Here is a 56,197-nt window from a genome sequence, read left to right as displayed (position 1 = left end):
TGAGGTCGCCCACCTGGACCGCGAACACCGGTGCCAGCGCGTTCAAGGCGGCCACGCCGCGCTCGAAGACCCCGGGACGGGCGTCTCCGGTGCGGTCCGAGATCAACCCGAACGTGAAGCGGTCGGGGTCCGGGCGCGCCGGCGACCCGGACCACGGGGTACGGGCACCGGGCACGTCGAGCACCAGGCCCTCGGGGAGACCGGGGCGTTCGGGCAGTTCGGCGCGTGCGGGCAGCCGGGGGAGGTCGGACATGGTCCGATCATCCCGCGGACTCCGCGGCAGGCCGAGCGGATTGTCCGGTACGCGCGCCCGGGCGGAACCCGGACCGCGAAAAAGCCGGGCGCGAAGCCGCCAACGGAATAGAAGGAACACCGGTCCTTCGGGATACTGCGCAGGTACGCTGCACAGTCCGGATCCGTACGGCAGTTCGGGACGTCCGCGCGCCCGTGCATCCGCAAGGTCCTCAAGCCAGTTCAGGAGCAGCCCCGATGGCAGGCCACCAGCCCGCACCGTACCGGTCCGGCCCCGGGGCGGCGTACGGGCCGGTCCACCCGGTACAGACGCGCACCCTCGCCGAGGAGCAGGCGCTCGGCGCCTTCCCCGGAGCGGGCAGCGGGCGCGGCAAGGCGATCGCCGTCCGCATCGGCTGGTCGCTGTTCCCGATCCTGACGCTGGGGCTTCTCTCCTGGGTGCCGTTCCTGGTGCTCGCCCTGCACCGGCGCACCAAGGAGGCCTGGGCGGCCATGATCGCCCTGGTCGTCCTGCTGGTGACCGCAGTCGTGCTGTTCGCGGTCGAAGGGTCCTCGGACACGTCCAAGCCCGGCGAAGCCGAGGACACCAGCACCGGTCTGGCCGGCAACATCGGCGGCGTCCTGCTCATCGCCATCTGGGTCGGCGCGCCGATCTGCTGGTTCGTCACCACCCGCCGCGGCACCAAGGCCAAGGTGTTCCAGGAGCCGGCCCGGCACGGCATGCCGCCCGGCCCGGCCGGGTACGGCTGGCAGCCGGCCCCGATGGGGCACGCGCCGATGCCGCCCGGGCCGCAGCCGCACATGCCGGGCGGGGGCGGCTACCCGATGCCCGAGGCGTACCGCCCGATGGGCACCGCGCCGGTCCCGCCGCAGAGTTCCGCGCCTGCGCCCGCTCCTGTCCCGGCGCCCGCCCCGGCGCCTGCTCCGGCCCCGGCCGATGTCCGCGCGCAGCGCGCGCAGGCCCGGCTGGAGCGGCTGAGCGAGCGGCTCCGGGAGCGCGAGACGCCGGGGTCGGACGAGCACGGCGGCCACCATGGCGGCAACCACGGCGGAGGCCGCTGAGCGGCATCGGAACGGGGGCGGGGGACTGTGGGGACGCGTGACGCGGCTCGGGCGGGGACCTGGGTGAGGAGCCGGGGGGAGACCCGCGCGGGAACCGGTGCGGGGACTCGTGTGGCGACACCGCCGACGCGGCTCGATACGGTGACGGCGTGACGGCACCAGGGCGCATCATCGCCGACCGGTATGAACTGTCCGCGGCGGTCGGCCGGGGCGGCATGGGACAAGTCTGGAAGGCCTACGACCGGACGCTCCAGCGCCGCGTCGCGGTCAAGCTCCTCCGCTCCGACCTGGCCGGCAGCACCGACCGCCACACGTTGGAGCGCCGCTTCCTGCGCGAGTGCCGCGTCACCGCGGGCATCGACCACCCCGGCCTGGTCACCGTCTACGACGCGGGCATGGACGACAGCGACCTGTACCTGGTCATGCAGCTGCTCGACGGCATGGACCTCGGGGACCTCATCGCCGAGCACGAACCCGTGCCGTGGGAATGGGCGGTCGCGGTCGCCGCGCAGATCTGCTCGGTGCTCGCCGCGATCCACGCCGCGCCCGTCGTGCACCGCGACCTCAAGCCGCGCAACGTCATGGTCCGGCGGGACGGCACCGTCAAGGTCCTCGACCTCGGCGTCGCGGCCGTGCTCGACCCGGACTCCACCAAGCTCACCAGCACCGGCGCGCTGCCGGGGTCGCCCGCGTACATGGCCCCCGAGCAGGCCCTGACCGGGCTCGCCGAGCCGCGCAGCGACCTGTACGCGCTGGGCTGCCTGATGTACGAAATGCTCGCCGGGCGGGCGCCGTTCACCGCGCCGACCGCGCTGGCCGTGCTGCAGCGGCACCTCACCGACCGCCCCGAGCCGATCGGCTCGCACCGCCCCGACGTGCCGGCCGGGCTGGACCGGCTGGTCGCGGACCTGCTGGAGAAGCAGCCCGAGGACCGCCCGGCGAGCGCGCAGGAGGTCTACCGGCGGCTCGTGCCGCTGATGCCGCAGGCCGCCCGGGACGCCGACGCCGCGCTCGCGCCGAGCATCGCGATGGACCCGACCCGCCCGCTCCGGCACCCGGCGGCCCCGCAACCCGCCCCGGCACCGCCTGCCGCGGCGGGGATGACGGCGGCATATGCGGTGCCGGCGCAGGGGCCGCAGGCCGGCGGGCAGCCGGCGTACGGGATGTACGGGGGCGCGGACAGCGGCGGGGCGATGCCTGCCGCTGCCGGGGGCGACTCCTATGACAGCGCGCAGTACGCGGTTCCGGCACCGCCGGGACCTGCAGGGTCTCCGGGATCCTCGGGATCCTCGGGGTACGGCGGGTCCTCCGGCACGCCTTCCGCTCCGGGGCCGGCGCCGTGGCCGGTGACCGGCGGCGGCGCGGCGGCCTCCGGGACCGGGGCCTGGCCGGTGCCGGCGTCTGCGCCTGCCTCCGGGCCGCACGCCGCCGCGGGGCAGGGGATCGAGCCCGGATCGTCCGACTGGTCGGCGGTGCCGTCCGCCGGCCCGGACACCGGAGTCGTCGACGTGGCCGCCGCGCTGGACGCCGCGGCGCGCCTGCTCGGCGAGAGCCAGCTCGCGCAGGCCGTCGACGTGCTCGGCGCGGCCCTCCCGGTCGCGGTGGCCCGGCACGGGGAGCACGACCCGGTGGTCCTGGAGCTGCGGCAGGCGCTGGCCGACACGCTCCTCGCGGACCGGCAGTTCCGCCGGGCGCTGCCGGAACTGCGCTACCTGGCCTCGATGTTCACCGTCAAGCTCGGACCGCTGGATGCCGAGACGATGGAGTATTCGCGCCAGGTCGCCTCGTGCCTGGAGGAGCTCGGCGAGACGCACCAGGCGCTCGGCGAGTACCGGCGGCTGTACGACGCGTACCGCCGCATGCCCGAGCCCGACCTGCACTTCGGCTTCGACGTGCGCGAGCGCATCGGCCTGCTGCTGGCCGCGGCGGGCGATCCGCACCAGGCGGAGGCCGTGCTCGGTCCGCTGCTCTCGGAGGAGAGCGCTGCTCTCGGCGCGCAGCACCCGCAAGTCGCGGCACTCGGCCAGCAGTTGATGCGCATCCGCGGCATGCGGACGGCCTGGCGGCCCTGACCGGGGCCCGGGGAGAACCCCGGCCCGGACCGGACGCCGCCAGGCCGCCCGGTGTACGTACTGCTCGTGTTGCGCCTGCTGCCCCTGCGGGGGTGCCGGCCCTACATGCCGGCGGCCACCGACACGTTGTCGCGGATGCCGGTGGCGCCTTCCGCCTTCGCGCAGTGCGCACAGCAGAAGTACCGGCCGTCCGACTCGACGCCGTGGCCGATGATGCGGCACCGGCAGTGCTCGCAGATGGGCGCCATCCGGGTGATCGCGCACTCGAAGCTGTCGAACACGTGCACGGCGTCACCCGCGTGCACCTCGAACGAGGCGTAGTAGTCGTTGCCGCAGACCTCGCATCGCGCCACGGGGGCTCCTTGCCGGTGAGGGGGTCGGTGTCGACCCGTACGCGACAACCTTCGAGCGTGGGGATGTTCCGGGCAAATCAGACTGGCCCGTTCGCGTGACGGCCGCCGGCGCGGCCCGGGCGTGCGAAGTGTGCCCGCGGGCGGCCCAACCGGTCGGCGCAGGTGTTCGTTTCAGGGGGAGACACGGGGAGACGGCGACCCGGGACCGGGTTTCGAGGGCGGGGTGGACGGGTGGAGGAGCGCGGCAGACAGGTGGCCGAACTGGTCGCCGTACGGGGGCAGGCGCTCAAGCGCTACGCGTTCCTGCTGTGCGGCGACGACGAAGCGGCCGACGACCTGGTGCAGGAGGCGATGGTCCGCGCGCTGTCCCGGCGCGTGCCCGACGACCTGCGCGAACTCGAACGCTATGTACGCCGGGTCCTGCTCAACATCGTGGTCGACGACGCCCGGCGCGCAGTGCGGTGGCGGCGGCTGCTGCCCCGGATAGCGCTGCGCGGCGAGGCCCGCGACCGGTCGGGCGAGGTCGTCGACCGCGTCTCGCTGGAGGAGGCGCTGGCGGTGCTGCCGATGCGGCAGCGGGCCTGCGTCGTCCTGCACTACTACGAAGACCTGCCGGTGGCCGAGGTCGCCGACCTGCTCGGCTGCACGCCGGGCACCGTGAAGAGCCAACTGCACGACGCCCGCAAGACGCTGGCCCGCACCTGGGACGACGCCGAGCAACAGCCCGTCGGCACGAAGGGAGAGGCGTGATGACCGACACCGACACCGGCGCCCACCAGGGCCCGGTCGTGGCCGAGGACGCCTTGGCCGACGCCTTGACTGCGCAGGCGGACCGGGCCCGGCCCCTGCGTACCGTCGACACCGCCGCGGTGCTGGCCGGTGCGGACCGCCGACGCAGGCGGCGCGGCGTGGCCGCCGCGCTCGCGGGGGCCACCGCGGTGGCTGTGCTGGCGACGGGCGCCGTCGTGCTGGCCGAGCGTGGCGGGGATCCCGCGACACCCGCCCTCGGCCCCTCGGGGACGGGCTTGCCCGCTCCGACCAGTGCGGCCGCCAATGTCCCGCCCGACCCGAACCGGGTCGCGGTCGTCGGGAAGAAGCTCCCGGCCGACTATCCGCCGCCGCCGACCGACAAGGGTCCCGAGCCCGAGCCGGACCTGCCCGCAGAAGCGCTCACGTGGCAGGAGCTGAGCGCCATGGAGACGATGGAGCGGTTCGCCTATCAGGACGCACTCGGCGTGAATGCCAAAGCCGCTGCCGCGGTGGGGCCGGCCCGGTTCGCCGACATCTACAAGACCGTGCGCTTGGGGCCCGACTACCGGTACGTGACCGTCTACTTGACGGACCTGGGGCGGCGGGGCGAATTCCTGGACGCACTGCGGGAGAATCCGGCCGTCGATCCGGCGAGGGTCACGTTCGCCCGGGCCTACCACTCCGACACGGCCTGCAAGGCGGTCTGGGATGTGCTGGCCGGGCTGATCGAGAGCAAGCGGATCTCCGGCAATTCCATCACGAGCACCACCGACTGCGCATACGTGATCCTGGGCACCGAGGATGTGGTGTCGACCCGCAGGTTTTTCGAGGACCCCGCGAACGGTTACAGCGACCTGCCCATCCCTGTCGCGGTGGTCTACGGCCAAGTCATAGCGGCGGCCGCACGCGCCGCCGGCTGACCGACGGCCTCTCGCGCCGCGGGCCGGTCACTCCTCGTCGAGCGGATCGGCCCGCGGCGTTCGCGCGTCCCCGCCCGCCTCGGCCGCCCCGTCTCGCCTGCCCCGTCTCGCCTGCCCAGGATCAGCCGTCCGGGTTCAGCTGTCCCGGATCAGCGACTCCACCATCGCCGTGACCGCCATCCCGAAGAGCTTCTCGGCATCCGGCGGGGCGGCCAGCGCCTCGGCCAACTCCGGGTCCCCGGCGCCCACTTCCTCCAGCCACGCGTGCACCTCGGCCGGCTCCTGCGCGGGGCCGGTCAGTGCGCGTTCCAGCATCACGAAGCCGGCCAGCTGGAACTGCACCGACTGCACCGCGGCCGCCGCCTGCGCCCCGTGCACGCCCGCCGCGGCGAACTCCCGGACCAGGGCCCGGCGGGCCGGCAGCATCATCGACGCCTCGAGGCCGCGCTCGCGGACCAGGCCGATCAGGTGCGGCCGGTCCAGGATCATGCGGCGGTTGGCGTGCGCGATCGAGACGATCCGGGCCACCGGGGTGTCGCCGGTGACCCGGATGGCGCCCATGTCGCTGAGCACGCGTTCGACCAGTTCGTCGACGAGTGCCTCGCGGTTGCCCACGTGCCAGTAGATCGAGGTCACCGCCACGCCCAGCTCGGCGGCCAGCTTGCGCATGCTGAGGCCCTGCGCGCCGGACTCCATGACCATCCGCATGGCGGTGTCCAGGACGGCGTCGCGCGTGACGCGGGGCGCACCGGGTGCCGCGGCGGCCCGCTTCGGGGTGGCTGGGGTGGCTCTGGGTCGGTCCATCGCTTCCCATTCTCGCGTCCGATGGGCCCGGGGCGTGCCCGGGGGCGGCGCGTCGGGGCCTTCGATCCCGATCTCGGGTCCGCTCTTTACCTGGCTGTCGTCTCCATGTAACAGTGTTACAGAGAACGGCGCACCACCGCACCACCCGCACGAAAGATCCACCGGCGGTCCACCGACGCACCGCCGACGATCCCGAAGAGGTGAGGTTCCGTGGCACGAGTCCGGTACGGCGCACGCTCCCTGGAGACCCTGAACAAGGCCGCGAAGGACCGCAGCGTCCTGCCCGAGATCTGGTCCACGGGCATCGTCGCGCTCTGGGAGACCGACCCCGAGGTCATCGCCGCCGTCCTGCCGCCCCCGCTGGTCCCCGCGGACCGGCCGCTGGTCCGCGCGAACATCTCGTCCTGCGACATCAACGGGTACATGCTGGGCGCCGGGGCGATCGCGGTGCGCTGCAAGCACGGCGACGTCGAGGGCGACTACACCCTCACCATGCCGATGACCACCGAGCGGTCCGTCATCGGCGGCCGCGAGGTCTTCGGCGAGCCGAAGAAGATCGCCGAGGTGACCGTGGACCGGGACGGCGACGAGGTGGTCGGCAAGGTGACCCGCCTCGGCGTCACGTACGTCGAGATCCGCGGCCGGGTCGCCGAGGAGCTCCCGCTGCCCGAGCCGCGCACGACGACGAGCTTCTACTACAAGTTCCTGCCCGCGATCGACGGCGACGGCTTCGACGCCGACCCGATGCTCGTGCACGTCACGCGCAACGAGAAGCACCGCTCCTCGGCCCGCATCGAGGGCGAAGTCATCCTGCGCGACTCGGACTTCGACCCGGTCGCCGACCTTCCGGTACGCAAGCTGGTGTCCATCACGCTGGGCGAGCGCACCAGCGACCAGCAGGGCTTCGTGGCCGAGCACGTCAAGGCCGACCTGGTCCTCCCGTACATCCACCAGCGCTACGACGACGTGGCCCAGATCGCCGACGAGCCGCCGGCCCCGGGCGACCCGGTCTGACCCGCCGGGCCGCACCGGCCCCCGCGGGCCCGGTCCTGCCGGGCCCGCCGGCTCCACCGATCAAGCCGCCGCGAACGCAAGGGAACCCACGTACATGCTGAACGACTTCACCGGCAAGGTCGCCGTCGTCACCGGCGCCGCCAGCGGCATCGGCTTCGCGATGGCCGAGCGCTTCGTCGCCGAGGGCATGAAGGTCGTGCTCTCCGACATCGAGCAGGGCGCGCTCGACAAGGCCGTCGCCCGCCTCGCCGAACAGGGCGGCGACGTCCTGGGGCACGTCACCGACGTGTCCATACGCGACTCGGTGTTCGCCCTCGCGGATGCGGCGTTCGACCGCTTCGGCGAGGTCCACGTGCTGTGCAACAACGCCGGGATCGGCTCCGGCTCCGAGGGCAAGATGTGGGAGCACGACCCCAAGGACTGGGACTGGTGCTTCGCGGTCAACGTCTTCGGCGTCTTCAACGGCGTCCAGGCGTTCGTGCCGCGCATGCTCGCGCAGGGCACCGACGGCCACATCGTCAACACCTCGTCCGGCGACGGCGGCATCGCGCCGCTGCCGAACGCCTCGGTGTATGCCTCCACCAAGGCCGCCGTGGTCACCATGACCGAGGCGCTCTACGCCCAACTGCACCAGGTCCAGGCCAAGTTGGGTGCCTCGGTGCTCTTCCCGGGGCCGAAGATGCTGCGCACCGGGCTGTGGGAGTCGTACCGCAACCGCCCCGAGCGGTTCGCCAAGACGACGCCCCGCAAGACCCCGTACAACACGCTGGACGCGTGGGAGAAGGCGATGCGCGACGCCGGGCAGGAGATCGAGTTCACCCCGGTCGAGTCGGTCGCCGCCAACGTCGTGGAAGGCATCCGGGAGAACCGCTTCTGGATCCTGCCGGCCAGCGAGCACAGCGACCAGATGATCACCTCCCGGTCGCAGAGCATGCTCGCGCGCTCGAACCCGTCGTACCTCGAGACGTTCATCCTGGACAAGTGAGAGCCCGCCATGAGCCAGCTTGACCCGTACATCATCATCTCCTCGGACACCCACGCCGGGCTGCCCACCGAGCTGTACCGCGACTACCTCGCGACGAAGCACCACGCCGCGTTCGACCAGTTCATGTCGGAGCGCGAGGCGCAGCTCAAGGCCATCACCGACCTGGGCGTGCGCAACGAGGACTTCGCCGCGAACTGGTTCGAGACCAACGAGGAGGTGCTGCGCAGCGGTTGGGAGGTCGACCGGCGCGACCTCGAACTCGACAAGGACGGCGTGGTCGGGGAGGTCATCTTCCCGGATGCAGACGCCGTCGAGTCCCGCACCTGCGTGCCGTTCGGCGCGGGCCTCGGGCTCTCCGGCGACATGGACCCGGAGCTCGGCCTGGCCGGAGCGCAGGCGCACAACCGGTGGCTCGCCGAACTGTGCAAGACCTCGCCGGAGCGCCGCCGCGGGGTCGCGCTGATCCCGATCACCGCGGACCTGCCCGACGTGCTCGCCGAGATCCGCCGCATCAAGGCCGACGGCCTCGGCGCGGTCATGATCCCGGCCATGTGGATGAACCAGACGCCGTACCACGACCGCAAGTACGACCCGGTGTGGGCGCTGTGCGAGGAGCTCGAACTCCCCGTCGTCACGCACTCCGGCCCGGCCGACCGCGAGTCGTACGGCAACCACCTCGGCATCTACGTCACCGAGGTGACGTGGTGGCCCGCCCGCCCGCTGTGGTTCCTGCTGTGGTCCGGCGTCTTCGAGCGCTTCCCGCGCCTGAAGTTCGGTGTCACCGAGGCCGGTTGCTGGTGGGTCGGCAACATGCTGTGGTTCATGGACCGGCTGCTGCTCGGCTCGCGCGGCGCGGCCAAGCTGGCCGGCTTCGAGGAGGTCAAGCTCCTGCCCAGCGAGTACTTCGACCGCAACTGCTTCATCGGGGCGTCCAACACCAAGCGCCGCGAGATCGGCATGCGGTACGAGATCGGCATCGGCAACATCTGCTGGGGCAACGACTTCCCGCACCCCGAAGGCACCTGGCCGGAGACCCTCAACATTCTGCGCAAGACGTTCGGCGACGTCCCGATCGACGAGACGCGCGTCATGCTGGGCGAAGCGGCGGCCGGCGTCTACGGGTTCGACCTCGACGTCCTCAAGCCGCACGCGGAGCGTGTCGGTGTGACGCCGGAGACACTTGGGCAGACCGGACCCGACGGCGCGGTCAAGGACCTGGAGACCAAGTGGGCGGCCGTGAAGGAGATCGGCCGCCACTGGATGACGGGTCTCGACTACGGCGCCGCGATCAACCCGACCGCGGAAGCCCTGGAGGTCTGAGCACCATGACAGATGACGGCATGACACCGTCCGCCATGCCGGCCTGGGACGGCCCGGAGCGGTACACGGTGGTCTCCGCCGACTGCCACGGCGGCGGCGAGATCAACGAGTACCGCGCCTACCTGCCGTCCCGCCTGCACGAGGAGTTCGACGCCTGGGTCCGGCACTACGAAGTGCCGTACCCGGACCTGCTCGGCGACGCCGGCAAGCGCAACTGGGACTCCGACCGCCGGCTGCGGGACCTCGAGGACGACGGGGTGGTGGCCGAGGTCATCTACCCCAACACCGTTCCGCCGTTCTTCCCCAAGGCCTCGCTGACCGACCAGCCGCCGGCCGCCAACGCCGGCGACCTGAAGCTGCGGTGGGAGGGCCTCAAGGCGCACAACCGCTGGATGGCCGACTTCTGCGCCAAGACCCCCGGCCGCCGCGCCGGCATCGTCCAGGTCATGCTGCACGACCTGGACGCGGCGATCGAGGAGATCCGCTGGGCCAAGGAGGCCGGCCTCACCGGCGGCCTGCTGCTGCCCGGCACCCCGCCTGGCTCCGGTCTGGTGGAACTGTGGAACTACGAGCACTACAAGCCGCTGTGGCAGGCCGCCGAGGAACTCGGCATTCCGGTCAACCACCACACCGGCTCGGCTGCCCCGCCGATCGGCGACACGCTGACCGACAAGGTGGTGTTCCTGACCGAGGTGTCGTGGTGGGCGCACCGCGCGTTCACCCACCTCATCGTCTCCGGGACCATGGACAAGCACCCGGAGCTGCAGTTCGTCTTCACCGAGCAGGGCACCGCCTGGATCCCCGAGGAATGCCGCCGGCTCGACTACTACTGGCACCGGATGGGCACCGCGGTCGGCTCGCAAGAGTACGAGTGGGGCCACGAGTTGGTCGCCTCGATGGAGCTCAAGCCGAGCGAGTACTGGGCCCGGCAGTGCCACGTGGGGGCCAGCTTCCAGCGCCCGGCGGAAGCCGCGCTGCGTTATGCGGTGGGCGTGGACCGCGTCATGTGGGGGAGCGACTACCCGCACAAGGAGGCGAGCCACCCGTTCAGCCGCGAGGCTCTGCAGCTGACGTACAACGGCATCGACCCGGCCGAGGTCGCCGCGATGGTCGGCGGCAACGCGGCCAAGCTGTACGGCTTCGACCTCGACTTCCTGGCGCCCATCGCGGCCGAGGTCGGTCCCGAGGTCGCCAAGGTCTGGCAGCCGCTGCGGCCGGAGGACGTGCCGAAGGGCGCGGCCAAGTGCCCGGCGTTCGTGGGGGTTCCGGGCGTGCAGCCGTAGCGGTGCGGCAACGCGGCCTGCGACGCGCACGGAGGTGCAGGCACGCGCGTGACGGAGCAGGCCGGCGACGAGTCGGGATCCGGTCCGGCCGAGGAGCGTTCCTCGGCCGGGCCGGATCCGACGTCTTGGTTACTTGTCCTTCTCCTTTTCCTTCTTCTCCTTGGCCTTCTGAGTCGCGCGCCAGTCGCCGTCCACGGTTGCCGGTGTGTCGTTGCGGTGCTCGTAGGCGTACTGGATGTCGGTGTGGAACTGCTCGTCGAGCCGTTCCGACAGGGCGTTGAGCTGCGCGACCGTCAGGTTCGTCTCGATGTGCGCCTCGCTGTGGTCGACGCCGCGCGTGTACGCGTGGCCGAAATCGAACAGGTAGTCGTGTACGTCGGACGTCCCCGGGTGGATGTCGATGATGAGTTCGCTGGTACCCATGTCGACCCTGATCGCCTTGCGGGTGAGCGAGACCCGGTCCTCCCAGTAGAAGTTGAACTCGTCGAGGTTGGTCACCAGGTTGACGAGCGAAGCGATGGTCCCCGCCATCGCGGCCGCGTGCGGCACCGGCATCGCCATGGAAATCCCCTCCCTGCGGGCGAGTTGCCCAGCCAACGAGAGTGTCGGCCGACCGCCATGAACACCAGAGGGGGCGGTGAGGTGGTCCCAAAGGCTGACGCGGGCAGCCAAGCCCGGCGGTAGAACGGTCGCCATGACGTCACTCGACGACGAACTCGAGCGGCACCTGCGCCCGCGAAGACGGATGACGCCCGCGCGGTGGGTACTGGCCGTGTGCGTCGGACTGGTGGTCGCGTACGTCGCCTATGTCGGGGCGGCGCTGGCGTACTGGGCGATCACCTCGGAGGACGAGCGCGACGACGAGTGCATCGCCCGCTACGCCCACGACGGCGGCGATGCGGGCCGCCTGCGCGACGCGCTCGCCCGGGTCGAGGCCACGGGCGCCGGTGCGCGGCTCGCGGATCTGACCCCGTTCGCGGACGACTGGGACCAGGTGTACGCGATCTCCGCCGGTCTGGTGGTCGCGGCCCCGGGTGAGGAGGGGCACGGTGTGGTCGACACCAGCGCGCTGGTGGGCTGCAAGGCGATGCTGCCCTACCGGGCGTCCTTCCCCATCGGGTCGGTGCTGTACTTCATGCGCGACGGGAAACTCGTCCGGGCCCTGGAGGTCGGCTACTTCGTCGCCGACGAGCAGCCGCCGTGGGGGCGGAGCGGGGAGGTCCGCATCGAATCCGGGAAGCCCGACCCCAGGTGCGCGGTGCGTTGTCTCCGCCTGGTCGAACCGGGGCAGTCCTAGGCGGTGGCGGCTCCCGCCCGTCCGGCCAGCAGGTCCACCGCACGCGCGGTGTCCTCCGCGCCGGCTCCTTCGCCGAGCAGACGTTCCATCAGGCCGAAGAAGGGCGTGAGGAGTTCGGTGCTGACCCCCTGTCCGGCGGCGGTGCCGAGGAAGGTCGGGATGCCGGCCACCTGCATCGCCAGGTTGGAGACCACTCCGGTGGTGTAGTCGCCGCTCTCCAGGCGCTCCGCGTAGCCGTCGACGGCCCCGCTCATCGCGTGCAGCCAGCCCTTGAGCAGCGGGGCGAACTCGGTGGGCTTGATGTCCGCTTCGCCGCGGACGAGGGCGAAGGCGTGCGTGATGCCGGCGAACATGCCGTACATGCCGCTGAGCAGGGCGACGTCGTGCAGGCTCGCGAAGCCGGGGTCGGCGCCGACGAAGTTCGCCCCCGCGGGCACCGACAGCGTGTCCGCGTGCGCGTCGAACAGCGCGCGCGAACCGCTGTAGAAGACGTAGCCGCCGGCCTCCGGGATCCCGATCATCGGCGGGACCGCCATGATCCCGCCGTCCAGGAAGCGCGCGCCGCGCTCCTCGGCCCACCGCGCCCGGGCCCGGGCCTGCGCGGGAGTTCCGGTGGTCAGGTCGACGACGTCCTTGCCGGCCAGGTCGACGCCGGCGAGTGCCTCGGTCACCGACGCCTCGTCCAGCAGGCACACGACGATGAGCGGACTGGCAGCGACGGCCTCGGCGGCGGTGGCTGCGGCCTTCGCGCCCTCGGCGACCAGGGCGTCGGCACGCGAAGCGGTGCGGTTCCACACCGTGAGCGGATGCCCGGCGGCCAGCCAGGTGCGGGCGAGGGCGGTCCCCATCGCGCCGAGGCCGAGCAGCGTGACGGGGTTGTCTGCGGCGTTCTGTCGGGTTTGCTTCAGGTCTTGCGTCATGGGTTCAGGCTCGCCGGAAGCCTGTGGACGACTCAAGTAGGCACTTTCGAATCACCGGTTACTCTCAAGTGAGTCTCCAGGTCGGCGCACTACGGGAGGTCGGAGGGGGATGGCGAGCGAGCGGATCAGACCGGGCCGGTACGTCTGCGGCATCGATGCGGCCGTCGGCGTGATCGGCGGCAAGTGGAAGGTGCTGATCCTCTGGGCGCTGCACGAGTACCCGGGGATCCGCTTCGGCGAACTGCGCCGCCAGGTGCCGGGGATCACCGTCAAGGTGCTGGCGTCCCACCTGCACGAGCTCGAAGAGGACGGCATCGTGCATCGCGTCGCGTACGACGAAGTGCCGCCGCGCGTCGAGTACTCCCTGACCGAGACCGGGGCGCTGCTCAACAAGGCCCTGGAGCCGCTGGGGGCCTGGGGCCGGGAGAACATCATGGGCGGGGTGGACCGGCATCCTGAGCCTCCCGGGCCGGATGCCGCCGAGGGCTGAGCCGCGTCTTGTGCGGAGCTTGGCCGGTCAGTCGGCCGGGGTGAGGGCAGGCGCGGCGGTCGTGCGGAAGGCGTCCGTCCATGGGGTCGGGGTGCGCGACGCGGAGTCGAGGCGGACCAGGACGCGGCGGCCGCGGGCGTGCGTGGTCGTACCGTCCGCGCTGCACAGCCGGAAGCCGTGGGTGAGGCCGGTGCTGCCGAGGCGCTCGATCCACAGGTGCATGAGGTAGCGGCCGTGGCGGGTCACCGGGGCCTCGTAACCGATCTGCAGCTCCTTGACCGCGTAGCAGACGTCCCCGGTCGACCAGTCGCCGTCGTACGCGATGCCGTACCCGGCGAGGCAGTCGTCCCAGGCCCGCGCCACGAGCAGCGGATGCCGCGTGTTGTGCAGGAACCCGAACGCGTCGAGATCGTCGAAGTGGACCGTGACCGGGAGGTACTCCCCGTACGTCGGGTGTGCGGGGGCGGTGGTCTCGACAGTCATCGGTAGTACTCCTGGAACGGCGGCGCGTCCCAGCAGCGTAAGCAGCGGTCCCGGCGCGCTTCGCCCCGCCCCCGGTCGGCCGCGGCTGCTCCGGTGGCGTCGCACGTCCCTGCGCCCGGCATTGGTGGAAGCGTCAATCGGCAAGCCGCGGCTTTGTCGTGCGCGACGACGACGGCTCCCGTGCCGCCCCATACGTTTTGCCGACCAGGCGCGAATGGAGAGCGGAGCCCAGGATGAGCGAACTGATCACGTCGGAGACCACGCGGCCGGCGTCCGGTCCGGGCAGACGCACGCTCGGTGTGCTGCCCCTGGTCGGAATCTTCTTCTTCACGGTGTCCGGAGGCCCCTTCGGACTCGAAGAGTCGCTCTCCGGCGCCGGCCCGGGCCTGACCCTGTTGATGATCGTCCTGATACCGGTGGTCTTCGGCGTGCCGAACGCACTGGTGGCAGCGGAGTTGAGTGCCGCGATACCGGTCAACGGCAGCTACTACCACTGGACGAAGATCGCGCTCGGCAGAGGTGCGGGCTTCGTGTTCGGCGCCTGGACCTCCATCGGGTCGGTGCTCAACCTCGCCCTCTACCCGATCCTGCTGGTCGACTATCTGGCCACGTGGGTTCCGGACATCGCCCGCGGGGAGGCCGTGGTTGTCGTGGACCTGTTCCACGGCGGCTTCGTCGTGGACCTGCACTGGATCGTCACCGTCGCCTTCATCCTCCCGATGGCGTACCTCAACTACCGCGGCTCCAAAGCGGTGAGCGAGTACTCGATCGGGATGATGCTGGCGATCCTGGCCCCGTTCGCCGTGCTGGCGGTCCTCGGCATCTGGCATGCCGTCGCCGACGACATCAACGTGTTCACGCCCTTCGTGGTGCAGGACCAAAGCGTCCACTCGTCGGTGGCCGCAGCCCTCAGCGTGATCGTCTGGCTCTACCTGGGCTTCGACGGCCCGAGCACGGTGATGGGGGAGGTCCGCGACGCGCACCGGACCTACACCCGCGCCCTTCTCATCGCGGTTCCGCTGATCATCACCGCCTACCTGCTGCCCACCATCGCGGCCATCGGCAGCGGCCTGCACCGGGATTCGCCTGCCGACTGGGTCCAGGGCGACTTCGTCGTGGTCGGCGAGGAGTTGGGCGGCGTCTGGCTGAAGGTGCTGATCTCCGTGGGGGCGGGGCTGTCCCTGGCCGGGCTGTTCACGGCGATCCTGCTGACGAGCACCCGGGTCCCGCGGGCACTCGCCGCGGACGGGTACCTGCCGCGCTGGATGGCCCGGGACAGCAAGCGGTACGACACGCCGGTCGGTGCGCTGCTGGCGAGCACCACCATCGTCATCGTGCTCGCTGCCGTCGACTTCAGCGCGATCCTGCGGGCCATGGTGCTGCTCAGCCTGGCCTCGATCCTGCTGGAGTTCGCGGCCTTCCTGGTGCTGCGCTGGAGGTACCCGCAGATGCTCCGGCCGGTCCGGGTCCCCGGCGGGTGGCCTGGTGCGGTGCTGGTGGTCGCGCTGCCCACCGCGATGATCGGGTACCTGGCCTGGAGTACTGCGGTCGACGAGCCCGCGACGTTCGGCGCGAGTGCCGCGGTGGCCCTGCTGGCCGTGCTGCTGTACCCGTTGTGCCGGCGGTTCGCCAAAGGCGACCGGCCGGACGCCGAGATCGACCTCTCGCTGGTCGAGCTGGGTCCGGACCGCTTCGCCGGAATCGGTGCGCGGAAGGCGGACGGCTGATGGAGATGCAACGAGTGCTCGCGGAGCTTGCCGAGCAGTTGCGGACCCGGTGGCCGGTGCCGGGAATCGCGATCAGTGTCGTGGACGGCGCCGGCGAGTCCGCGTCCGTTACCGCAGGATTCGCGAACGCCGAGTCCAAAGCGCCGATTTCGCGTCGTACCCGCTTCGAGATCGGTTCCGTCAGCAAGACCTTCACCTCCGTCCTGCTCGGCATCCTCGCCGACGAGGGGAAGGTGGACCTCGACGCGCCGGTCGCCGACTACCTGCCCTGGTTCGCGCCGAACGGCGGCTCCCGTGCGATCACCGTCCGGCATCTCCTGCAGCACACCTCGGGCCTGGTTGCCGGGGCCGACGCGCTCCCCGATGCCGCCGCCCGCGGCTACGCGCTGCGCAACGCGATGACCTGGGCCGAACCGGGTGAGCTGTTCCACTACTCCAACGAGGGCTACAACCTGCTGGGGCTGATCGTCGAGAAGGTGACCGGGGAACCGCTGGCGGACGCGATGGCCGGACGGCTGCTGCGGCCCCTGGGCATGCGCGACTCGGCGGCGCGGATCGTCCCCGAGGACATCGCCGAACTCGCCACCGGCTACCGCTTCCTGCACGAGGACCGACCGCCGCTGCCGGCGGCCCCGCTCGCGCCGGCCGGCTTCTTCGCGTACTCGTCGGCCGACGGGAACGTTCTGGCCACCGCCTCCGACCTGGGCCGGTTCGCCCGCATGCTGCTGGGCCGGGGCACGCTGGACGGCACCGCGGTCATCCGGCCGGAGCGTCTGCGGGAGCTTCTGACGGTGCCCGGCGACACGTCCGGTTCCGGTTCAGATTCCGGTGCGGACTCCGGTTCCGGCTACGCGTGCGGCGTGGACGTGGAAGTGGTCGACGGCCGGACCTGGCTGACGCACGCCGGCGGAATGGTCGGATACCGCTCGTACCTCGCCGTCGACACCGACGGCGGGCACGGCGTCGCCGTGCTGACCAACGCACCCGGCGAGTGCCAGATCATCGACCGCTTCGCCCGCCATGTGCTCGACGTCGTCCAGGGCGCCCCGGCCGACCCGGCGCTGTTCGACCCGGAGCGGATCCCCGACGCCCGGCGCTACGTCGGGACCCACGGAACGGCGCAGCGCCGGATCGTCGTCGAGACCGCGGGGGACGACCGCCTCACGCTCACCGCGGACGGGGAGACCGGCAGGCTCTACGACACCGGGGACGGGCGGCTGGTGTGCGACCACCCGGGGTGGTCCGCGTACCACCACTCCTGGGACGGACGCTGGCTCTACGGCCCCGAGTCACTGGGCCCCGCCCCGGCCGCTCCGGCTGTTGCACCGCACCCGCTCGAAGGCCGGTACCGGAGCTACACCCCCTGGTACCCCGCCTTCGGCATCGTGCAGCGGGCGGGGCGCCTGCACATGATCGCCGCGACCGGCGTCGAAGCGCCCTGCGACGAACCGGAACTCGTCCGGCTCGACGACGGTACATACCGAGTCGGAGCCGACCCGCGGCTGCCGGAGCGACTGGTGCCCGGCCCCGTCCTGGACGGCGAGGTGCTCTGGGTCGACCTGGACGGGTGCCGCTACACGCGATCGTTCCTGGACCGGCCGAAGCCCTGAGAAGCACCCGTCCGCAGCTCGCGCACCCGCAGTCGGAGGTGCGCGAGCAGCATGGCGTCGGCATCGGCGAAGTCCAGCCCGGAGACCTCGCGGATACGGCGCAGCCGGTAGCGCATGGTGTTGGGGTGGATGTGCAGGGCCTCCGCCGCGGTGTCGGTGGCTCCCGCGGCGGCGAGATACGCGGCCAGGGTCGCCGCGAGCGGCCCGTCCTCGCCCTCTTCCTGGCGCAGCCGCTGCAGCGCGCCGCCGGTGTCCGTCAGGCCGAGTTCCTCGGACGCATCGGCGAGGTGCAGCAGCAGCACCGACAGCGCCATGTCCTCCACCGTGCGCACGACCGGTCCGCGCACGGCCGGATGCCGCAGCGCGCGCAACGCGGCGTCCGCCTGCGCCCGCACGTGGGCTATCCGGCCCGTCGATTCGGCCGGGCCGCCGACCGCGACCACGTAGTCGCCGGCCAGCGGGGTCCGGGCGAGGAAGTCGCGGGCCAGGGCCGCGGCGGCTTCCAGGGGCGCGGCGTGTTCCGCGGGCCACGCCGCCAGGACGTACACCACTCCGGTGCCCGCCACCACGGCTGAACGGGGGTGCACGGCCGCCAGAAAGTACTCCAGCGTGTCCGCGAACCGGCGCAGCCCGGCGGCGTCCCGTGCATCCGAGCCCGTGTTCCCGGCCGACCGCGGGGCCGCGGCCAGGACGCACACCGGACCGGAGCCCAGCTGCAGCCGGCTCGCCTCCACCGGGTCCACCGCGCCGCCGAGCACCGCGGCGGCCAACTCGCCGCGCTGGCGGCGGGCGTAGCTGGTCTCCGTGCGCAGGCCCACCAGCTGCAGGGCGACCACCGGCGCGAACTCGCGCAACCGGGCCGTGGCTGCGTCGTCCAGCGGCCCGGTGACGGCAGCCCATATGTAGCCGAGGACGTCCGAACCGGCCCTCACCGCGATGGCCACCCTGGCCAGCTGATCCGGCCCGGTCGCCGCCATGTACACCGGTTCGGTGCTGGCGTGGAGCCGCTCGAACTCCTGGCGCTCGCGCTGTTCGGCGAGCGTCCGCTGATGCACGGCCCGCCCCAGGATGGTCTCGATCCGCTCGGAGTCGGTCCGGTCCTGCCCCTGCGACCAGGCGACCAGCGCGGAGAAGCGGTCCTCGATGGTGACCGGGGCGCCGACCGCCTCGTAGACGGCATTGGCCAGGGCGAACAGCTCCGCGCCGCTGTCGGCCGAGCGCACCCGGGTCCGCGCATCCGCGAGCAGTTGCTCGCGCACGGTCGTCGCCACGTGCATCCAGGACGCGTCCCGGTTGACCTCGATGATCGCCGGAGCGTCGTCGGCCGACGGAGGCACCGGGGCCTTCACCGCCAGCACCTCCGCGCCGGCCTGCCGCATGGCCGCGGTCAGCTCGCGCAGCTCGGCCTCGGTGGTCACGCCGACCCCCAGCACCACGCATCCGGGTCCGAACCGGGTCGGCGCCCCCGGCGCATGGATGGCGACGTCGGTGAGCGGCCCGCCGCTGCCGGTCCCGTCCTGCACCAGGCGGAGCAGCGCCGGCCCGATGCTGTCGACGAGCTGACGGACAGGCAGGTTCCCCGGCGCGCCGGACTTCCGCATGGTGCACTCCCGGCGCGAAGGACTGTGGTGGGCGTCAAGTCTGGGAGCCCCGCATTGACGCTGTCAACGATGCCCCGGCGCGTCCGGAGCCGCGAACATGGCACGAAGCAGGACGGAATACAGGCACGAGGAGCGCGGATGGCAGCGATGCAGACGCAGGCAGGCCGGGAACTGCTGGGACTGTTCCCGGGTGGGACCACCCGGGACGCGAGCGGTGCACTGGTGATCGGCGGCGTACCGGTGGCCGAGCTCGCCGAGTCCTACGGCACCCCCGCGCTGATCATCGACGAGGCGTCGGTCCGCGCCCGCGCCCGGCGGTACGCCGACGGCCTGGCTGCCCGATGGCCGAACTCCCGCGTCGCCTTCGCCTCCAAGGCATTCCCCTGCACCGCCGTCATCCGGCTGCTCGCGGAGGAGGGCATCGGCATCGACGTGGCCGGCGGCGGCGAGCTGGCCGTCGCCCTCGCCGCAGGCGCGGACCCGGCCGGCCTGATCGTGCACGGCAACGCCAAGACCGAGGAGGAACTGCGCCTTGCCGTCGAGGCCGGCGCCGGGACGGTCGTCGTCGACAACTTCGACGACATCGACCGGCTGGAGAAGATCCTGGCCGGCACCGCGGCGGTGCAGGGAGTGCTGGTCCGGCTCACCCCCGGCATCCGCCCCGACACCCACGAGGCCGTCTCCACCGGCCAGAGCGGCTCCAAGTTCGGCCTGCCCCTGCCGCAGGCCCGGGCGGCGATCGCGCGACTGCGCGGCAGTGACCGGCTGCGGCTGGACGGCGTCCACGTGCACATCGGATCGCAGATCCTGGATCTCGCGCCCTTCGCGCAGGCCGTCGAAGCGGTGGCCGAACTCGGCGAGTTCGCCGTCTACGACCTGGGCGGCGGCCTCGGCTCCCGCTACACCTACGCCGACCGGCCGCCCACGGTGGAGGCGTACCTCGACGCCGTGACCGACGTCGCCCGACGCCTGCTGCCCGCCGAGGCCCGCATCCTCATCGAGCCGGGCCGCTCGATGGTCGCCGAGTCGGGCGTCTCGCTGTACCGGGTCGTCTCCGTGAAGCGCAGCGAAGGCCATACCTTCGTCGCCGTCGACGGCGGGATGGGCGACAACCTCGAAGTCTCCCTCTACCAGCAGCGCTTCGAGGCCGCCGTCGCCGCCCGCCCGACAGGCGACGGCGAGCTGTGCCGCCTGGTGGGCCGGCACTGCGAGTCGGGCGACACCCTCTCCGCCGGCGTCCTCTTGGCGGACCCGCGCGTCGGGGACCTCATCGCCGTGCCGGTCACCGGCGCCTACACCTACGCGCTGAGCAACAACTACAACGGCGCGCGCCGCCCGCCGGTGGTCTTCGTCCGCGAGGGAACCCACCGCGCCGTGGTACGCCGCGAAACCTACACCGACCTGATGCGCCGCGACCTGCCCTGACAGTAAGCCGCCCAGCGCCGTACGGCAGCCGGATGGCAGTCGTACGGCCGCGTCCTCGACCGGCATGGGGAGCCGGGTAAGCGGCCGGTGCCGGTGCCGGTGCCGGCGACGGTCAGGGGGCGGGTGGCAGCTCCGGCTCCCAGGTCAGCCAGCCGTCCGCGGCCACGTACCCGAAGGACGGTTCTTCGGCGCTCCCGCCGCGCGCCGCGTGGCCGAGGAGGACCCGGGAGCGTGTCTCGAGCGCCTGGGCGGCGTCGCGGAGCATGGCCCCGACCGATTCCCAGAGCGGCACGTCGAGTTTCCATGTCTCGTGGTCCCAGAACAGGACCGCGCCGAACTGCCCGGCGTCGGCGCGGAGGTCGACGATGAGGCTGTCGCCGCCCGGGCTCATGCCGATCGGCAGGAAGGCGGGATCGAAGCGCATACGCGCGTCCATGCCCGGGTCGGACCAGTCCTCGTCGTCGGCGACCTGCAACTGGATCTCGCGCATTTCCAGCGCGTCGGCCCAGGTCTCCGGCGCGAAGGCCACCGGTATCCAGTTGTCCCGGCAGAGGCCGGCAAGGCTCCACCACGCGCGCAGATCGGCGGGCAAGTCGATGCCCAACTCGTCGGCGAGGGATTCGAGTTGCTCCGGATCCGCAGCCGGACGGCATTCCACCGGGCGCGCGCCGTGCGAGCGCATCCAGGCATCTATCCGTTCCCACTGCGCGCGTATGTCGTGTTCGCCAGGTGCCATGCCCGGAGTCTGGCAGCCAGGGAGGACCGTCGCCTTACGCACCGCAAACCAAGGTCAGCCGGTGCGCGGGGCTGGGGGCAGGGGGAGTGGTGGCCGCTGCCCGGCCGGTGGGTTTCCGCGGAGCCGGGCAGCGGCACGCAGTCAACTGACTCGCGGAGCCTGGTCCACGCTCTCAAGCAGCCTGGTCAACGCCGCGTGCAGGAGTTCGGCGTCGACACCGTCGAGCCGAAGGGCGGACTCGCCAACTGCGTCACCATCGAGGCCGTGCAAGGTGAGAGGTACGGACAGCGATCGAGTCTGCCGGTCGCGGGCCAAGGGGATGCCGCGCGCGAAGGTGGCGTAGACGTTGTGGGCGGGCGGGTGGCTGTCATGCATGGCTGTCCTCCTGCTGCTGTGACGTCGGGCGTGTGAATCCAGGGAGGGACTGGAGGCACAACTAGACCGTACATGTACGTACGAGTTGCAGCAAGGTGCTTGCGTCGGCGTGCAGGCGGCTGTCAGTTGATGGCCGAGTCGTACGTCAGGACGTACAGCTCGGCAGGGAGACGCAGTTCGCTGTAGTCCAGGATGCGGGTCTTATCTGCTTGCGTGCCGGTTGCGATGCGATGGATGACGAACAACGGCGAGCCCGGCGACATGTGGAGGAGCTGGGACTCCTCGAACGTCGGTAGGCGGCTCTCGACCTGCTCGCGCACGTGGGTGAACGACCAGCCGGCCTCTTCGAGGCGAGCCCACGAGCCGCCTGGCCCGGAGTCGAGTTCCTCGGCGCGCGTGCCGACGGCGATGTCGCCAGGCAGGAACGACGAAGCGAGCTGCAGCGGTTGGTCGCCTTGCAGATAGCGGCGGGAGCGGGTGACCACCGGCTCGCCTGTCGCCATGCCCAGGTGCTTCGCGACCGTCTCCGAGGCAGCCGTGGTTGCCACCTGGCTCATGTCGACGCGCAGCTTCGGGCCGGCGTCGCCCAGATCCGCCTGGCCCGCCGAGGTCCCCGCTCGCCAGGCAGCCCGGACGTAGCGAGCGGACGTACTGCGATTTACCTGGGTGCGGCGCCGTACGAAGACGCCTCGGCCGTGCTGGCTGACCACCAGGCCTTCGGTCTTCAGGATCGCCAGTGCCTTGCGTACCGTCTCGCGTGAACTGCCGTACAGGGAACGCAGGTCAGTCTCGGAAGGAAGCTGCGCACCAGCGGCGAGCTCGCCCGAGACGATTCGTACGCGCAACTGATCCGCGATCTCCAAGTAGGCCGGACGGTCGCCGGGGAGCGGCTGGGCGGGCACGTCACCTCCAAGTGATCCCTACAAGTCTAGACAAGTGATCACCCTGGGCAAGGTGGGCCGTGACGGTCAGCAGAGCAGGTGCATCAGCCGCTCCGCCTGGCAGTCGGCGGTGCCGGGTGGGTTGCGCGGGTGCTCTCCGCCGTCCATCGCCAGCATGAACAGCCAGACCAGGGCGAGGAGTCGGCGACACTCGCCCAGGCGAGCCGTTTCGGCGTCCGACAGGGTGAAGTGGGCCAGGAACGCCGGTACGTCGAGTGAGTGCTCGGTGTCCACCCAACCGCCTACGTGCTCGGTGATCTCCGCGAGTTCGAAAGCTCGGTCGCTGCGTCCTGACTCTTCGAAGTCGACGATGCGTACGACGGCTCCGTCCCACAGGTAGTTCGCGAGGTTCCCGTCGCCGGGGCCGAATACCTCGGCGACGGAGCCGAAAGCGTCGGGGCCGAGGCGGGCACCGGGCAGCCAGGTGAGGCCGGCGTCGAGGGCTTCGCGTATCCGGCCTCCGGTTTTCGGCAGTACGTCGACGGCCCATGTGCCGAGCAGCTTCACCAATTCGGCGGGGCGCCCGGACCGGGTTGGGGTCTCGCGTACGGCCTCCGCCGGTACCGCGGCATGCAGTCTCGTCACGGCTGCGGCGAATGCCCTGAGCTGCGCGGCGTCCATCGCGGTGCCGCGCAACGGGACTCCGGGCAGGCGCGACATGACGATGACCGGTTCATCGGCCGTCAGGTCCGCCTCGTGCGGTTCGGGTCCTAGGCCGGGTGCGTGCGCGGAGAGCAAGGTCAGAGCTTGCCACTCGCGTGCCGCTCGTCCGGCATTCTGCGCGGCGAAGCGCTTGACCACGCGGTCGTCGGCCGTCTCGACGTTGTGCCTGCTCCAGGCGGCGGAAGCCATGAAACCGTCCCGCGTCACTCGTCCGGGGTGAGGGCTTCGACGGCGGCGTTCGGGTTGTAGAACTCCTTCTGGGAGCAGATCAGGCCGTCGCGGAAGCGGACCACGGAGATGTACGTGTTGCTGTACGGCTTGCCCGTGGTGGTCACGCGGCCCTCGCTGGTGAACTCCGCGACGAACTTGTCCGGGTCGGTCGTCGCGTGGACCTCGGTGACGGTCAGCTTCATCTCGAAGATGGCGAGCGCCCCGGTGAGGTACTCCGTGATGACCTGCTTGCCCTCGACGCGGCCCGGGGGCGCGGCGTACGGGAACTCGAAGACGGCGTCGTCGGTGTAGTGGGCCATCTGGGCCTGGACGTCGCCGACCGCGGCCAGGGCCCGGTGCAGGGTGGCGAGGTTGCGGGCGCGGATCTCTTCGTCGGTCATGCCGCGATGGTGGAGATCCGCGCCCGAGAACTCAAGAGGCAGCCGGAGCGTTCCGGCGGTCGCTCGGTGTCAGACCGCGGCCGGGACCGGTTCGGGGGTAGGGGACAGGACGGGACGGGTTTCCGGCAGGGCCATGAAGCACAGCAGGCTTACGCAGCCGATCGCCGCCAGGTATGCCGCCACGCCCCACGGCGTACCGCCCCCGCGGGACAGCTCGGTCGCCACGATCGGGGTGAGCGCGCCGCCCAGCACACCGCCCAGGTTGTACGCGGTCGACGCGCCCGTGCAGCGGATGCGGGGCTCGTACAGCTCCGGCAGGTACGCCCCGAGCACCGCGAACATGGTGATGAAGCCGGTCAGCGCCACCACGAAGCCGAAGGTCATGAGCTGCGGATCACCGGTCTGCAGCAGCGCGACCAGCGGGAACGCCCACAGCGTCACCGCGACCGTGCCGATCAGGCACAGCGGTTTGCGGCCGTACCGGTCGCCCAGCATCGCCACCAGCGGTGTGCAGATGCCCTTGACCGTCACCGCGATCATGATGCACGCGAGCATCGTGGTGCGGCTGACGCCCAGGTCGTGGGTGCCGTGGTGCAGCGACCACGTGGTGACCGTGTAGTAGAGCGCGTACCCGATCGACAGCGCGCCGGCGGTCAACAGGACGAGCCGCCAGTGGTCGCGGAACACCTCGACCAGCGGTACGCGCGCCTTGGACTGCTGCTCGGCGAGCTTCCGGAACTCCGGGGTCTCCTCCATGGACGTACGCAGGACCAGGCCGATCACGACCAGAACACCCGCCGCCCAGAAGGGAATCCGCCAGCCCCAGGACCGGAACTGCGCGTCGGTGAGGTTCGCGGACAGCGCCAGCATGATGCCGTTGGCCATGAGGAAGCCGACCGACGGCCCGGTCTGCGGGAAGCTCGCCCACAGCCCGCGCCGCCGGGCGGGCGCGTGCTCGGTGGCCAGCAGCACGGCCCCGCCCCACTCGCCGCCCAGGCCGAGGCCTTGCAGGAAGCGGAGTGCGACCAGCAACAGCGGTGCGGCGATCCCGATTTGGGCGTACGTCGGGAGCAGGCCGACGAGGACGGTGGCCAGGCCCGTCATGAGCAGGGAGATGATCAGGACGGGCCGGCGTCCGACGCGGTCCCCGACATGCCCGAACAGCATCGAGCCGAGCGGGCGGGCGACGAACCCGACCGCATACGTGGCGAACGCGGCCAGCGTGCCCGCGACGGGCGAGAAGGACGGGAAGAACAACGGGCCCAGCACGAGAGCCGCAGCAGTGCCGTACACAAAGAAGTCGTAGAACTCGATCGCCGTCCCGGAAAAGGACGCGACGGCGATCCGCAACATGGAGACGGGCGGCTTGGCGCCCTTGCCCGATCCGGCCGCCTCGGCCGCGGCCTCCGGACTGGTGCGAGGAGACGCGACCTTCGGAGGGCCGCCATCCGGCGTACCGGGCACCTCGGGTTGAACTGCCTCAATGGGCTCATGGTGTGATTCGTGATTATTTGTCGACTCGGTCACGCCCGACGCAACGACAGTCGCGCTCGAAAGTCACCGTCCAGCCGACCGATTGACCCGAACGTGCGACTGCGGATTCTTCGGTGCGCCACCCAACGTCCCGCCCGTGTTGTTCGTTGTCCCGGGTGACGGCACGACGGCGGGGCGCCGAGACGGGGGACAGGCCGGTGGACAGACAGGCAGACCGGCGGTGGCCGGCGATAGATGCGCTCGTCACAGCCAGAAGCAAGGCGCTGAAGAGATACGCGTACCTGCTGTGCGGCAGCAGCCACGGGGCCGACGATCTGGTGCAGGAAGCCCTCACCCGCGTCCTGTCCCGGCGGATGCCGACCGATCCGCAGGAACTGGAGAAGTACGTGCGCCGCGTGATCGTCAACATCGTCGTGGACGAGGCCCGCCGCACGGTCCGCTGGGGCCGGCTTCTCCCGTGGGTGTCCGCCCGCGACGAAGTCATGGACCGCTCCGGCGAAATCGTCGAACGCGTGGCGCTTGCCGAAGTCCTGGCCGCGCTGGCGCCGCGCCAGCGGGCATGTGTCGTGCTCCGCTACTACGAGGATCTCCCCGTCGACGAAATAGCCGCGCTGCTGGGCTGCGGAGAAGGCACCGTCAAGAGCCAACTCCACGATGCCCGGAGGGTGTTGGCGCGGCGCTGGGACGTCCCGGCCGGGGAGCGTACGGGAATCGCGAAGGGGGACGCGCGATGACGGACTCGGCGTACGACGCCGGCCTCGACGACCGGAAACTGCGCAGCGCGCTCGAAGAACTGGCAGAACAAAGCGGTCCGCCCGGCTCCCTGGACCGGCAGAAGATGCAGGACGACGTCGCCCGCCGCGCGCGGCGCCGGCGCTTCGCCGCGACGACGTCCGGAGTGCTGCTGGCGGTCGTGGCGGCGGTGGCCGTGCCGGTCTTCCTGATGGACCGCGTGGGCGGTTCCGGCCATCAGACCGCGGCACCGGGCACCGCGCGGCCGCCCGGCACACCATCGGGCGGGCCGTCCAAGGTGGCTGTCGGACCCGACCCGGAGGGACTTCACTATCTGAGCGAGGCAGTCCTGCACCTCGGCCAAGACGAATATGGCGACATCTACGGCGGCATGAAGGTCGACGACTGCAAGTGCTCGCTCACCGTCTACCTGACCGACATCGGGCGCCAGGGGGAGTTCCTCGCCGCACTGCAGCAGCGGACCTCGCCGATCGCACCCGGGCTCGTCACTTTCACGCGAAGCATGTTCACGACGTCGCGGTGCCGCCAGTTGACGGGAGATGTGATGGACGCCCTGGCCGCCCGCTCGCTGCCTTTCGTGATCTCCCGCGCCTGGACGGGCAGCGGATGCTCGGCCCTCAACCTGGGCGTGGACGATGTGGCGGCAGCGCAGGTCTACTTCGCCGACCCGGCCAACCTGGCGGGGTTCGAAGGCCTGGTCATCGCAGTGGAGTTCAGTTCGTCGCCGCCTGTGCTCGTGCCCAACCGCTCCTAGCGCGCCGGCTGTCCGGCGCAGCGGTCGCCCGTTACGGCGGAGGGATGTGCAGGGCCGCCTGGCTTTCGGTGAGGAAGCGGGCGAGGGCGGCGGGGTAAGGGTCGGCGGCCGTCGCCGCGGTCAGCGCCTGCAAGAGGTCGACCGCGGCGGCGGACACCGCGTCCGGACCTTCGAGGCGTACCGAACCGAGTGATTCGCGCGCCGTGGTCATCGCCGCGGCAAAGGCCTGCGCGGCCGCCGAGCCTTGCGGCGTGCCCAGCGCCCGGTTGCGTTCCTGCTGGGCGGTACGGGCGGCCTCGGTGAGCATGAGCCAGGTGGCGTAGATCGTGCGCCGGGCCGCGCGTTCGGCGGCCAAGGCTTGTTCATGGGCGGTCGTCCGGCTGACTTCGAGTTGGGCCTGCGCCTGCATCATCCCGGCCAGCCAGGCGGCATCGGCCTGCGACTTGCCGGCCGCCCAGGCTGCGTCGGCCTGCTTGGAGCCTGCTGCCCACGCGGCGTCGGCCTGGCTCTTGGCGGCCGCGGCCTGGCGGCCTGCGGCACCCAGCATGAACAGCCCGGTGAGCACGACACCGGTAAGCGTCGATCCGGCGGTGATGAGGCCGACGACTACATCCGAATCCACGAAGTCCTCCAGGTCGGAACGGGCTTGGCGTCGCCGCCGGGTTTCGGGAAGCCACTTGACCATGTCCGGCCGGACGTTGGCCAGGCCGGACGTCGGTCAGGGGAGGGCGGAACGAAGGACGTTCGTCGGTGGGCCGGTTCGGGAAGCGTGGCGTCCAGGCCGGTGCCATCATGGCGTTTGGCGTTTGGCGCGGGCGGCGGGTGGCGGGCGCGCCGTCGCCGTGCGGACGGCCGAGTCGGGGGCAGCATGAACGAGGTTGACGGGGTGCAGGGTTCCTCGGGGCACGCGGTCTTGGGAAGCCCCATCGACAGCTGGGACCCGGTCAAGCTCGAACTGCATCGCGCGGTCCGCCCACCCCGGCCGCGCGACGGCTCTGCGCTGCCTGATGCACCGGAGAGCACGTTGCCCGCGTACGTGTTCCGCGAGCACGACAGGGAACTCGCCGAGGTCGTCGAGGGAGCCATCGCCGGCCGCAGCGGCATGGCAGTGCTGGTGGGCACCTCGGCCACGGGCAAGACCCGGGCCTGCTGGGAAGCCGTGCAATCGCTGGCCGTGCACGGCTGGCGGCTGTGGCACCCGTTCGACCCCACCCGTGCGGACGCGGCGTACGCCGACATCCCGCGCGTAGCCCCCAAGACGGTGGTGTGGCTCAACGAAGCCCAGCACTATCTGGGCCACGACGCGTACGGGGAGCGCATAGCGAGCAGGCTCCACACGCTGCTGCTCGGGCCGGGCCCAGTACTTGTCCTCGGGACGTTGTGGCCCGAATACGCGGACCGCTACAAGACCGTTCCAGGGCCGGGTGCTCCGGACCCCCACACGCGAGTGCGTGCTCTCCTCAAGGCGTACAACGTCCTGCACGTCCCCGATGTCTTCGACGAGGCGGCACTGGGCGCGGCACGGGAACTTGCCGCGCGGGGTGATGCCCAGCTTGCGCATGTGCTGGACCATCGCCACGAGAACCGCATCACGCAGGGCCTTGCCGGGGCGCCGGAGTTGCTCGCCACCTACAAGAGCGCGTCGCCAGGGACCCGGGCGATCCTGGACGCTGCGGTGGATGCCAGGCGGATGGGCATGGGCCTTCATGTGCCCGGCGCCTTCCTGGAGGCCGCTGCGGAGGGGTACTTCACTGAGCCGGAGTGGGACGCTCTGGAGGACCACTGGTTCGAGGACGCCCTGGCCGCGGCAGTTCGTCCGGTCCTCGGCGGCTCGTCGCCGTCGCCGCTGCGGAGAGTGCGGCACCGGCCCGACCGTCCCGACCGGCGTTCCGGGCCGGGCCTGCTTGTGAGCGGACGTCCTGCGGTGTACCGGCTCGAGGACTACCTGGAGCAACACGGACGGCAGATCCGAGAGGATCTGTTCCCGCCCGAGTCGTTCTGGGCTGCAGCCGAGGCCCACCTGGGGGATCAGGCCGACGACATCTTGGCCTTGGCGAACGCTGCGATGCGGCACTGGCGGTTGTACTGGGCGAACCGGCTCTTCGAACTTGTGCCCCGGACCGACACGGAGTCGTTTCGACGACCTCGCCTACCGGCAGAGCGCGAACCGTTCGCGTTCGACGAATGGGACGGCGATCACAGATTGCTCGAGGCTTTCGCGTTGGACAACTACGAGCATGACGGCGACATGATGGCCGCCCTGGCGTTTCTTGCGCTGGGGGCAGGCGAATTCGAACCGGTCGCCGAAGTCGCCCGACGCCATGACGAAATCGGCAGCAGGGTCCAAGCCGTGGCCGTCCTCTGGGCAGCCGGCGCGGGGGACTTCGATCGTGCTCGTGAGCTGGCCAGATCGACGGGGTCCGCGAGCGACGACGAAGCTCTGACCGACGACGACATCCTGACCCTGCTTGCACTACTGGTAGCGGGCACAGGGGATTTCGGTCGCATCGCGGAGCTCATCGCGGAAACTGAGGAATCGGAGCCCGAGACGATGACGGTTCTTGCCTATTTGGCGGCTGGGGCCGGCGACTTCGACCGAGCTGCCGAGTTCGCACGGGCGCTCGACGCCGACGCACAGGGATTGCTGGCTCTTCTGCCGGCGCGCGCCGCAGAATTCGGCGAGGCAGTCGAGCTTGCCGCCCAGGACCCGGATGCGGGCGTCGAAGCACTGCAATACCTCGGGGTCCTTTCGGTCGGTGCAGGCGACTTCGACCGGGCGGCTGCACTCGCCGCGAGGGCGCCGAGTGAGGATGGCATGTGGGCCCTGCTTGCGTTTGTGGTGGCGGGAGCGGGCGATTTCGCGAAGGCTGCCCGTCTCGTCGGGGACGACGAGGCGGATGCTCTGATCGCCGTTCTGGCCTGCCTGCTGGCCGGGGCCGGACGGTTGGACGAGGCGGAGGAATTCGCGCGGCGGTCGGTCGATGGGAACCGCGACGACGGGTTCGTGTTGGCCATGCTCGAACTGATGCGTGCGGGACGCGGGCAACTTGAGGAAGCCCGGGCGGGGGTCGGCGATCGGGTGAGGCGGGGCATCGAGTGCCTCGACCTGCTTCCCCGGATGATGCTGCCCTACGGCCTCGACGCGGACGGCCGAGCCAGCGAATGCTGGACGGCTGCGGCTGCGGCATCGGGTGAACTTCTGGCCGAAGCCTGACTATTCGACGTCCGGTGGGAGTCAGCACCCAGGCATCGACGTTCCGCAGCAGCTCGTCAGGAGTGCAGCATGCGACGGTACGGACGTACCGTCGGCGGGGCGGTGCCCCACGGGGTGCGGGCGGTCAAGGTGGTGGCGAGGCCCTCCAGCCAGCGGAGTTGGGCGGCGAAGTAGGCGTGGTATTCCGTGCCGGGGCCGAAGGCCAGGATGGGGCCGTCGGTGCCGCGGACGCCGTGGCCGTACAGCATGACCCTGATGGTGTCGTCTATCTCCTCCATCGCGAACGAGCAGGGGAAGTCGTAGAGAAGCAGGGTTAGTTGCGGTGTGCGCTCGGCGGCTTCGGTGATCGGGTCGAGGATCGTCCGCGTGTAGTGGTCCGGGTCGGCGAGTGCGGCTTCCGCGGGTTCGAGGCGGTAGCGGTCGCGGCGCGACGGGCAATGCGGGTCCATCGCGTACACGCTCACCGGGATGCCGGCGGCGGCCTTGGCCTCGAAGAGCGCGAGCATTTCGGGGGACGCGTAGAAGTTGCGGGTCAGGCCGAACATGGTGATGCGCCTCGCGGCATTGCGGATGCGGTCCGTGAGGTCGGCCTGGGAATCGCTGCCGGTGTGCGGGAACATCCCTGCCAGTACTTCGAGTTCGCGGTGTGGGGACACGGTTTCAAGGTAGTGCGGGACCGGGCTGCGGCTTGGGTGGGGCGCCGGCGCGGATCCGGGTCCAGGCGTTCGGCGTCAGGGCGTGGGGTGTGGCCTCGGGTGGGGCGGTGCGGGTCAGAGCCCGGGCGGGGGCGGTCAGGAGCGAGGTGGCCAGGCCCAGCAGGTAGGGGATCGCGTACGACTCCTGGCGGGCGGGGAGCAGTTCCTCGGTGCTGCCGCGGTAGATGCCGGTGCGGGTGGCGGCGCGCCACAGTTCGCGGAGGACGGCCAGGCGGCCCTGCTCCGCGGCGGCGAAGGCTGCAGGCACGAACTGGTGTGTCAGGACGTCCGGTCGGCCTGCGGGCAGGGCCGGCGGGGCCTGGCCCAGCGAGACGCCGATGAGGGCGCCGAGCAGGTCGACGCCGGAGCGTTGGGCGTTGGCGGGTTCGACGAGGCGCGGGTTGACGTCGATCCAGAGCGGGCCCTCCGGGGTGAGGACGCCGTCCATCGCGAGAGCGCCGTGCCAGCCGATGTGCGCGCCGAGGAGCGTGATGTGCTCCCGGGCGTACGGGAGTTCGATGCTGCGCTTGGCGGCTGCGCTGCCGCGGTGGCCGGGGGCGGTGTGCTCGTACGTGTGTGCGGCGACCAGGCGGCCGTTGTCGAACACCGCCTGGACGGTGACGAGGCGGCCTTCGGCGCGGTGCTGGACGAGAACGCGGCCGCCCGCGGCGAATGCGCCCTCGGTTTCGAGGCGGTCGGCAAGGCGGAGCAGTTCCTCGCGGCGCTGCACCTCGTGGACGCCGGCGCCGCCGATGCCGAGGGGGAGCTTGACGTACAGCGGGGGGTCGGAGACCTGGCGGAGCGCCTCGGCCGTGCTGACGACGAACGCCTCGGGCTGGGGAAGGCCTATCTCGGTGAGGGTGACACCGGCGGAGACCTTGTCCTGCACGCGTTCGAGCGAGGCAAAGCGGGGTGCGGCGACGCGGCCGGCGAGGGCGGACGAGGCGGACTCGGCGCGGGACAGGACCGCGGTCTGCTCGCCGGTGGATATCAGGACGTCATGGCCCTCGGCGTGCATGACTTTCTCCGCGGCGTCCAGCCACCCCCAGGGGTCGACGGCGAACGCCGGCACCGGATGCACCCGGCCGATGGACGGCGGCAGGCGGAGCGGGAGCCGGCCCGCGGGCATGAGGACGTCGACGTCGTGGCCGGCGAGGCCGAGCAGGAGGGCGACCTGCCGCGATGTCATGCCGAAACCGTCGGAGAGCAGTACGCGCACGCGCACATCCTGGCATCGCGGGGGGCGTGGCGGGCAGGGCTTCGCGCGAGGAGGTTGGCGGGCGGGGCGGGCGGCGCTCGGCGGTGGGGCGGCGGGAGGTTTTGGGAAGTGGAGAAGGGAGTCAGGGGCGGGTAAAGAGGGTGGATCCCTTGCAATCCACAACGAATCGGGGAGGGGAAGAGTTCCGGGGGTTGTCGGGGCGGGGGCGGGGGCGGGTCGGGTCGGTCGGTTTGGTCGGTTTGGTCGGCTCGGCCTGGCTCGGGCCGGTCGGTCGGGCTGGCCGGTCGGGCCGGGCTGGCTCGGGTCGGGTCGGGTCGGGCTGGCTCGGGTCGGGCCGGTCGGGTCGGGTTAGCTCGGATCGGCTGGGCTGGGCTGGGTCGATATGGGCTTGGACGGGCTGGCTGGGGTCGGATCGGCCGGGCGCCGCGGGTCAGGTCGGGTCAGGCCGGGATTGGCCGAGGTCGGGCCAGTCGGGCCGGGGCGGGTTAAGTCGGGCAGGCCGGGATGGGCCGAGGTCGGTCAGGGACAGGGCAAGGCGAATCAGGGCGGGCTGGGGAGTACAGCCGGGGGTGGATCGGGTCGGGGCGGGGCGGGCTGAGTCGGGCAGGTGGGGATTGGCCGAGGTCGGGTCAGGCAGCGGGGCAAGGCGAATCAGGGCGGACTGAGGAAGGCAGCCGGGAGCGGTCCGGTCGCGAGTGGGCTTGGCGGTGGGGTTGTGCGGCATGTGATGCTGTCCGGAGCACGACACCACTACATCCCTCGGGGAGGTGAGCACATGGCAGCCCTCTGGGCCTGGATCTCGGCCGAGGTCGTCCGGCTGCTCATGCTGCCCGCGCTCACCGACAGCTCCGCGTTCGCCGACACGTCGGCGGGCGGGGGCGGGATCCTCGGGCTGGCCCTGGCCGCCCTGCTCGCGGCGCTGGCCCTCGTGGTCGCCGTCCGGGTCGCCCAAGACCTCGGCGGCACCCGCAGCCCCGCGTACGTCCGCGCCCTGACGATGCGCGCCCTCGCGCTGCGCCTCGCCTTCCTCCCGCTCCGCGACCCGGACGCCCGGGGACGCACCCGGCCCCGGGCCCCGGACGCGGTCGCCACGTCGTGACGACCGCACTGCAGGCCTGACCGGCCTCGGCGCGTACCCCGCAGGCAACAGTCGCGTGCCTGTGTGCGGACGTGCCCGCGTCTCCTGATCGTCGTTTCCGTGCTGATGCGCTGATGCGCTGATGCGCTGATGCGCTGATGCGCTGATGCTGATGCCCACCCTGCTGCCGCCAGGCGCGGCGGACCCGTGGCCTGGCTGCTGCGGCCAAAGCGTGCAGCGGCTCTGCGGCTCCGCGGCCCTGCGGCCTTGAGCCCTGCCGCTCCGCGGCTGCGACTCCGCAGCCTCGTGGTCTCGTGGCCCCTCCGGCTCCATGGGCCTTCGGCATCGCAGCACCCGCATCGCCACCAGCACCGACGTCTCCAGGTACGCGCCGCCGCCTATTCCGTCCTGCCCCGCGCAGCCCCTGCGCACCGGTCGTCCGACGAGTGGTTCCGCACCCGCGAACTCGTCTCGCCGACACCCGGAGAACACCCATGCCTGCCGCAATCCCCACCGACACCGTCCTCGCCGCACCCGGCTTCCTCACCGGACCGATCGACCTCGCCGGCACCCTCGTCTCGAACCTCTCCGACCTGCTCCACCCGACATTCGGCACCGCGTCCGTCGCCGCCGCCATCGTGCTGTTCACCATGAGCATCCGCGCACTGCTCAGCCCGCTCGGCTACATCCAGGCCCGCGCCCAACTCGGCCGCGAACGCCTCGGCCCCCGCATCGCGCTCATCAACCACCGGCACGCCAAGGACCCGGCCCGGCAGCAGCGCGAACTCGCCGAGATGTACCGCTCCGAGGGCGTCTCGCCGCTGGCCGGCTGCCTGCCCGCGCTGGCCCAGGCGCCGTTCCTGTTCCTGCTGTTCTCGCTCTTCCGCGGCAGCGGCGACATCCTGTCCCACGCGCTCGCCGGGATGCCGCTGTCCGCCCACCCGTTCGCCGAACTTGGCGGCTCCGCCGCAGCCGCGGACGCCGCTGCCGCCGCCGTGGCGGCTCTCGTCCTGGCCGTCGCGCTCACCGCAGCCTGCCTCCACGTACGCAACGCCAAGGCCACCACCCGCCGCGCGCAGGCACTCTCCGCGGCAAGCGCGGCAAGCGCAGCCGCAGAAGCCGGCAAGAGCAGCGGCAAGGGGGCCAACAAGGGCTCCGGCAAGAACAAGGCCACCAGCAAGTCCAACAGCAATGCCAACAGCCAGGCCAACAGCAACAAGGCCAACAGCAAAGCCGGCAGCAACAAGGCCAGCAGCAACAAGGCAAGCAGCAACAAGGCCGACAGCAAAGCCCCCACCGCCACCAAACCCGCGCCCGTCCCGACCGCCGCCGCCCCCGCCCCTGCCCCCGCAGCCCTGCCCCCCGCCTTCACCCGCGCCCTCCCGTACCTCCCCCTCACCCTCGTCATGTCCGTCGGCGCGGTGCCCCTCGCCGCCGGGCTCTACCTCGTGACCAGCTCGCTCTGGACGGCCGCCGAACGGCCCCTGATGCGGGCCCTGGCTGCGCGGCGGAGCCGGGACGTCGCCGCGACCGCGTAGCGTGTGGATCACTTGACTCTGGGTCGTGTCCGCAGGACTGTTCCGGGGCCAACCGGCTTACTGCGAACCGCACATGTCCCGACGTCCTCACGCAACGAACAAGCGAGGTATCCAGCCTGTGGCCACCAACCGATATGGCGCCGCCTGTGCCACCTGTTCGACGTACGTCCCGCCCGGCGAAGGGGTGCTGACCCGCATCGACGGCGCCTGGACGACCTACTGCAAGGACTGCGAGCCCAAGCCGGCCGCACCCGCCCGCGGCGGCCACGAGGGTTGGCACCAGGGGCCGTTGGCCGCCTTCGACACCGAGACGTCCGGCATCGACGTCGGCACCGACTTCATCGTCACCGCGGCCGTCTGCGACAGCACCGGCGTCCGGCACACGTGGCTGATCCACCCCGGCGACCGCGAGATCCCCGCCGAAGCCACCGCGGTGCACGGGATCACCACCGAGCACGCCCGCGCACACGGGCGGCCCGCCGCCGAATGCCTCGACGAGATCGCCGCCGTCCTCGCCGGCTACCTGGCCGCCGACACCCCGCTCGCGGTCTACAACGCGGTGTTCGACCTCACCCTCCTGGAGGCCGAACTCCGACGCCACGGCCTCACGCCGCTCGCGCACCGCGTGCCCGTGCTCGGCCCCGTCGTCGACCCGCTCATCGTCGACAAGCAGCAGGACCGGTTCCGGCGCGGCAAGCGCACCCTGGAGGCCACCAGCGCCTTCTACGGCGTCACCCTGGCCGACGCGCACACCGCGGACGCCGACGCGCAAGCGTGCCTGCGCCTCGCCCAGGAACTCGGCGCCCGGTACCCGAAACTGGCTGCCATGGACATCCGGACCCTGCACAACGAGCAGCGCGCCTGGGCCGCCGAACAAGCCGCGTCCTTCCAGGCCTACCTCGACCGCACGAAGCCCGGCCACGGCGAAGTCATCGCCCGAGACTGGCCGGTGATCCCGTGACGGGCGGCCCCGGCAGCCCCGCCAGCCCCGGCGTCCCCGGCGGCGCCGACCGCCCCGAGGGCACGGACCGCACGAGCGCCGGCCCCCGCGTGCTGCACGTCCAAGGCCCCGTCCTCGTCGGACCCGACGAGGTACGCGACGAACTCTGGGTGCTCGACGGCCGCATCACCTTCGACCGCCCCCGCTACACCGCCGGTGCGGCCGACACGGAGACCGTCCGCGGCCACGTCCTGCCCGGCCTCGTCGACGCGCACTGTCACGTCGGCCTCGACGCGCACGGCGCCGTCGACCACGACACCGCCGAACGCCAGGCCCTCACCGACCGCGCGGCCGGTGCCCTCCTGCTGCGCGACGCGGGCTCGCCCGCCGACACCCGCTGGGTCGACGGCCGCGAAGACCTCCCGCGGCTCATCCGGGCCGGCCGCCATCTCGCCCGCCCGCGCCGCTACTTGCGCAACTACGCGCACGAGATCGAGCCCGGCGACCTCACCGCGTACGTCATGCAGGAAGCCCGCCGCGGCGACGGCTGGGTCAAACTCGTCGGCGACTGGATCGACCGCGACCGCGGCGACCTCGCGCCCTGCTGGCCCTACGAGGCGCTCAAAGAAGCCATCGACGCCGCGCACGCACTCGGCGCCCGCGTCACCGCGCACTGCTTCTCCGAAGAGTCGCTGCCCGACCTGATCGCGGCCGGCATCGACTGCATCGAACACGCCACCGGCCTGACCGAGGACATGATCCCGGAGTTCGCCGCCCGCGGCACCGCGATCGTGCCGACCCTCGTCAACATCGACACCTTCCCCGGCATCGCGGACGCCGCCGCGGCGAAATTCCCCGAATACGCCGCCCACATGCGCGCCCTGCACACCCGCCGCTACGAGACCGTCCGCTCCGCCTACGACGCCGGCATCCCCATCTACGTCGGCACCGACGCCGGCGGCTCCCTCGCCCACGGCCTGGTCGGCCGGGAAGTCGGCGAACTCGTCCGCGCCGGACTCCCCGTCGCCGACGCACTGTCCGCGGCCACCTGGTCCGCCCGCAAGTGGCTCGGCCACCCCGGCCTGGAGGAAGGCGCCCCCGCGGACTTCGTCGTCTGCGAAACCGACCCCCGCGAGGACGTCACCGCACTCCTGGCCCCGCACGCCGTGGTCCTGCGCGGCACGATCCGGGACGGGGCGGCAGCGACGGCGACCTGACGGCAACTCCCTTCCCGTCCCTCCCGCCGAGGGCGCACCCTCGGCGGCAGGCACACCTCCGCCCGCGGCTCAGTCGAACAGCGCCACGTGGCCGTCGGACAGCAACTCGCCCGGCTCGCCGGCGAACGCGACCCGGCCGCGGCGGAGAACGTACGCCACGTCCGCGCGGCGCAGCGCCTCGCCCGCGTACTGCTCGACCAGGACGACCGTGCGCTGCCCGCCCGCGGCAAGCTGCCCGACCACGTCGTACAACTGCGCCACGACACGCGGAGCCAGCCCCTGGCTCAGTTCGTCGAGGAGCAGGACGCGCGAGGGCCGCAGCAGCGCCCGGGACACGGCCAGCATCTGCTGCTCGCCGCCGGACAGCGTCCCGGCCTGCTGCCCGAGGCGCTTGCGCAGCACCGGGAAAGCGTCGAGCGCCGGGTCGACCGGGTTCCCGCCGGCGAAGACGAGCAGGTTGTCGCGGACCGGCAGCCCCGCGAAGACCCCGTGCCCGTCCGGGATCAGCGCCATGCCGTCGCGGGCCCGCTCGGACGCGGTCCAGCCGGTGACGTCGCGGCCGTCCCACTCGACGCGCCCCGCCGCCGGGGACAGCAGCCCCGCCAGCGTGCGCAGCACCGTCGACCGGCCCGCGCCGTTGCGGCCCAGCAGCGCGGTCACCGCACCCGCCGGGAACGCCAGGTCGACGCCGTGCAGCGCCTCGACCGGGCCGTAGCGGACGCGGACCCCGCGCAAAGCCAGGGAGACGGGCATCAGCGGCCGTCCTCGGGAGTGCCGGTCACCGGGTCGAGATAGGCCGCCCGGGCCGCCGCATCCTCGCGCACCTGCGCGGGCGGACCGGACGCCACCACCCGCCCCGCCGCCATCACGTACACCGTGTCGGACACCCCGAACACCAGCTCCATGTCGTGCTCGACCAGCAGCACCGCAAGCCCCTCGTCGGCCAGCCGCCGCAGCAGCGCCCGCATCCGCGCGGTCTCCGCATCGTCCAGACCGCTGGCCGGCTCGTCCAGCAGCAGCACCGACGGCCCGGCCGCCAGCGCCCGGGCCAACTCGACCAGCCGCAGCGTCCCGGTGGGCAGCTGCCCGCACGGGACGTCCCGCAGCTCGGTCAAGTCGACCGACGCCAAAGCCTGTTCGACGGCCTCGCGGGTGCGGCCGCGGGCCGGATCGGGCAGGCCGAGCAGCCGCGCCGTCGCACTGGCACCCGCGTGGTTCTCCGCACCCACCCGCAGGTTGTCGGCCACCGAGAGACTCGGGAACACCGACACCACCTGGAACGTCCGGGCCATGCCCAGCCGCGCACGCCGATGGTCCGGCAGCCGCGTGATGTCCCGGTCGCCCAGCCGGATCCGGCCCTCGTCCGGGCGCTGCGCCCCGGCCAGGCAATGGAACAACGTGCTCTTGCCCGCCCCGTTCGGCCCGATCACCGCCGTCACCTCGCCGGGCGGGACCGTCAGACTCACCCCGTCCACCGCCCGCAGCCCGCCGAAATGCCGCACCAGACCGGACGCCTCCAACGCCAAGCGGGGCGCGCGGGGCCGCGCCGCAGGACGGGACGTACGCCGGAACACGGACTTCATGCTCACTTCGCACCCGCCTCAGGACGCGACGGCTGCGGCGACCGCGACCGCGACCGCGACGACGACGGCGGCTGCGGCGGCTGCGGTGACCGCGAGGCTGCGTCGCGCGGCACCCGGGCGCGCAGGGCGCGCCCCGCCGGAGTGAGGCGCAGCGCAGGCACGCCGCTCAGCAGATCCGGTCGTGTGCCGTCCGCAGCCGGGGCGGACCCGGACAGCAGCAGCCGGCGCGCCGTCGCCAGCGCGCCGCCCGGCATCCGGGACAGCAGCACCGCCCCGACGCCGATCACGATCGTCGACACACCCGGCCGGGTGCCCGCGTCCAGCCCCACGATCAGCGCCGCCGCCAGCACCGCGCCCGCCACGCTGTCCACCCCGAACACCACCACCGCGGCGAACCAGATCAACCCCGCGATCGGATCGAACGCCTGCGCGTCGAACGAACGCCCGGACATCCCCAGCAGCGCCCCGCCCAGCGCGGCCACGCCCGCACTCACCGCGAACACGAAGACCTTCAGCCCCGGCACGTCGATACCCGACGCCGCCGCCCCGCCCTCGTTGTCCCGGATCGCCACCAGCATCCGCCCCAGCCGCCCGTCCTTCAGCCGCCGCACCGTCAGCAGCACCAGGCCGAGGCAGACCAACTCCAGGATGTAGAAAGAGCGTTCATCGTCGAACGGGTACGGATGGTCGAGCCGCAGCTCGGTCGTGAACATCGGCTGGGCGAACACGAACCGGCTCACCACCACCGCCACCGCGAACGTCGTCAGCGCAAGCGCCAGACCCCGCCGCCGGATCGCCGGCCACCCCGTCACCAGCCCGATCGGGATCACCAGAAGCGTCGCCAGCAGCAGCGCCACCAGCCCCGGCACCTCCGGCAACCCGAAGAACTGCCCGCTCATCAGCGACGCCGCGATCAGCGCACCCAGGCCCGCATACCCGGCCTGCCCCAGCGACACCTGCCCGGCGTACCCGGTCACGATCACCAGCGAGACGAACACGATGGCCAGCGCCGGTACTTGCTGCGCCGACTGCAGATGGTCCGTGCTCAGCACGAGCGGCGCCGCCAGCAGCAGCGGGTACGGCAGCCACCACAGCGCAGGGAGCCGCGCCGGAGTACCCGTCTCGATCCGCGTCTGCGCACCGCGCGCACCCACCTCCACCATGCGCGGCAGCAGGAGCAGCGCCAGCAGCAGCACGACCGCGAACAGGTTCGACTGCAGCGCCTGCAGCATCTCCTGCGCGCGGCCCTCCAGTTGCACGCGCGTCAGCTCGCTCTGCCCCACCCCGATCGCCACCGCGACCAGGATCGCCACCGGCAGGCTCGCCAGCCGCGCCGCCACCGCGACGCCGATGGTCCCCAGCACCAGCAGCGTCAGACCGAACGGGTCCAGACGCAGATGCGGGGCCAGCAGAATCCCGGTCAACCCGGCCAGCATCGACCCGAACGCCCAGCCCACCGCCGACACCCGGTCCGCGGCCACCCCGGTCAGCTCGGCCAGTTCGCGCCGGTCCACCACCGCGCGCAGGTCCGCCCCGAACGACGTGTACCGGGTCACCGCGCCGACCAGCAGCGCGATCCCGACCACCACCCCCAGGTCGACCAGCGCCGCCCCGGACACCGTGGCATCGCCCCACAACTCGACCGTGCCCACGTCGAACAGCGTCGGCGGGTCGAGCCGCGACTCGGTGCCCCACGTCAGGATCGCGATGCCCAGCAGCATCACCAGCACGCCCAGCGACGCCGCCAGCATCTCCGCCGGCCCCGCCCCGCGCCGCATCAGGCCGCGGAACACGAACCGCTCCAGGAGCAGCCCGAACGCGGGCGCCACCACCAGCACGTCGAACAGCGCGGCCGGCACCACCGGCCAGCCCCACACGCGTACTTGCTGCCACAGCAGGTACGCGATGACCATCGCCAGCGCACCGAAGCCCAGGTTGAACACCCCGGTCGCCCGGTACGACGTGATCAGCCCCACCGCGGCCAGCGCGGCGATCGCCCCGACGGCCAGCCCGGCGAGGGCGAGGTCGATGGTCAGCATCGCGTCAGTCGGCCGAACCGGCCGCGGCCCGGCGCGCGGCACCCGCATCGCCCGCACCACTGCCGTCGCCGCCGACCGCACCGCCGTCCGCACTGATACCCGCGCCGCCGTCCGCAGCGTCCGCGGCCTCCGCCGGACCGCCCGCCGGATCGCACAGCGCACACGCCCGCAGATCCAACTCCGCGGCCCGCGCGGCATCCAGCGCGAACACCCCGGCCTTGCCGCGCACCAGCTCGCAGTCGGGGCGGTGGTACCGCGCCCCGGCCGGCAGCGACACCCACGGGCCCGCGGGATCGGCATCCGCAGTCGCCGCCGCGTCCGCCGGCCCGGCCGCCGATCCCGCGCTCACTCCGGAACCCGCCCCCGGCACCGCTGCGTCCGCGGGCAGCGGGCGGTCCGCAGGCTCCAGGACCAGCGCATGCAGCTCGGCCACCTGCCGCCGCAGCGCCTCGTCGCCCCCGGCGCCACCCGCGCCGCGCATCCGCGCCGCGATCAGCACCGCGCCCGCGACGATCAGCGCGGCACCCGGAATCGTCGCCGACGCCAGGTACGGGATCTGGCGCGCCTCGTACTTCTCGCCCGACACGCCGTACCACCCGACCGCGCACAGGATCGCGCCGACCAGGACGACCAGCCACCCCCCGTACACCCGGACGGCCGCACGCACATCGCCGTCCCAGCGTGGTCTACCCGAACCCTCCACCGGCCCGCCTCACTTGTTCGCCGCTCGCCGCCGACTGCCGTGGGGCGCCCGCACCGCCGGAAACTGCGGATGCGGTCGTCCTGTGTCCGGTCCAGATTAGATGCGGTCGAAAGGGAACACCGGAGTTTCCGGGTTCGCGCGCGTCCCGGACATCCAGGGCACGATTCGATACCGACCAGGTACCGACGGCATGTCGGTAACTGCGTTGGGATACAGGTGGGTCACGGGATTCTCATGCGACCCCCAGTCGCTATGTGACGCACGGGTAGGGTGCCGTACGCTCCGACCTGACTTCTGTGATCTACGCCGAGTGACCCTCGGCGGGAACGGATGGTGAAAGCACATGCGGAACATACGGACTCGTCGCATGGCGTGGGCGGCTCTCCCGGTCGCCGGCATCCTGCTGCTCGCCGGCTGCGGCGACGACGACAAGGACGACAAGGGCTCCAGCAGCACCGCCCCGTCCTCCGCCCCGTCCAGCCAGGCCCCCGCGCCGAGCAGCGCCGCCCCGACCTCGGCCAAGCCGACCGGTGCGTCCTCGGCGCCCGCCGGTGCGGTGGACCAGTCCACCTGGAGCGCCGACCAGAAGGCCGCCGCCGCGGCGTACGGCTCGCTGTTCGACCCGAAGACCCCGGTCGCCGACCGCAAGGCGCTCATCACCGACTCCGAGTCCATCGCGCCGCTGATCGACGGCCTGCTGGCCCACCCGGTCATGGGCACCGCCTCGCTCAAGGTGAAGGACGTCAAGGTCACCGGCGACAAGGCCGCGGTCACCTTCGACGTGCTCATCAGCGGTGCGCCGGCCTACGAGAACCGCACCGGCGAGGCCGTCAAGGTCGACGGCAAGTGGAAGGTCAGCAAGAGCGTCATCTGCGGCTTCGGCCAGGGCCTCGGCGTGCAGCTGCCGCCCGGCTGCGCCGCCTGACGCTGAACCGGCCCGGGTACGACCGGGCCGGCTCGGACGGTTCGACCGCATGCGGCCGAACCGGCAGCGCCGGCACACCGTCCTAGACGGCAAGGGCTGCGGGTACGTGCACCTCCGCGCACGTACCCGCGGCCTTCGGCATATTCCGGTACGTTCCGGACGACCCCGGGATGTCCGCGACCCTGGGAGCCGCCCATGCGCAGCGCAGCCCGCACCCCCGCAGCCGCGGCCCTGGCCGCTGTCCTCGCGCTCCTCCTCGGAGCCTGCGGCTCCCGGCTGCCGGAAAGCGACTTCGAGTCCGTGCAGGGCCCGGCCGGGCCGGCCACCGCCCCGCCCGCCGCGAACACCGCCTCCGACGTGGGCGTCACCCCGGGCGAGATCAAGATCGGCATGCTCGACACCGCGTCCGGCATCCTCGGCGGCGACACCTTCTCGCCGCCCATGTACGGCGCGCAGGCCTTCTTCCAGGCCCTCAACGACAAGGGCGGCATCAACGGCCGCAAGATCACCGTCGTCGGCTGCGACGACGAGGGCGTCGGCAGCCTCAACCAGAAGTGCGCCCGCAAACTCGTCGACGACGAGAAGGTCTTCGCGCTCGCCGGCAGCAGCATCTACAAGTACGACGGCGCCGAGTACATCAGCTCCAAGGGCGTCCCCGACGTCGGCGGCATCCCGATCGGGAACGCCTACGACACCTACCAGCACCTGTACAGCCTCTACGGCTCCAGCGCGCCGCGGAACGGCCAGATCGGCTGGGGCGGCACGCTCTACCAGAACACCGCCGTCTACCGGTACTTCAAGGACAAGCTGGGCGCCCGCACCGCCGCCGTCGTCTCGTACAACCAGGCCGACTCCGCGCGCTACGCGCAGACCATCAAGGACGGCCTCAAAGCCGAGGGCTACACCGTCGTCGACAAGCAAGTCGACTTCGCCCTCGCCAACTTCGACGCGGCCGTGGTGGACATGAAGAACCGCGGCGTCGACATCGTCTTCGACGCCATCGACACCCGCGGCAACTCCCTGCTGTGCAAGGCGATGGACGGCGCCGGGCTGCGCGTGCAGGCCAAGGTCTCCACGGTGCAGAGCCAGAACGCGCAAGTGTCCGACGACTTCGCCGACTCGCCGAACTGCCGCAACGCCATCCAGTCCACCGGCACCAGCCGCTCCTACGAGGACGTCGGCCACCCCGCCGTCGCCGAGTTCCGCGCCGCGATGGCGAAGTACTTCCCGGACCGCGAGGACAAGATGGCCCAATGGACCCTGGAGGGCTGGGCGTCCGCGCAATGGCTCGCCGACGCCATCGCCTCCTGCGGCGCGAACGTCACCCGCGCCTGCGTCGAGGCCTTCGTGAACCGCCCCGAGGGCTACGACGCGCACGGGCTGCTGATCCCCGTCGACTTCCGGCCCGAGACCGCCGAACAGGCCCGCGAACCCGCCAAGTGGTGCACCAACGTGGTCCGTTGGCAGGACACCGCGAACGGCGGCCGGGGCGGCTGGGTCGACCAGGTCCCGGACATGAACACGAACTGCGCGAACGTGCCGTCGCTGCCGTACAAGCCCTGAACCCGGGCCGGACGCGGGCACCGCACACACGGCGGACGGGCCGCGCATCCGCGCGGCCCGTCCGGTCGTTCAGCCGTTCAGCCGTTCAGCCGTTCAGTCTGTGCGGCCTACGGGTGCGGCTTGAGGGCCGGGCAGCCCTCCGTCTTGTACTTCGCGCGGAACTCGAAGTGCCACGACTCGTTCCCGTAGATCTGGCACCAGCCGTACTGCGCTCCCTTGGCCTTCATCCACGGCTGCGCGGCCTGGTTGATGTCGATCGCGATGCCGTCCACATGCGACGACTCGTCCGGCGGCAGCACCCGGTTGCGGGCCGCGGCCGACGAGCCGGTCTTCGCGACCTCCTGCTCCCACAGGTCCTTCTGGTGCTGGTACGACCGCTTGCCCGAGGTCAGCGTCATCTGGACGCCCTCGGCGGCCATCGCCTGCTTCGCCGCGGAGTACGCGGCGGACGCCGCGGCGGTGAGCTTGCCCGGGTCGCGGGCCCCCGGGTCGTCGCTGACGCCGTCGCCGTCGGTGTCCACCGGAGCCTTGCTGCCGGTCGACGCGGTGCTCGTCGGCGACTTCGAACCCGCCTTGGACGGACCCGTGCTCGGCGCCTTCGACGTCCTCGTCGGCGCGGCGGAGGCCGTGCTCTCCGGTCCGCTGCTGGGCGACGGCAGCGGGCCCGCGGTCGGCGGGGCGACCGGCAAAGGCGTCGAGTCGGCGGCCTTGGCGGTCTTGCCCGACGAACCGCCGTCCAGGAACTTGACCGCCGCGAGCCCCGCGCCGGCCAGCGTGACCGCGCCGACCACGCCCCACAGCACCGCGGTACGCCGGCGCCGCCGGCCGCCGGATTCGTGCTCGACGGCGGGACCCGCGGGTATCCCGCCGTTCCCGTTCCGGTCCGCGGCCGGCCCCGGCACCGCCGCGAAGGCGCCCGCGGCGCCCGCGGCACCCTCCGCGCCGCCGGCCTGCGGCACCGCGGCCGCGCCCATCGCGTACGCCCCGAGGTCCAACTCCGCGGCGCCGTCATGGGAATCCCGGGAATCCCGGGAGTCACGGGAACCCCCGGAAGCCTCGCGGGCGGCTTCTGCCGGGCCTTCCGGGGACCCGGGGGCCCCCGAGGCCCCAGGGGCCCGCACCGGGGCCGTGGCAGCCGTCCCGGGGCCCGCGGCAGCGCCGCCGACGTCCTGGATCGGCACCACCTGAGTGGGCAGCTCGCTCGGGCTGCCCGCGGGTGCCGCGCTGCTGCTCGCCTGCCACGCGCTGTCGAGGTACCGCGCGGCGTCCGAATAACTCGGCGACGCCGGGTTCGCTGGCCCCGGGCCCACCCGGTGCCGGGGGCCGCCGGATGCGGCGTCCCCGCCGGCCGGCAGGCCGCTGTCCGGCTCCGGTCCGCGGCCCTGGTCTGGTGTCTGATTCAACGTCGGATCCTCCCCGCAGGATCATTACGTATGACGGCCGTGTGCCGTACCGGGTCGGGCCCCTGCAGCGCTATGGGATACGCCACGCTGCCGGGCTGCAACGCGTCCGGGCGCCCGCTCGTACCGCGACGGGGGCCGGCCCGCCTGCGCGAAGGAGGGTGGCGCCGATCACGTCCTTGCCTGCCGTGCGTACTCTGGGGGCCGAAGCCGGACCCGGCGCCGAAGCACGCCGGCCCTGGGGGTGAGGAGAGCGCCATGACAGTCGAGACGCCGACGACGGGGCCAGGGTTGCAGACCGGGCTCGTCGACGCCTTCGGCCGCGTCGCCACCGACCTCCGGGTGTCCCTGACCGACCGCTGCAACCTGCGCTGCACGTACTGCATGCCCGCGGAAGGCCTCGACTGGCTGCCCAAGCCCGAGCTGCTCACCGACGCCGAGATCGTCCGGCTCATCACCGTCGCGGTCACCCGGCTCGGCGTCACCGAGGTCCGGTTCACCGGCGGCGAACCGCTCATGCGCCGCGGCCTGCCCGGCATCATCGAACAGGTCGCCGCACTCGAACCGCGGCCCAAGCAGTCCGTCACCACCAACGGCCTCGGCCTCACCAAGCTCGCCGGAACGCTCAAGGCCGCCGGCCTGGACCGCGTCAACGTCTCGCTGGACACCCTCGACCCGGCCCGCTTCCACACCCTCACCCGGCGCGACCGGCACCACGACGTCGTGGCCGGCATGGCCGCCGCAGCCGAAGCCGGACTCACCCCCGTCAAGGTCAACGCCGTCCTCATGCGCGGCGTCAACGACGACGAAGCCCCCGCACTCCTGGCCTGGTGCCTGGAACGCGGCTACGAACTGCGGTTCATCGAGCAGATGCCGCTCGACGCCCAGCACGGCTGGAAGCGCGAGCAGATGGTCACCGCCGAGGAGATCCTCCGCGACCTGTCCGCCGCCTTCCGGCTCACCCCCGAAGGCGACACCGCCCGCGGCAGCGCACCCGCCGAACGCTGGCTCGTGGACGGCGGCCCCGGCCGGGTCGGCGTCATCGGCACCGTCACCCGCCCGTTCTGCGGCGCCTGCGACCGCACCCGGCTCACCGCCGACGGCCAGATCCGCAACTGCCTCTTCGCGCGCGAGGAATCGGACCTGCGCAGCGCCTTGCGCGCCGGCGCATCCGACGACGAGCTCGCGGACCGCTGGCGGGCCGCCATGGCCACCAAGAAGGCCGGCGCCGGCATCGACGACCCGACGTTCCTGCAGCCCGCCCGCCCGATGTCCGCCATCGGCGGCTGACCGCCCGGGCGTTCGGCCCCCTGCCTACGCCTGCGAGCCGTCGTCCGGCCTGCCCTGCTGCTCCGGCCCCTGCTGCTCCTGCTGTCCCTGTTGCTCCTGCGCGGTCCACTCGCCGAACGGCACCGTGTCCTTCAGGAACCCGCGCACCGCAAGGAACTGCCCCAGGTGCTCCCGGTGTTCACCGCAGGCCAGCCACGTCTTGCGGCGGTCCGGGGTGTGCAACTTCGGGTTGTTCCAGACCAGGACGTAATCCGGCTCCGCACGGCAGCCCTTGGCCGAGCAGATCGGCTGCGCCGGTTCTTCGGTGGGAAACATGCCCTCAGTATCGCAAGTCCGCATCGCCGCCCCGGCCTGCGGCTGCCCCGACCGGGAACGCCGCGGCGGGAAAGCCCGGTTCCGCTGCGCTGCGTGATGACCGGGGCAGGACACCGGCACCGGCGCAACGGGCCCGGACACGGGCGATGCCGGGCAGCCACGGGGGGAGCCGCCCGGCATCGCGTCGGTCGCTCCGACGGGGGATACGGAGCACGTTTTGAAGTATGGCACGTCCGCGCCCGACGTGAAGCCCCATCCGCGAACGCGTCAGGGGCGATTTTGCGCACGTCTTCCCGACCCCCTGCGGCGGGCCCGCCGCAGGCCGCAACGACTTACTGACGGTTACCTTCTGGCGGACCGTCAGCTGTACCGGGGGCCGGCTTCGCAGGCCCCTCCGGACCGGCTTCCGCGCGGCCCTGGCCCGGCGCATCGCGCACCACGTGCTCGGCCGTCCCGGCCACCGTGGTGACCCACACGCCGCCGTGCCCGGCCGACTTCGCCGCGCCCGGGTCCGCGTCGTCCGGCACGATCCACGCGTCCTCCGGCGTCACCTTGATGTCGTGCCGCTCAGCACTGGTGAGCACCGCCTCGGGCGGCGCCTCGATAGCCCGGTGCGCCTGCGGCGGCACCACCTGCGAAAGCGGCGCGTCACCCGCCTTGCTGCGCCCGCCGTTCGCGACGACCACCGCGACGTACGGCAGCAGCACCGCACCCGCCAGCATCACCCAGCGCAGCGGCCCGCTGAGCACCACCGCGAGCAGGAAGCACACCGTGCGGATCGACATCGACAGCACATAGCGGCGCTGCCGTCCGCGCACGTCCTCGGTCAGGCTCTTGCGCGCACCGCTGATCTCGAAGACCGGTGCCTTGGCGCCATGCTCGCGATTCACCAGCACCCCTTGTCCCGCCGCCGCCGTGCCGTCGGCCGCCTCACTTCCACGGTACGCCCGGCTCCGGGGCGGAACGAGACCGGGGCCCGGGCTTTGCCCCGTGTTGTCCCACGGACGGCCCAGCCCCGGCCCCTGCCGCGCATCCGGCGGCTCACGACTCCCGGCGCACGTACTCCGCAGGGACCGCGGCCACCAGCCACACCCCGTTGGCGGACACCCGGAACACGTGCCCGTCGCGGTGCATGCGGCCCGACTCGACCACCAGCACCACCGGCCGCCCGCGCCGCGCGCCGACCCGGCGCGCCGTGTCCGCGTCCGGCGACAAGTGCACGTCGTGCCGGTCCATCGCCTTGAGGCCCTCGGCGAGGATCGTGTCCACCACCCGGCCCGCCGTCCCGTGGAACAGCTCCTCCGGCGGATCGGCGGGCGGCAGGCCCAGCTCGACCGCGACCGTGTGCCCCTGGTTCGCGCGGATCCGCAGCCCGTCCTCGGACAGCGCGAACCGCTGCTTGTCACTGCGCTCGACCACCAGGTCGAGCTCCGCGCGGGTCACCTCGAAGCCGCGCGCGGCACACGCCGCGAGCAGCTCCCCGATGTCCGCCCAGCCGGCGGGGTCAAGAGCGATGCCGAGGCGCTCCGGCTGGTGCCGGAGCGCCCTCGACAGGTATTTCGACACCTTGACCTGGCGTTTTTCGTCCATGCGCCTCCTCGACGCGAAGGTCCGGGAACCGGCGCCGCCGTCGGTCGGGACGACCGGCGCTACGACGCCTGGCTCACCGAACTCATGTTGAAGTCCGGTACGCGGATCGGCGGCATCGCCGCCCGCGAGAAGTAGTCGCCCCACTCGCGCGGCATGGTCCGCTCGGTGCGGCCCGCCTCGGTCACCCGGCCGAGCAGGTCCACCGGGGACTCGTTGAAGCGGTAGTTGTTGACCGCGCCGACGACCTCGCCGTCCTCGACCAGGTAGACCCCGTCGCGCGTGAGGCCGGTCAGCAGCAGGGTCTGCGGGTCCACCTCGCGGATGTACCACAGGCAGGTCAGCAGCAGGCCGCGCTTCGTGGAGGCGACCATATCCGCGAGCGACCGGTCCGCGCCCGCGCTTTCCAGCACCAGGTTGTCCACGTCCGGCGCCGCGGGCAGCCCGGCCAGCTTCGCCGAGTGCCGGCTGGCCGGCAGCGCGGCCAGCACCCCGTCCGCGATCCACGACGTCGGCGCGAGCGGCAGCCCGTTGTCGAACACCGACGACGTGTCGCCCGACGCCAGCGCCATCGAGAACGGCGCACACGCCAGCCCCGGGTACGCCGGGTCGCTGCGCAGGGTCAGCGGCAGCGTGGCGAGCTTCTCGCCGACCCGCGTGCCGCCGCCCGGCTTGCTGAACACCGTGCGGCCCTCGTGTGCGTCGCGCGCCCCAGCCGACCACGCCAGATAGATCATCAGGTCCGCCACCGCACTCGGCGGCAGCAGCGTCTCGTACCTGCCCGCGGGCAGGTCCACCTGCCGCGCGGCCCATCCGATGCGCTGCTCCAGCTCCGCCTCGGCGGCCGCCACGTCCACGTCCGCGAAGTCGCGCGTCGCGATGCCGTGCCACGCCGAGCGGGCCATGTCCGCCGACTTGGCGTTCAACTCGAAGGTGCCGGTGGGCTGGTCGTGCCGGGCCCGCAGGCCCGCGGAGTTGCCCACGTACGTCGACGTCATCTCGTGCGACGCGAAGCCGTACAGCTTGCGGCCCCCGGCCCGGGCGCGGGCGAACGCCTCGCCGAGCGCCGGTGCGAAGTCCTTGAACACCTCGATCGAGGTGCGCGCCGGGGCGTCCCCGAAGCCCGCCGCGAACCCGGTGCCGGACACCAGCGGATTGGCGTCCTCGGCCGGACCGGCCTGCCGCGCCGCCGCCTCGGCCGCCCGCACCAGCTCCTCCAGCTGGTCGACCGTCACCCCGCTGCGCGAGACCACGCCCGACGCGGTGCCCTCGGCACCGTCCACGGTCGCCACCACCGAGACCTGGCGGCCCTGCGTGAGGCCGTTCGTGGTCAGCGAGTTGCCCGCCCAGCGCAGGTTCGCGGTGGTGCTCTCCTGCGCGATCACCACGCAGCCGTCCGCCTGCGACAGCGCGAGCGCCCGCTCCACGATCTCGCCCGGCGCGGTCACCGCACCCGTGCCGTGCGTCCCCTGGGTCCCCTGCGTCATCGTCCGGCCTCCTGCACCGTGTTGAGCACCCGCACGCCGCGGAACAGCGCCGAGGGGCAGCCGTGGCCCACCGCGGCGACCTGGCCGGGCTGCGCCTTGCCGCAGTTGAACGCGCCGCCGAAGACGTACGTCGACGGTCCGCCGAGCGCCTCCATCGAGCCCCAGAAGTCCGTCGTGGTGGCCTGGTAGGCGAAGTCCTTGACCTGCCCGGCCAGTTTGCCGTTCTCGATGCGGTACGCGCGCTGCCCGGTGAACTGGAAGTTGTAGCGCTGCATGTCGATGGACCACGACTTGTCGCCCATGATGTACAGCCCGCGCTCCACCCCGCCGATCAGATCCGCGGTCGAGCGGTCCTCGGCGGCCGGCTTCAGCGAGACGTTCGCCATCCGCTGCACCGGCACGTGCGCGGGGGAGTCCGCGAACGCGCAGCCGTTGGACCGGCCGAAGCCCTGCATGCGGGCCATGTTGCGGTCCAGCTGGTAGCCCACCAGCACGCCGTCCTTGACCAGGTCCCAGCTCTGCGTCGCGACGCCCTCGTCGTCGTACCCGATGGTGGCCAGGCCGTGCTCCGCGGTGCGGTCGCCGGTCACCTGCATGATCTCCGAGCCGTACTTGAGGGTGTTCAGCTTGTCGAACGTCGCGAACGACGTGCCCGCGTACGCCGCCTCGTAGCCCAGCGCCCGGTCCAGCTCGGTGGCGTGCCCGATCGACTCGTGGATCGTCAGCCACAGGTTGCCGGGATCGATGACCAGGTCGTACGTGCCCGCCTCGACCGACGGCGCGGCCACCCGCTCGGCCAGCAGCGAGGGCAGCTCGGCCAGTTCGGCCTTCCAGTCCCAGCCGGTCCCGGTCAGGTACTCCCAGCCGCGGCCGACCGGCGGCGCCAGCGTGCGCATCGACTCGAACGCGCCGCCGTTCACCGCCATCGCGGTCAACTGGGGGTGCAGCCGGACCCGCTGCTGCGTAGTCGAGGTGCCTGCGGTGTCCGCATAGAACTTGTTCTCCTGGACCGCCATGAGCGACGCGTCGACGTGGTCCACGCCGTCCGCCGCGAGCAGGTCCCGGCTCCACTGCGCGAGCAGCGCGATGCGCTCGGCCTCGGGCACCTCGAACGGGTTCACCTCGTACGCCGAGACCCACACCGCGTCCGCGTACACCGGCTCCGGGGCCAGCTCGACCCGCTCGTCCGAACCCGACGCGTCGGCGATCGAGCGCGAGACCCGGGCGACCGCGACGGCCTCCTCGGCGACCCGCACCGCGGCGTCCACGGTCAGGTCGACGCCTGCCGCGAAACCCCACGCGCCCTCGTGCACGACGCGCACCGCGAACCCGACATCGGTGGAGTCCAGGGCGGCCTCGGTGCGCCCGTCGCGCAGCCTCACATGCGCATCGCGGATTCTCTCGAGGCGGAAGTCCGCGTGGGCGACGCCCAGTTCGCGGGCCCGCCCGAGGGCGGCATCGGCCAGCCGGCGCAGCGGATACGCCTCGAAGGCCGGATCGATCGGGTGCGGCACGGGTCTGCTCACCTGTCTTTCTGCTGCTACTGCTGCTGCCTGGATCCAGGTCACGCGCTGTTCGGCAGTCAATCACGGGGCGGCACCGCGGCACCGGTGGATTTGCCCGCGGCGCGCGGTATCGCGTGGCTTCGGACCGTCCCTGCTACAGGCGCAGAGCAGGTCTGGAACAGGTGCCGAGCAGGTACGGAGCGGTTGGCGACTTCCCACAGGAGCGGCCCCGATCTTCTTGTCGAGGGCGATTCCACGTACCGCGCGGTAGACCGATACGGTCGACGGACCGTTGGGCTCTATCTATGAGGAGTGATCCGTTGAGCCGGTCCGTACTGGTCACCGGAGGCAACCGAGGCATCGGCCTGGCGATCGCGCGGGCCTTCGCCGCCGAGGGCGACAAGGTCGCGGTCACCTCGCGCTCCGGGGAAGCGCCCGAAGGACTGTTCGGCGTCCGCTGCGACATCACCGACCCCGAGCAGGTCGAGCAGGCGTTCAAGGAGGTCGAGGCCCACCAGGGTGCCGTCGAGGTCCTGGTCGCCAACGCCGGCATCACCAAGGACACCCTGCTCCTGCGCATGAGCGAAGACGACTTCGCGCAGGTGATCGACACCAACCTCACCGGCACCTTCCGCGTGGTCAAGCGGGCCAGCAAGGGCATGCTGCGCGCCAAGAAGGGCCGCATCGTCCTCATCTCGTCGGTCGTCGGACTGCTCGGCTCGGCCGGCCAGGCCAACTACGCGGCCTCCAAGGCGGGCCTGGTCGGCTTCGCCCGGTCGCTGGCCCGCGAGCTGGGGTCGCGCAACATCACCACCAACGTGGTGGCACCCGGATTCGTGGACACCGCGATGACCGAGGTGCTCGGCGAGGCCCGCAAGGCCGAGATCCTGGCCCAGGTGCCGCTGGGCCGCTACGCGAGCACCGAGGAGGTCGCGGGCGTGGTCCGCTTCCTGGCCTCGGACGCCGCGTCGTACATCACCGGAGCCGTCATCCCCGTGGACGGCGGACTTGGAATGGGGCACTGACGCATGGGCGACCTTCTGGCCGGCAAGCGCATTCTCGTCACCGGCGTCCTGACGGACGCCTCGATCGCCTTCCACGTCGCGCGCCTCGCGCAGGAGGAAGGCGCCGAGGTCGTCCTCACCGGCTTCGGCCGCCTCTCACTGGTCAACCGCATCGCGGGCCGGCTGCCCAAGCCCGCGCCGGTCATCGAGCTGGACGTGACGAACCAGGAGCACCTCGACGCGCTCGCCGAGAACGTGCGCCAGCACGTGGACGGCATCGACGGCGTCGTGCACTCGATCGCCTTCGGCCCGCAGGACGCGCTCGGCGGCAACTTCCTTAATACCAAGTACGAGGACGTCTCCACCGCAGTGCAGGTCTCGGCGTTCTCGCTGAAGTCGCTCACCATGGCGACCCTGCCGCTCAAGCCGAAGGACGGCTCGCTGTCGGTCGTCGGCCTGGACTTCGACGCGCAGGTCGCGTGGCCCGGCTACGACTGGATGGGCGTCGCGAAGGCCGGCCTCGAGGCCACCTCGCGCTACCTCGCCAAGTACCTCGGCGACCAGAACGTGCGCGTCAACCTCGTCTCGGCCGGCCCGGTCAAGACCATGGCGGCCCGCTCGATCCCCGGCTTCGACGCGTTCGAGGGCGTCTGGAACGAGAAGGCCCCGCTGGGTTGGGACCTCAATGACCCCGAGCCCGCCGCGCGCGGCGTGGTCGGCCTGCTGTCCGACTGGTTCCCCAAGACCACGGGCGAGGTCGTGCACGTCGACGGCGGCCTGCACGCCATGGGCGCCTGATCTTCCGACGTTCCGCCTGAGGGCCGACGACCGCACTCCGCGCGGCCGCCGGCCCTCAGGCGTTGCACAGCCGGGGGACAAGCTCCCGACCCGGGGCAAAGCGCCCGCGGGCGTCTGCGAGACTCGTTCCATGTCCGCATCACCGTCGCAGCCCGGGCCCGGCAAGGGCGAGTCCTCCAAGGAGCGGTACGCCCGTGCCGTCGCGGCCCGCAAGGCCCGCGAGGAGCAGGCCCGCGCCGTCGAGGCCGAGGCGCACAAGGCCCGCGCGGACGCCGCGGCCGCGGACCGCGCCGCCCAGGGCGAGGACGTCTTCGTCCCGGTGCTGGCCCCGCCGGACCCGGACAAGCCGGCCGGCAAGGCCATGCTCGCCATCCTCGGCGCGATGCTCCTCATCACCGGCGCCATCGCCATCCTGGCCACGCTCATCAGCTGACCCCGGCCCGAAGCCGCGGACGCGGCGAAGGATGCACGCACGCCCCCGGCAGCGTGGAGTGCTCTGTGCCCGGCACGCCCCGCTGCAGCTCGGCCTCCTCCGCCTGCGCCCGGGCGCGTCGACCGCGCTCCGAGCCGCCCGGCACGCACGCCGAGGCATGACCGCGGTCGGGCGAGCACCGGATCCGCAGCGCGCCCATTGCCCGGACGCTCGTCGTCGCCCCGTCGCTTTCCTGCGGCCGCCGCTCCGCCGTTCCGCGGTGGCTTCGTCAACTTCCTTGCTGCTCACGCGAATTGACTTGGTATCAGGGCAACTCCGGGCGGGGTTCTGATATCCGCGCCCACCGGGCAATTCGCGCATTGTGGCTACTCGGTATGCATCGAACGATCTTGCCGCCGTAGGTTCTTGGCCGACGCCACGGGTCGGCTCACCGGCGCAGCCGCGCCGTCCCGGGGGTGGGGTTAGCCCTACCACCGGTACGGGCGCCCACACCCGCGCGATACGGCAGGCCGCCGGATGGGTCCGTTCGCCCCGCACTCGTAGCGTCGTACCGACAGCACGGGAACCACCGACTCGGGGCGGTTCCGCCGCGTACGCACACGCGACGAAGGAGAACGAACCCATGGCACGCAGGCGCAATCTCGCCGCCTCGATGGGCGGTTGGAGCGCACGAAACCGGAAGACCGCAGTGCTCGCCTGGCTGCTCTTCGTGGTCCTGTCGGTGGTCATCGGCAGCATGGCCGGTTCCAAGGAACTGTCCGAAGGCGACATGACGCCCGGCGAGGCCGGCCGCGCCGAGAAGATCATCGAGAAGGCCGAGGTCGAGGACCCGGCAAGCGAGATGCTGCTGGTCACCAGCACCGCCGGCAAGCGCGCCGACGACCCGGCCGTCAAGGCCGCGGTCGCCGACATCCTGGGCCGCCTCCAGGCCAGCGGCAAGGTCGAGAACATCCGCTCGCCCTACGACCCGAAGGTCGAAGGCGCGATCTCCGAGGACGGCACCGCCGCCCTCGCGCAGTTCGACATCATCGGCAAGCCGGACGACGCGGTCGACCAGCTCGACCCGATCATGGACGCCATCGCGGCCGGCAAGGCGGCGCACCCCGAGGTCAAGGTCGCGCAGCTCGGCGACGCGACCTCCGAGAAGTGGTTCAGCGACACCATCGGCAAGGACTTCAAGACCGCCGAATGGACCGCGGTCCCGCTCGCGCTGGGCATCCTGCTCATCGCCTTCGGCGCCATCGTCGCGGCCCTGCTGCCCGTCGTGCTCGCGCTGACCGCCTTCATCGCGGCCGGCATCGGCCTCCTCGCGCTGGCCACCCGGATCATCCCGACCAGCGAGGTCACGATGTCCGTGATGCTGCTGATCGGCCTCGCGGTCGGCGTCGACTACTGCCTCTTCTACATCCGCCGCGAGCGCGAGGAGCGCGCCAAGGGCCGCGACCCGGAGCGCGCCCTGGAGATCGCCGCCGCGACCTCCGGCCGCTCGGTCCTCATCTCCGGCATCACCGTCATGGTCGCCATGGCCGGCATGCTGCTCACCGGCCTGGACCAGTTCCAGTCCATGGCGCTGGGCACCATTCTGGTCGTCTTCACCGCGATGCTCGGCTCGGTCACCGTCCTCCCGGCGCTGCTCTCGATGCTCGGCGACAAGGTCGACGCGGGCAAGATCCCGGGCCTGGGCCGCATGCGCCGCCCGTCGCCGGACGGCGGCAAGTTCTGGGGCGCGATCCTCGGCACCGTGCTCAAGCGCCCGCTCGCCTGGACCCTGGTGGCCGGCGGCCTGCTGATCGCCCTCACCATCCCGGCCTTCGACATGAAGAAGTCGCTGCTGCCGCTGGACAAGGAACTCCCCAAGAACGAGCCCATCGTCCAGACCTACAAGGAGATCAACGCGAAGTTCCCCGGCGGCCCGTCCCCCCAGGTCGTCGTGGTCAAGGCCCCGGACATCAACGCCGCGGACTTCAAGGCAGCGGTGCAGGCGTTCCGCGACGCGGCCATCGCCAAGGGCATCGCGACCGACCAGATCGAGGAGCGCACCTACCCGGGGCACACCGACCTGATGAGCATCAGCGTCCCGTTCACCCCGGGCGACGACGTCAAGAAGCTCAAGCAGCTGCGCAGCGACGTCATCCCCGGCACGCTGGAGAAGGTCAAGGGCGTCGACGCCCCGGTCACCGGCGACGTCGCGGGCACCGAGGACTTCAACGCCCAGCTGGACAAGACCACCCCCATCGCGTTCGGGTTCGTGCTCCTGTTCGCCTTCCTGCTGATGCTGGTCTCGTTCCGCTCGCTCAACATCGCGATCACCGCGATCGTGCTCAACCTGCTCTCGGTGGGCGCCGCGTACGGCGTGCTCACGCTGGTCTTCCAGCACGGCTACGGCGACTTCCTGGTCGGCACCGACGCCCCCGGCGCGATCACCTCGTGGCTGCCGCTGTTCCTCTTCGTGGTGCTCTTCGGCCTCTCGATGGACTACCACGTGTTCGTCGTCAGCCGGATCCGCGAGGCGTACGACAAGGGCATGAGCACCAATGACGCGGTCGCCCACGGCGTGCGCAGCACCGCCGGCGTGGTCACCAGCGCCGCGGTCATCATGGTGGCGGTGTTCGCGGTCTTCGGCACCCTGTCCATGCAGCAGATGAAGCAGATGGGCGTCGGCCTCGCGGTCGCGGTCCTGCTGGACGCCACGATCATCCGCGCCATCCTGCTGCCGGCCGTCATGGGCCTCCTCGGCGACCGCAACTGGTACCTGCCCAAGTGGCTCGGCTGGCTGCCGCAGATGGACCACGGCAGCGGCGACGACGATGACGAGCCCAAGGCCGCCGCACCCCGCGAGCCGGTCCTGGCCGGCCGCCACGCGGCGCCGTACCACGCCGGTCACGACACCGGTGACGACATCGGGTGGGGCACCGACGTCTCCGGCTCCGGCCGCCTCCCCAAGCCCCCGGTGGGCTGACGGTCCGGCC

At 71.9% G+C, this 56,197-nt stretch carries 53 protein-coding genes (1 of these 53 cut by a window edge); 27 read left to right on the top strand and 26 right to left on the bottom strand.

The genetic code is table 11. The annotated features are described in order from the left end of the window. On the bottom strand, window positions 1–253 hold the 5' end (the start) of the coding sequence (locus tag LZ495_RS38270; RefSeq protein WP_235057801.1) for a metallophosphoesterase family protein. Its footprint begins 719 nt before the window's first position; 253 of the gene's 972 nt are visible here — the first part of the coding sequence; the start codon lies at window positions 251–253; the stop codon falls past the left edge of the window. 236 nt (window positions 254–489) lie between these two features. Here LZ495_RS38270 and LZ495_RS38265 point away from each other — a divergent pair, with 236 nt between their 5' ends. Then, a complete protein-coding gene (locus tag LZ495_RS38265) occupies window positions 490–1,314 on the top strand; it encodes a hypothetical protein (protein WP_235057800.1) in 825 nt (274 codons plus the stop codon). A 149-nt stretch (window positions 1,315–1,463) separates the two neighbouring features. Then, the gene (locus LZ495_RS38260) at window positions 1,464–3,386 is read left to right on the top strand and encodes a serine/threonine-protein kinase (protein WP_308268728.1); all 1,923 of its coding nucleotides are present in this window, start codon (window positions 1,464–1,466) and stop codon (window positions 3,384–3,386) included. 101 nt (window positions 3,387–3,487) lie between these two features. Here LZ495_RS38260 and LZ495_RS38255 read toward each other — a convergent pair whose 3' ends face one another. Next, entirely contained in the window at window positions 3,488–3,739 is a 252-nt protein-coding gene (locus LZ495_RS38255) for a metallothionein (RefSeq protein ID WP_235057799.1), read from the bottom strand. A 252-nt stretch (window positions 3,740–3,991) separates the two neighbouring features. On the opposite strand from LZ495_RS38255, the gene LZ495_RS38250 reads away from it, so the two are divergent. Together LZ495_RS38250 and LZ495_RS38245 are read left to right on the top strand one after the other, a co-directional pair. Then, complete coding sequence (locus tag LZ495_RS38250; protein ID WP_235057798.1) at window positions 3,992–4,489, top strand: sigma-70 family RNA polymerase sigma factor; 498 nt, start codon at window positions 3,992–3,994, stop codon at window positions 4,487–4,489. Further along, on the top strand, window positions 4,489–5,409 hold the full coding sequence (locus LZ495_RS38245; protein ID WP_235057797.1) for a hypothetical protein: 921 nt from the start codon (window positions 4,489–4,491) through the stop codon (window positions 5,407–5,409). Before LZ495_RS38250 ends, LZ495_RS38245 begins: the two co-directional genes overlap by 1 nt. Before the next feature lie 135 nt (window positions 5,410–5,544). Here LZ495_RS38245 and LZ495_RS38240 read toward each other — a convergent pair whose 3' ends face one another. Beyond that, complete coding sequence (locus LZ495_RS38240; protein WP_235057796.1) at window positions 5,545–6,213, bottom strand: TetR/AcrR family transcriptional regulator; 669 nt, start codon at window positions 6,211–6,213, stop codon at window positions 5,545–5,547. A gap of 210 nt (window positions 6,214–6,423) precedes the next feature. Between LZ495_RS38240 and LZ495_RS38235 the strand changes: the two genes are divergently transcribed. The 4 genes from LZ495_RS38235 (at window position 6,424) to LZ495_RS38220 (ending at window position 10,815) form a co-directional block, all read left to right on the top strand. Further along, window positions 6,424–7,227, top strand: coding sequence for an acetoacetate decarboxylase family protein (locus tag LZ495_RS38235; RefSeq protein ID WP_235057795.1), 804 nt, complete (start codon window positions 6,424–6,426; stop codon window positions 7,225–7,227). Window positions 7,228–7,321: 94 nt separating this feature from the next. Continuing rightward, window positions 7,322–8,212: an SDR family NAD(P)-dependent oxidoreductase gene (locus LZ495_RS38230; protein WP_235057794.1), complete on the top strand. Its 891-nt coding sequence runs from the start codon at window positions 7,322–7,324 to the stop codon at window positions 8,210–8,212. Window positions 8,213–8,221: 9 nt separating this feature from the next. Beyond that, window positions 8,222–9,532: an amidohydrolase family protein gene (locus LZ495_RS38225; RefSeq protein WP_235057793.1), complete on the top strand. Its 1,311-nt coding sequence runs from the start codon at window positions 8,222–8,224 to the stop codon at window positions 9,530–9,532. A 5-nt stretch (window positions 9,533–9,537) separates the two neighbouring features. Then, window positions 9,538–10,815 (top strand): amidohydrolase family protein, encoded by a 1,278-nt coding sequence (locus tag LZ495_RS38220; RefSeq protein ID WP_235057792.1) that lies wholly within the window; start codon window positions 9,538–9,540, stop codon window positions 10,813–10,815. 129 nt (window positions 10,816–10,944) lie between these two features. Here the strand turns inward: LZ495_RS38220 and LZ495_RS38215 are convergent, their stop codons facing one another. Continuing rightward, window positions 10,945–11,376 carry a hypothetical protein gene (locus tag LZ495_RS38215; protein WP_235057791.1) on the bottom strand — a complete coding sequence of 144 codons (432 nt, stop codon included), beginning with the start codon at window positions 11,374–11,376 and terminating at the stop codon, window positions 10,945–10,947. Between the two features lie 133 nt (window positions 11,377–11,509). Here LZ495_RS38215 and LZ495_RS38210 point away from each other — a divergent pair, with 133 nt between their 5' ends. Beyond that, on the top strand, window positions 11,510–12,112 hold the full coding sequence (locus tag LZ495_RS38210; RefSeq protein ID WP_235057790.1) for a hypothetical protein: 603 nt from the start codon (window positions 11,510–11,512) through the stop codon (window positions 12,110–12,112). Here LZ495_RS38210 and LZ495_RS38205 read toward each other — a convergent pair. Beyond that, entirely contained in the window at window positions 12,109–13,032 is a 924-nt protein-coding gene (locus LZ495_RS38205) for an NAD(P)-dependent oxidoreductase (RefSeq protein WP_235057789.1), read from the bottom strand. The genes LZ495_RS38210 and LZ495_RS38205 overlap by 4 nt on opposite strands. A gap of 109 nt (window positions 13,033–13,141) precedes the next feature. On the opposite strand from LZ495_RS38205, the gene LZ495_RS38200 reads away from it, so the two are divergent. Next, window positions 13,142–13,522 (top strand): winged helix-turn-helix transcriptional regulator, encoded by a 381-nt coding sequence (locus tag LZ495_RS38200; RefSeq protein ID WP_235057788.1) that lies wholly within the window; start codon window positions 13,142–13,144, stop codon window positions 13,520–13,522. 27 nt (window positions 13,523–13,549) lie between these two features. On the opposite strand, the gene LZ495_RS38195 is transcribed toward LZ495_RS38200, so the two are convergent. Beyond that, window positions 13,550–14,005 (bottom strand): acyl-CoA thioesterase, encoded by a 456-nt coding sequence (locus tag LZ495_RS38195; RefSeq protein ID WP_235057787.1) that lies wholly within the window; start codon window positions 14,003–14,005, stop codon window positions 13,550–13,552. 233 nt (window positions 14,006–14,238) lie between these two features. On the opposite strand from LZ495_RS38195, the gene LZ495_RS38190 reads away from it, so the two are divergent. Beyond that, window positions 14,239–15,732, top strand: a complete 1,494-nt coding sequence (locus LZ495_RS38190; protein ID WP_235057786.1) for an APC family permease — start codon at window positions 14,239–14,241, stop codon at window positions 15,730–15,732. Further along, complete coding sequence (locus LZ495_RS38185; RefSeq protein WP_235057785.1) at window positions 15,732–17,342, top strand: serine hydrolase domain-containing protein; 1,611 nt, start codon at window positions 15,732–15,734, stop codon at window positions 17,340–17,342. Before LZ495_RS38190 ends, LZ495_RS38185 begins: the two co-directional genes overlap by 1 nt. Here LZ495_RS38185 and LZ495_RS38180 read toward each other — a convergent pair. Continuing rightward, entirely contained in the window at window positions 17,306–18,943 is a 1,638-nt protein-coding gene (locus LZ495_RS38180) for a PucR family transcriptional regulator (protein ID WP_235057784.1), read from the bottom strand. The two genes, LZ495_RS38185 and LZ495_RS38180, sit on opposite strands and share 37 nt — an antisense overlap. A 138-nt stretch (window positions 18,944–19,081) precedes the next feature. Here LZ495_RS38180 and lysA point away from each other — a divergent pair, with 138 nt between their 5' ends. Beyond that, window positions 19,082–20,368 (top strand): diaminopimelate decarboxylase, encoded by a 1,287-nt coding sequence (lysA, locus tag LZ495_RS38175; RefSeq protein ID WP_235057783.1) that lies wholly within the window; start codon window positions 19,082–19,084, stop codon window positions 20,366–20,368. Between the two features lie 112 nt (window positions 20,369–20,480). On the opposite strand, the gene LZ495_RS38170 is transcribed toward lysA, so the two are convergent. The 6 genes from LZ495_RS38170 to LZ495_RS38145 all read right to left on the bottom strand — a co-directional run bounded on the left by LZ495_RS38170 (window position 20,481) and on the right by LZ495_RS38145 (window position 25,047). After that, complete coding sequence (locus tag LZ495_RS38170; RefSeq protein ID WP_235057782.1) at window positions 20,481–21,104, bottom strand: SMI1/KNR4 family protein; 624 nt, start codon at window positions 21,102–21,104, stop codon at window positions 20,481–20,483. Window positions 21,105–21,245: 141 nt separating this feature from the next. Further along, entirely contained in the window at window positions 21,246–21,479 is a 234-nt protein-coding gene (locus LZ495_RS38165) for a hypothetical protein (protein ID WP_235057781.1), read from the bottom strand. A 122-nt stretch (window positions 21,480–21,601) separates the two neighbouring features. Further along, entirely contained in the window at window positions 21,602–22,381 is a 780-nt protein-coding gene (locus LZ495_RS38160) for a GntR family transcriptional regulator (protein ID WP_235057780.1), read from the bottom strand. A gap of 66 nt (window positions 22,382–22,447) precedes the next feature. Further along, a complete protein-coding gene (locus LZ495_RS38155; RefSeq protein WP_235057779.1) occupies window positions 22,448–23,272 on the bottom strand; it encodes a phosphotransferase family protein in 825 nt (274 codons plus the stop codon). A 14-nt stretch (window positions 23,273–23,286) separates the two neighbouring features. Next, window positions 23,287–23,694, bottom strand: a complete 408-nt coding sequence (locus LZ495_RS38150; RefSeq protein WP_235057778.1) for a nuclear transport factor 2 family protein — start codon at window positions 23,692–23,694, stop codon at window positions 23,287–23,289. A gap of 69 nt (window positions 23,695–23,763) precedes the next feature. After that, window positions 23,764–25,047 carry an MFS transporter gene (locus LZ495_RS38145; RefSeq protein ID WP_235057777.1) on the bottom strand — a complete coding sequence of 428 codons (1,284 nt, stop codon included), beginning with the start codon at window positions 25,045–25,047 and terminating at the stop codon, window positions 23,764–23,766. 338 nt (window positions 25,048–25,385) lie between these two features. Here LZ495_RS38145 and LZ495_RS38140 point away from each other — a divergent pair, with 338 nt between their 5' ends. Next, window positions 25,386–25,922, top strand: coding sequence for a sigma-70 family RNA polymerase sigma factor (locus tag LZ495_RS38140; RefSeq protein WP_235057776.1), 537 nt, complete (start codon window positions 25,386–25,388; stop codon window positions 25,920–25,922). After that, on the top strand, window positions 25,919–26,695 hold the full coding sequence (locus LZ495_RS38135; protein WP_235057775.1) for a hypothetical protein: 777 nt from the start codon (window positions 25,919–25,921) through the stop codon (window positions 26,693–26,695). Before LZ495_RS38140 ends, LZ495_RS38135 begins: the two co-directional genes overlap by 4 nt. Before the next feature lie 31 nt (window positions 26,696–26,726). On the opposite strand, the gene LZ495_RS38130 is transcribed toward LZ495_RS38135, so the two are convergent. Continuing rightward, window positions 26,727–27,317 carry a hypothetical protein gene (locus LZ495_RS38130; RefSeq protein WP_235057774.1) on the bottom strand — a complete coding sequence of 197 codons (591 nt, stop codon included), beginning with the start codon at window positions 27,315–27,317 and terminating at the stop codon, window positions 26,727–26,729. Window positions 27,318–27,563: 246 nt separating this feature from the next. Here LZ495_RS38130 and LZ495_RS38125 point away from each other — a divergent pair, with 246 nt between their 5' ends. Further along, entirely contained in the window at window positions 27,564–29,909 is a 2,346-nt protein-coding gene (locus LZ495_RS38125) for a transcriptional regulator (RefSeq protein ID WP_235057773.1), read from the top strand. Window positions 29,910–29,965: 56 nt separating this feature from the next. On the opposite strand, the gene LZ495_RS38120 is transcribed toward LZ495_RS38125, so the two are convergent. Both LZ495_RS38120 and LZ495_RS38115 read right to left on the bottom strand, forming a co-directional pair. Continuing rightward, window positions 29,966–30,565 carry a hypothetical protein gene (locus LZ495_RS38120; RefSeq protein ID WP_235057772.1) on the bottom strand — a complete coding sequence of 200 codons (600 nt, stop codon included), beginning with the start codon at window positions 30,563–30,565 and terminating at the stop codon, window positions 29,966–29,968. Between the two features lie 4 nt (window positions 30,566–30,569). Then, complete coding sequence (locus tag LZ495_RS38115; protein ID WP_235057771.1) at window positions 30,570–31,793, bottom strand: ATP-grasp domain-containing protein; 1,224 nt, start codon at window positions 31,791–31,793, stop codon at window positions 30,570–30,572. 805 nt (window positions 31,794–32,598) lie between these two features. Here LZ495_RS38115 and LZ495_RS38110 point away from each other — a divergent pair. The 4 genes from LZ495_RS38110 (at window position 32,599) to LZ495_RS38095 (ending at window position 36,596) form a co-directional block, all read left to right on the top strand. Continuing rightward, on the top strand, window positions 32,599–32,922 hold the full coding sequence (locus LZ495_RS38110; protein WP_235057770.1) for a DUF6412 domain-containing protein: 324 nt from the start codon (window positions 32,599–32,601) through the stop codon (window positions 32,920–32,922). A gap of 473 nt (window positions 32,923–33,395) precedes the next feature. Continuing rightward, window positions 33,396–34,439: a YidC/Oxa1 family membrane protein insertase gene (locus tag LZ495_RS38105; RefSeq protein ID WP_235057769.1), complete on the top strand. Its 1,044-nt coding sequence runs from the start codon at window positions 33,396–33,398 to the stop codon at window positions 34,437–34,439. A gap of 118 nt (window positions 34,440–34,557) precedes the next feature. Next, window positions 34,558–35,400, top strand: a complete 843-nt coding sequence (locus LZ495_RS38100) for an exonuclease domain-containing protein (protein WP_235057768.1) — start codon at window positions 34,558–34,560, stop codon at window positions 35,398–35,400. Between the two features lie 89 nt (window positions 35,401–35,489). Continuing rightward, on the top strand, window positions 35,490–36,596 hold the full coding sequence (locus LZ495_RS38095; protein ID WP_235057819.1) for an amidohydrolase family protein: 1,107 nt from the start codon (window positions 35,490–35,492) through the stop codon (window positions 36,594–36,596). A gap of 69 nt (window positions 36,597–36,665) precedes the next feature. On the opposite strand, the gene LZ495_RS38090 is transcribed toward LZ495_RS38095, so the two are convergent. The 4 genes from LZ495_RS38090 to LZ495_RS38075 are packed head-to-tail and all read right to left on the bottom strand — an operon-like array spanning window position 36,666 to window position 40,885. Further along, entirely contained in the window at window positions 36,666–37,349 is a 684-nt protein-coding gene (locus LZ495_RS38090; RefSeq protein WP_235057767.1) for an ABC transporter ATP-binding protein, read from the bottom strand. Then, window positions 37,349–38,179 carry an ABC transporter ATP-binding protein gene (locus LZ495_RS38085; RefSeq protein WP_235057766.1) on the bottom strand — a complete coding sequence of 277 codons (831 nt, stop codon included), beginning with the start codon at window positions 38,177–38,179 and terminating at the stop codon, window positions 37,349–37,351. Before LZ495_RS38085 ends, LZ495_RS38090 begins: the two co-directional genes overlap by 1 nt. 2 nt (window positions 38,180–38,181) lie before the next feature. Further along, a complete protein-coding gene (locus LZ495_RS38080; RefSeq protein ID WP_235057765.1) occupies window positions 38,182–40,218 on the bottom strand; it encodes an ABC transporter permease in 2,037 nt (678 codons plus the stop codon). A gap of 4 nt (window positions 40,219–40,222) precedes the next feature. After that, a complete protein-coding gene (locus LZ495_RS38075) occupies window positions 40,223–40,885 on the bottom strand; it encodes a hypothetical protein (RefSeq protein ID WP_235057764.1) in 663 nt (220 codons plus the stop codon). A gap of 403 nt (window positions 40,886–41,288) precedes the next feature. Here LZ495_RS38075 and LZ495_RS38070 point away from each other — a divergent pair, with 403 nt between their 5' ends. Both LZ495_RS38070 and LZ495_RS38065 read left to right on the top strand, forming a co-directional pair. Further along, window positions 41,289–41,846, top strand: a complete 558-nt coding sequence (locus tag LZ495_RS38070; RefSeq protein ID WP_235057763.1) for an MTB12 C-terminal domain-containing protein — start codon at window positions 41,289–41,291, stop codon at window positions 41,844–41,846. A gap of 195 nt (window positions 41,847–42,041) precedes the next feature. Further along, the gene (locus tag LZ495_RS38065) at window positions 42,042–43,409 is read left to right on the top strand and encodes an ABC transporter substrate-binding protein (protein WP_235057762.1); all 1,368 of its coding nucleotides are present in this window, start codon (window positions 42,042–42,044) and stop codon (window positions 43,407–43,409) included. 107 nt (window positions 43,410–43,516) lie between these two features. Here LZ495_RS38065 and LZ495_RS38060 read toward each other — a convergent pair whose 3' ends face one another. Beyond that, window positions 43,517–44,812, bottom strand: a complete 1,296-nt coding sequence (locus LZ495_RS38060; protein WP_235057761.1) for a D-alanyl-D-alanine carboxypeptidase family protein — start codon at window positions 44,810–44,812, stop codon at window positions 43,517–43,519. Between the two features lie 255 nt (window positions 44,813–45,067). Here LZ495_RS38060 and moaA point away from each other — a divergent pair, with 255 nt between their 5' ends. Further along, the gene (gene moaA / locus LZ495_RS38055) at window positions 45,068–46,099 is read left to right on the top strand and encodes a GTP 3',8-cyclase MoaA (protein WP_235057760.1); all 1,032 of its coding nucleotides are present in this window, start codon (window positions 45,068–45,070) and stop codon (window positions 46,097–46,099) included. Between the two features lie 24 nt (window positions 46,100–46,123). Here moaA and LZ495_RS38050 read toward each other — a convergent pair whose 3' ends face one another. From LZ495_RS38050 to LZ495_RS38030, 5 genes are all read right to left on the bottom strand, one after another. Next, window positions 46,124–46,414, bottom strand: coding sequence for a hypothetical protein (locus tag LZ495_RS38050; protein ID WP_235057759.1), 291 nt, complete (start codon window positions 46,412–46,414; stop codon window positions 46,124–46,126). Window positions 46,415–46,746: 332 nt separating this feature from the next. Beyond that, window positions 46,747–47,304: a DUF3099 domain-containing protein gene (locus tag LZ495_RS45135; RefSeq protein ID WP_308268723.1), complete on the bottom strand. Its 558-nt coding sequence runs from the start codon at window positions 47,302–47,304 to the stop codon at window positions 46,747–46,749. A 151-nt stretch (window positions 47,305–47,455) separates the two neighbouring features. Next, a complete protein-coding gene (locus LZ495_RS38040) occupies window positions 47,456–48,004 on the bottom strand; it encodes an RNA 2'-phosphotransferase (protein ID WP_235057758.1) in 549 nt (182 codons plus the stop codon). A gap of 59 nt (window positions 48,005–48,063) precedes the next feature. Beyond that, on the bottom strand, window positions 48,064–49,488 hold the full coding sequence (locus LZ495_RS38035; RefSeq protein ID WP_235057757.1) for a metallopeptidase TldD-related protein: 1,425 nt from the start codon (window positions 49,486–49,488) through the stop codon (window positions 48,064–48,066). Beyond that, window positions 49,485–51,002, bottom strand: a complete 1,518-nt coding sequence (locus tag LZ495_RS38030; protein ID WP_235057818.1) for a TldD/PmbA family protein — start codon at window positions 51,000–51,002, stop codon at window positions 49,485–49,487. The genes LZ495_RS38035 and LZ495_RS38030 overlap by 4 nt, the downstream gene beginning before the upstream one ends. A gap of 311 nt (window positions 51,003–51,313) precedes the next feature. Here LZ495_RS38030 and fabG point away from each other — a divergent pair, with 311 nt between their 5' ends. The 4 genes from fabG (at window position 51,314) to LZ495_RS38010 (ending at window position 56,187) form a co-directional block, all read left to right on the top strand. Beyond that, window positions 51,314–52,018 (top strand): 3-oxoacyl-[acyl-carrier-protein] reductase, encoded by a 705-nt coding sequence (gene fabG / locus LZ495_RS38025; RefSeq protein ID WP_235057756.1) that lies wholly within the window; start codon window positions 51,314–51,316, stop codon window positions 52,016–52,018. 3 nt (window positions 52,019–52,021) lie between these two features. Beyond that, window positions 52,022–52,795, top strand: coding sequence for an enoyl-ACP reductase FabI (gene fabI / locus LZ495_RS38020; RefSeq protein WP_235057755.1), 774 nt, complete (start codon window positions 52,022–52,024; stop codon window positions 52,793–52,795). A gap of 130 nt (window positions 52,796–52,925) precedes the next feature. Beyond that, window positions 52,926–53,228, top strand: coding sequence for a hypothetical protein (locus LZ495_RS38015; RefSeq protein ID WP_235057754.1), 303 nt, complete (start codon window positions 52,926–52,928; stop codon window positions 53,226–53,228). 622 nt (window positions 53,229–53,850) lie between these two features. Then, on the top strand, window positions 53,851–56,187 hold the full coding sequence (locus LZ495_RS38010) for an MMPL family transporter (protein WP_235057753.1): 2,337 nt from the start codon (window positions 53,851–53,853) through the stop codon (window positions 56,185–56,187). Window positions 56,188–56,197: the final 10 nt, after the last annotated feature.

It is taken from the genome of Yinghuangia soli, from assembly GCF_021502675.1.
In the GTDB taxonomy this organism is placed as follows: Bacteria; Actinomycetota; Actinomycetes; order Streptomycetales; family Streptomycetaceae; genus Yinghuangia; species Yinghuangia soli.
This window is presented reverse-complemented; position numbering and strand designations above follow the sequence as displayed.

Excerpts from the sequence above, each read along its gene's own strand:
- LZ495_RS38265 (WP_235057800.1), top strand. The coding sequence starts at position 490 with ATGGCAGGCCACCAGCCCGCACCGTACCGGTCCGGCCCCGGGGCGGCG.
- LZ495_RS38245 (WP_235057797.1), top strand. The coding sequence starts at position 4,489 with ATGACCGACACCGACACCGGCGCCCACCAGGGCCCGGTCGTGGCCGAG.
- LZ495_RS38240 (WP_235057796.1), bottom strand. The coding sequence starts at position 6,213 with ATGGACCGACCCAGAGCCACCCCAGCCACCCCGAAGCGGGCCGCCGCG.
- LZ495_RS38230 (WP_235057794.1), top strand. The coding sequence starts at position 7,322 with ATGCTGAACGACTTCACCGGCAAGGTCGCCGTCGTCACCGGCGCCGCC.
- LZ495_RS38225 (WP_235057793.1), top strand. The coding sequence starts at position 8,222 with ATGAGCCAGCTTGACCCGTACATCATCATCTCCTCGGACACCCACGCC.
- LZ495_RS38220 (WP_235057792.1), top strand. The coding sequence starts at position 9,538 with ATGACAGATGACGGCATGACACCGTCCGCCATGCCGGCCTGGGACGGC.
- LZ495_RS38215 (WP_235057791.1), bottom strand. The coding sequence starts at position 11,376 with ATGGCGATGCCGGTGCCGCACGCGGCCGCGATGGCGGGGACCATCGCT.
- LZ495_RS38210 (WP_235057790.1), top strand. The coding sequence starts at position 11,510 with ATGACGTCACTCGACGACGAACTCGAGCGGCACCTGCGCCCGCGAAGA.
- LZ495_RS38205 (WP_235057789.1), bottom strand. The coding sequence starts at position 13,032 with ATGACGCAAGACCTGAAGCAAACCCGACAGAACGCCGCAGACAACCCC.
- LZ495_RS38200 (WP_235057788.1), top strand. The coding sequence starts at position 13,142 with ATGGCGAGCGAGCGGATCAGACCGGGCCGGTACGTCTGCGGCATCGAT.
- LZ495_RS38195 (WP_235057787.1), bottom strand. The coding sequence starts at position 14,005 with ATGACTGTCGAGACCACCGCCCCCGCACACCCGACGTACGGGGAGTAC.
- LZ495_RS38190 (WP_235057786.1), top strand. The coding sequence starts at position 14,239 with ATGAGCGAACTGATCACGTCGGAGACCACGCGGCCGGCGTCCGGTCCG.
- LZ495_RS38185 (WP_235057785.1), top strand. The coding sequence starts at position 15,732 with ATGGAGATGCAACGAGTGCTCGCGGAGCTTGCCGAGCAGTTGCGGACC.
- LZ495_RS38180 (WP_235057784.1), bottom strand. The coding sequence starts at position 18,943 with ATGCGGAAGTCCGGCGCGCCGGGGAACCTGCCTGTCCGTCAGCTCGTC.
- lysA (WP_235057783.1), top strand. The coding sequence starts at position 19,082 with ATGGCAGCGATGCAGACGCAGGCAGGCCGGGAACTGCTGGGACTGTTC.
- LZ495_RS38170 (WP_235057782.1), bottom strand. The coding sequence starts at position 21,104 with ATGGCACCTGGCGAACACGACATACGCGCGCAGTGGGAACGGATAGAT.
- LZ495_RS38165 (WP_235057781.1), bottom strand. The coding sequence starts at position 21,479 with ATGCATGACAGCCACCCGCCCGCCCACAACGTCTACGCCACCTTCGCG.
- LZ495_RS38155 (WP_235057779.1), bottom strand. The coding sequence starts at position 23,272 with ATGGCTTCCGCCGCCTGGAGCAGGCACAACGTCGAGACGGCCGACGAC.
- LZ495_RS38150 (WP_235057778.1), bottom strand. The coding sequence starts at position 23,694 with ATGACCGACGAAGAGATCCGCGCCCGCAACCTCGCCACCCTGCACCGG.
- LZ495_RS38145 (WP_235057777.1), bottom strand. The coding sequence starts at position 25,047 with ATGTTGCGGATCGCCGTCGCGTCCTTTTCCGGGACGGCGATCGAGTTC.
- LZ495_RS38135 (WP_235057775.1), top strand. The coding sequence starts at position 25,919 with ATGACGGACTCGGCGTACGACGCCGGCCTCGACGACCGGAAACTGCGC.
- LZ495_RS38125 (WP_235057773.1), top strand. The coding sequence starts at position 27,564 with ATGAACGAGGTTGACGGGGTGCAGGGTTCCTCGGGGCACGCGGTCTTG.
- LZ495_RS38115 (WP_235057771.1), bottom strand. The coding sequence starts at position 31,793 with ATGACATCGCGGCAGGTCGCCCTCCTGCTCGGCCTCGCCGGCCACGAC.
- LZ495_RS38110 (WP_235057770.1), top strand. The coding sequence starts at position 32,599 with ATGGCAGCCCTCTGGGCCTGGATCTCGGCCGAGGTCGTCCGGCTGCTC.
- LZ495_RS38105 (WP_235057769.1), top strand. The coding sequence starts at position 33,396 with ATGCCTGCCGCAATCCCCACCGACACCGTCCTCGCCGCACCCGGCTTC.
- LZ495_RS38090 (WP_235057767.1), bottom strand. The coding sequence starts at position 37,349 with ATGCCCGTCTCCCTGGCTTTGCGCGGGGTCCGCGTCCGCTACGGCCCG.
- LZ495_RS38085 (WP_235057766.1), bottom strand. The coding sequence starts at position 38,179 with ATGAAGTCCGTGTTCCGGCGTACGTCCCGTCCTGCGGCGCGGCCCCGC.
- LZ495_RS38080 (WP_235057765.1), bottom strand. The coding sequence starts at position 40,218 with ATGCTGACCATCGACCTCGCCCTCGCCGGGCTGGCCGTCGGGGCGATC.
- LZ495_RS38070 (WP_235057763.1), top strand. The coding sequence starts at position 41,289 with ATGGCGTGGGCGGCTCTCCCGGTCGCCGGCATCCTGCTGCTCGCCGGC.
- LZ495_RS38065 (WP_235057762.1), top strand. The coding sequence starts at position 42,042 with ATGCGCAGCGCAGCCCGCACCCCCGCAGCCGCGGCCCTGGCCGCTGTC.
- moaA (WP_235057760.1), top strand. The coding sequence starts at position 45,068 with ATGACAGTCGAGACGCCGACGACGGGGCCAGGGTTGCAGACCGGGCTC.
- LZ495_RS38050 (WP_235057759.1), bottom strand. The coding sequence starts at position 46,414 with ATGTTTCCCACCGAAGAACCGGCGCAGCCGATCTGCTCGGCCAAGGGC.
- LZ495_RS38040 (WP_235057758.1), bottom strand. The coding sequence starts at position 48,004 with ATGGACGAAAAACGCCAGGTCAAGGTGTCGAAATACCTGTCGAGGGCG.
- LZ495_RS38035 (WP_235057757.1), bottom strand. The coding sequence starts at position 49,488 with ATGACGCAGGGGACCCAGGGGACGCACGGCACGGGTGCGGTGACCGCG.
- fabI (WP_235057755.1), top strand. The coding sequence starts at position 52,022 with ATGGGCGACCTTCTGGCCGGCAAGCGCATTCTCGTCACCGGCGTCCTG.
- LZ495_RS38015 (WP_235057754.1), top strand. The coding sequence starts at position 52,926 with ATGTCCGCATCACCGTCGCAGCCCGGGCCCGGCAAGGGCGAGTCCTCC.
- LZ495_RS38010 (WP_235057753.1), top strand. The coding sequence starts at position 53,851 with ATGGCACGCAGGCGCAATCTCGCCGCCTCGATGGGCGGTTGGAGCGCA.